This window comes from uncultured Muribaculum sp. (assembly GCF_910583865.1).
Lineage (GTDB): Bacteria > Bacteroidota > Bacteroidia > Bacteroidales > Muribaculaceae > Muribaculum.
Genome location: NZ_CAJTYX010000011.1, coordinates 1 through 57,671, shown reverse-complemented (window position 1 = coordinate 57,671; position 57,671 = coordinate 1). Strand labels below are relative to the sequence as shown.

Annotated in this window: 44 protein-coding genes (1 of these 44 running past the window's edge); 26 read left to right on the top strand and 18 right to left on the bottom strand. The window is 56.2% G+C overall.

Annotated features, from left to right (window positions below; translation table 11 throughout):
* The 6 genes from QZ303_RS04040 to QZ303_RS04015 all read left to right on the top strand — a co-directional run.
* Positions 1-171, top strand: partial view of an endonuclease/exonuclease/phosphatase family protein gene (locus tag QZ303_RS04040; protein ID WP_295729449.1) — the 3' end only. The gene continues 930 nt to the left of window position 1, outside the view; 171 of the gene's 1,101 nt are visible here — the last part of the coding sequence; its start codon lies beyond the left edge, outside the window; the stop codon is at positions 169-171.
* 154 nt (positions 172-325) lie between these two features.
* Complete coding sequence (gene rimP / locus QZ303_RS04035) at positions 326-799, top strand: ribosome assembly cofactor RimP (RefSeq protein ID WP_295729446.1); 474 nt, start codon at positions 326-328, stop codon at positions 797-799.
* 23 nt (positions 800-822) lie between these two features.
* On the top strand, positions 823-2,079 hold the full coding sequence (gene nusA, locus QZ303_RS04030) for a transcription termination factor NusA (RefSeq protein ID WP_295729443.1): 1,257 nt from the start codon (positions 823-825) through the stop codon (positions 2,077-2,079).
* Between the two features lie 79 nt (positions 2,080-2,158).
* Entirely contained in the window at positions 2,159-5,185 is a 3,027-nt protein-coding gene (gene infB / locus QZ303_RS04025) for a translation initiation factor IF-2 (protein WP_295729440.1), read from the top strand.
* 45 nt (positions 5,186-5,230) lie between these two features.
* Positions 5,231-5,725: a 2-amino-4-hydroxy-6-hydroxymethyldihydropteridine diphosphokinase gene (folK, locus tag QZ303_RS04020; RefSeq protein WP_295729438.1), complete on the top strand. Its 495-nt coding sequence runs from the start codon at positions 5,231-5,233 to the stop codon at positions 5,723-5,725.
* 83 nt (positions 5,726-5,808) lie between these two features.
* Positions 5,809-7,014 carry an ATP-binding protein gene (locus tag QZ303_RS04015; protein WP_295729435.1) on the top strand — a complete coding sequence of 402 codons (1,206 nt, stop codon included), beginning with the start codon at positions 5,809-5,811 and terminating at the stop codon, positions 7,012-7,014.
* Positions 7,015-7,220: 206 nt separating this feature from the next.
* Here QZ303_RS04015 and QZ303_RS04010 read toward each other — a convergent pair whose 3' ends face one another.
* The 18 genes from QZ303_RS04010 to bioB all read right to left on the bottom strand — a co-directional run bounded on the left by QZ303_RS04010 (position 7,221) and on the right by bioB (position 31,069).
* A complete protein-coding gene (locus QZ303_RS04010; protein WP_295729432.1) occupies positions 7,221-7,601 on the bottom strand; it encodes a hypothetical protein in 381 nt (126 codons plus the stop codon).
* A gap of 174 nt (positions 7,602-7,775) precedes the next feature.
* The gene (locus tag QZ303_RS04005; protein ID WP_295729429.1) at positions 7,776-9,188 is read right to left on the bottom strand and encodes a CotH kinase family protein; all 1,413 of its coding nucleotides are present in this window, start codon (positions 9,186-9,188) and stop codon (positions 7,776-7,778) included.
* Positions 9,185-9,652, bottom strand: a complete 468-nt coding sequence (locus QZ303_RS04000; protein WP_295729426.1) for a hypothetical protein — start codon at positions 9,650-9,652, stop codon at positions 9,185-9,187. Before QZ303_RS04000 ends, QZ303_RS04005 begins: the two co-directional genes overlap by 4 nt.
* A 143-nt stretch (positions 9,653-9,795) precedes the next feature.
* Positions 9,796-14,049 (bottom strand): discoidin domain-containing protein, encoded by a 4,254-nt coding sequence (locus QZ303_RS03995; protein ID WP_295729423.1) that lies wholly within the window; start codon positions 14,047-14,049, stop codon positions 9,796-9,798.
* 153 nt (positions 14,050-14,202) lie between these two features.
* A complete protein-coding gene (locus QZ303_RS03990; RefSeq protein ID WP_295729420.1) occupies positions 14,203-15,855 on the bottom strand; it encodes an AraC family transcriptional regulator in 1,653 nt (550 codons plus the stop codon).
* Between the two features lie 98 nt (positions 15,856-15,953).
* On the bottom strand, positions 15,954-19,316 hold the full coding sequence (locus tag QZ303_RS03985; protein ID WP_295729418.1) for an exodeoxyribonuclease V subunit beta: 3,363 nt from the start codon (positions 19,314-19,316) through the stop codon (positions 15,954-15,956).
* The gene (locus QZ303_RS03980; protein ID WP_295729415.1) at positions 19,310-19,681 is read right to left on the bottom strand and encodes a translation initiation factor; all 372 of its coding nucleotides are present in this window, start codon (positions 19,679-19,681) and stop codon (positions 19,310-19,312) included. Before QZ303_RS03980 ends, QZ303_RS03985 begins: the two co-directional genes overlap by 7 nt.
* A gap of 37 nt (positions 19,682-19,718) precedes the next feature.
* Positions 19,719-20,213: a hypothetical protein gene (locus tag QZ303_RS03975; RefSeq protein WP_295729412.1), complete on the bottom strand. Its 495-nt coding sequence runs from the start codon at positions 20,211-20,213 to the stop codon at positions 19,719-19,721.
* 14 nt (positions 20,214-20,227) lie between these two features.
* The gene (locus tag QZ303_RS03970; RefSeq protein WP_295729410.1) at positions 20,228-20,626 is read right to left on the bottom strand and encodes a hypothetical protein; all 399 of its coding nucleotides are present in this window, start codon (positions 20,624-20,626) and stop codon (positions 20,228-20,230) included.
* A 119-nt stretch (positions 20,627-20,745) separates the two neighbouring features.
* The gene (locus tag QZ303_RS03965) at positions 20,746-21,627 is read right to left on the bottom strand and encodes an aldose 1-epimerase family protein (RefSeq protein ID WP_295729408.1); all 882 of its coding nucleotides are present in this window, start codon (positions 21,625-21,627) and stop codon (positions 20,746-20,748) included.
* A 78-nt stretch (positions 21,628-21,705) separates the two neighbouring features.
* Complete coding sequence (locus QZ303_RS03960) at positions 21,706-22,959, bottom strand: peptidase U32 family protein (protein ID WP_295729406.1); 1,254 nt, start codon at positions 22,957-22,959, stop codon at positions 21,706-21,708.
* A gap of 12 nt (positions 22,960-22,971) precedes the next feature.
* Positions 22,972-23,391 (bottom strand): 2-amino-4-hydroxy-6-hydroxymethyldihydropteridine diphosphokinase, encoded by a 420-nt coding sequence (locus tag QZ303_RS03955; RefSeq protein ID WP_295729403.1) that lies wholly within the window; start codon positions 23,389-23,391, stop codon positions 22,972-22,974.
* A complete protein-coding gene (locus QZ303_RS03950) occupies positions 23,388-25,541 on the bottom strand; it encodes a Tex family protein (RefSeq protein ID WP_295729400.1) in 2,154 nt (717 codons plus the stop codon). Before QZ303_RS03950 ends, QZ303_RS03955 begins: the two co-directional genes overlap by 4 nt.
* Positions 25,542-25,580: 39 nt before the next feature.
* Positions 25,581-26,819 (bottom strand): metallophosphoesterase, encoded by a 1,239-nt coding sequence (locus QZ303_RS03945; RefSeq protein ID WP_295729397.1) that lies wholly within the window; start codon positions 26,817-26,819, stop codon positions 25,581-25,583.
* 28 nt (positions 26,820-26,847) lie between these two features.
* Positions 26,848-28,053: an acyltransferase gene (locus QZ303_RS03940; protein WP_295729395.1), complete on the bottom strand. Its 1,206-nt coding sequence runs from the start codon at positions 28,051-28,053 to the stop codon at positions 26,848-26,850.
* A gap of 86 nt (positions 28,054-28,139) precedes the next feature.
* The gene (locus tag QZ303_RS03935) at positions 28,140-29,186 is read right to left on the bottom strand and encodes an RluA family pseudouridine synthase (protein WP_295729507.1); all 1,047 of its coding nucleotides are present in this window, start codon (positions 29,184-29,186) and stop codon (positions 28,140-28,142) included.
* Positions 29,187-29,283: 97 nt separating this feature from the next.
* Positions 29,284-29,934, bottom strand: coding sequence for a PASTA domain-containing protein (locus QZ303_RS03930; protein ID WP_295729393.1), 651 nt, complete (start codon positions 29,932-29,934; stop codon positions 29,284-29,286).
* A 148-nt stretch (positions 29,935-30,082) separates the two neighbouring features.
* Positions 30,083-31,069 (bottom strand): biotin synthase BioB, encoded by a 987-nt coding sequence (gene bioB / locus QZ303_RS03925; protein WP_295729390.1) that lies wholly within the window; start codon positions 31,067-31,069, stop codon positions 30,083-30,085.
* A gap of 205 nt (positions 31,070-31,274) precedes the next feature.
* Between bioB and QZ303_RS03920 the strand changes: the two genes are divergently transcribed.
* The 20 genes from QZ303_RS03920 (at position 31,275) to QZ303_RS03825 (ending at position 57,484) form a co-directional block, all read left to right on the top strand.
* Complete coding sequence (locus QZ303_RS03920) at positions 31,275-33,263, top strand: BACON domain-containing protein (RefSeq protein WP_295729388.1); 1,989 nt, start codon at positions 31,275-31,277, stop codon at positions 33,261-33,263.
* Between the two features lie 13 nt (positions 33,264-33,276).
* Positions 33,277-35,169: a BACON domain-containing carbohydrate-binding protein gene (locus tag QZ303_RS03915; RefSeq protein ID WP_295729383.1), complete on the top strand. Its 1,893-nt coding sequence runs from the start codon at positions 33,277-33,279 to the stop codon at positions 35,167-35,169.
* Between the two features lie 342 nt (positions 35,170-35,511).
* Positions 35,512-37,506, top strand: a complete 1,995-nt coding sequence (locus QZ303_RS03910) for a BACON domain-containing protein (protein WP_295729380.1) — start codon at positions 35,512-35,514, stop codon at positions 37,504-37,506.
* Between the two features lie 10 nt (positions 37,507-37,516).
* The gene (locus QZ303_RS03905; RefSeq protein ID WP_295729377.1) at positions 37,517-39,406 is read left to right on the top strand and encodes a BACON domain-containing carbohydrate-binding protein; all 1,890 of its coding nucleotides are present in this window, start codon (positions 37,517-37,519) and stop codon (positions 39,404-39,406) included.
* A gap of 405 nt (positions 39,407-39,811) precedes the next feature.
* Positions 39,812-40,183, top strand: coding sequence for a 30S ribosomal protein S6 (gene rpsF, locus QZ303_RS03900; protein ID WP_068961323.1), 372 nt, complete (start codon positions 39,812-39,814; stop codon positions 40,181-40,183).
* Between the two features lie 3 nt (positions 40,184-40,186).
* Complete coding sequence (gene rpsR / locus QZ303_RS03895; RefSeq protein WP_068961324.1) at positions 40,187-40,456, top strand: 30S ribosomal protein S18; 270 nt, start codon at positions 40,187-40,189, stop codon at positions 40,454-40,456.
* A 22-nt stretch (positions 40,457-40,478) separates the two neighbouring features.
* Complete coding sequence (gene rplI / locus QZ303_RS03890) at positions 40,479-40,937, top strand: 50S ribosomal protein L9 (RefSeq protein ID WP_295729370.1); 459 nt, start codon at positions 40,479-40,481, stop codon at positions 40,935-40,937.
* A 307-nt stretch (positions 40,938-41,244) separates the two neighbouring features.
* Positions 41,245-42,657 (top strand): cardiolipin synthase, encoded by a 1,413-nt coding sequence (gene cls, locus QZ303_RS03885; protein ID WP_295729367.1) that lies wholly within the window; start codon positions 41,245-41,247, stop codon positions 42,655-42,657.
* 101 nt (positions 42,658-42,758) lie between these two features.
* Positions 42,759-43,052, top strand: coding sequence for a hypothetical protein (locus QZ303_RS03880; protein ID WP_295729365.1), 294 nt, complete (start codon positions 42,759-42,761; stop codon positions 43,050-43,052).
* A gap of 4 nt (positions 43,053-43,056) precedes the next feature.
* Entirely contained in the window at positions 43,057-43,353 is a 297-nt protein-coding gene (zapA, locus tag QZ303_RS03875) for a cell division protein ZapA (RefSeq protein ID WP_295729361.1), read from the top strand.
* 288 nt (positions 43,354-43,641) lie between these two features.
* The gene (gene rny, locus QZ303_RS03870) at positions 43,642-45,186 is read left to right on the top strand and encodes a ribonuclease Y (protein ID WP_295729359.1); all 1,545 of its coding nucleotides are present in this window, start codon (positions 43,642-43,644) and stop codon (positions 45,184-45,186) included.
* Positions 45,186-46,679 (top strand): regulatory iron-sulfur-containing complex subunit RicT, encoded by a 1,494-nt coding sequence (locus QZ303_RS03865; protein ID WP_295729357.1) that lies wholly within the window; start codon positions 45,186-45,188, stop codon positions 46,677-46,679. Before rny ends, QZ303_RS03865 begins: the two co-directional genes overlap by 1 nt.
* A 15-nt stretch (positions 46,680-46,694) precedes the next feature.
* On the top strand, positions 46,695-47,162 hold the full coding sequence (locus tag QZ303_RS03860; protein ID WP_295729355.1) for a gliding motility lipoprotein GldH: 468 nt from the start codon (positions 46,695-46,697) through the stop codon (positions 47,160-47,162).
* A gap of 47 nt (positions 47,163-47,209) precedes the next feature.
* The gene (locus tag QZ303_RS03855; RefSeq protein WP_295729353.1) at positions 47,210-48,391 is read left to right on the top strand and encodes a Xaa-Pro peptidase family protein; all 1,182 of its coding nucleotides are present in this window, start codon (positions 47,210-47,212) and stop codon (positions 48,389-48,391) included.
* A gap of 441 nt (positions 48,392-48,832) precedes the next feature.
* Positions 48,833-50,257, top strand: a complete 1,425-nt coding sequence (locus tag QZ303_RS03850) for an HD domain-containing protein (protein ID WP_295729505.1) — start codon at positions 48,833-48,835, stop codon at positions 50,255-50,257.
* A 113-nt stretch (positions 50,258-50,370) separates the two neighbouring features.
* Positions 50,371-51,537 (top strand): clostripain-related cysteine peptidase, encoded by a 1,167-nt coding sequence (locus QZ303_RS03845; protein ID WP_295729351.1) that lies wholly within the window; start codon positions 50,371-50,373, stop codon positions 51,535-51,537.
* A gap of 18 nt (positions 51,538-51,555) precedes the next feature.
* Positions 51,556-52,728 (top strand): mechanosensitive ion channel domain-containing protein, encoded by a 1,173-nt coding sequence (locus QZ303_RS03840; RefSeq protein ID WP_295729348.1) that lies wholly within the window; start codon positions 51,556-51,558, stop codon positions 52,726-52,728.
* A gap of 267 nt (positions 52,729-52,995) precedes the next feature.
* On the top strand, positions 52,996-54,726 hold the full coding sequence (gene recJ / locus QZ303_RS03835) for a single-stranded-DNA-specific exonuclease RecJ (protein ID WP_295729345.1): 1,731 nt from the start codon (positions 52,996-52,998) through the stop codon (positions 54,724-54,726).
* Positions 54,719-56,644, top strand: coding sequence for an ATP-dependent DNA helicase RecQ (locus QZ303_RS03830; RefSeq protein WP_295729342.1), 1,926 nt, complete (start codon positions 54,719-54,721; stop codon positions 56,642-56,644). The genes recJ and QZ303_RS03830 overlap by 8 nt, the downstream gene beginning before the upstream one ends.
* A complete protein-coding gene (locus tag QZ303_RS03825) occupies positions 56,645-57,484 on the top strand; it encodes a tetratricopeptide repeat protein (RefSeq protein WP_295729340.1) in 840 nt (279 codons plus the stop codon).
* Positions 57,485-57,671 lie beyond the last annotated feature (187 nt).

Sequence of the window (57,671 nt, the reverse complement as noted above, 5' to 3'; positions counted from 1 at the left end):
CCACACGGAATGCAATATTGGAAAGCCACCGTACACAATTTCCCTTTCCTGCGCACAAAATCGGGAGTATATAAGAACTATCCTCTGCGCACCTTCTCCAGGGGTCAGTTCCTCAACGGCTATTCCGACCATTTCCCGACCCAGATATTCCTCGTGAAAGAAGTTAATTAGTTAAACTTTGTTAAATATACCATTCTATAATCGTACTCTCACCACCTCCGGCATGGCAAGCTTGTTTTTTCACGATAATTATAGTAAATTTGCAGCATAATCGTGCTCGGAGGGGACCGCAAGTCCCCTCCGATTGTTTATAACAACCAACAATATGATTGACAAGAATCTGCTTATCGCCACCGTCAACGAAGCCATCGAAGGCACCGACCTGTTCCTGGTCGATGTCGAGGTAAGGCCCGGCAACAGTATAATAGTCGAGGTCGACAGCCCCGAAAGCATGGATATCGACAAATGCGTGGAAATAACCCGTAAAATCGAGGAACGGTTTGATCGCGACGTCGAGGACTACGAGCTTGAGGTGGGTTCCGCAGGCCTTACAGCGCCATTCAAGGTTCCCGGGCAGTATTATAAAAACGTAGGGAATCCGGTCGAGGTACTGACGCTCGACGGCCGGAAGATAAAAGGGACGCTCACGGAAGTCGCCGACGAGGCCCGCTCGTTCACCGTCACCACGAAAGTGAAGGTGAGGAAGCCCGGCAAGAAGAAGCCCGTGGAAACCGACGTGCCCGTCACCCTCACTCCCGAAGAGTGCAAATACGTAAAATATCTTATTGAATTCAAGTAACCACAATACACCACATATCCCCCATGGCTAAAAAAGAGGAATCCACCAACATGGTGGAACGTTTCGCTGAGTTCAAGGAACTGAAGCACATCGACAAGACCACGATGATTTCCGTGCTTGAGGAATCATTCCGCAACGTGCTTTCCAAGATGTTCGGCACCGACGAGAATCTCGACGTGATAATGAACCCCGACAAAGGCGACGTACAGATATTCCAGAACCTTGAAGTAGTCCCCGACGGAGAGGTCCACAACCCATATACACAGATCTCCCTCTCGGATGCCCGCGCCGACGACAACCCCGACGTGGAGATCGGCGAGGAGCACACCCGCGAGATCATATTCGAGAAATTCGGCCGCCGTGCCATCCTCAATCTCCGCCAGACCCTCCAGTCGAAGATTCTCGACCTCCAGAAAGAGGCCATCTTCGCCCAGTTCAAGGGTCGTGAAGGCGAACTGGTCAACGGTGAGGTCTACCAGACATGGAGCAAAGAGACCCTCCTGCTCGACTCCGAGGACAACGAGCTGCTCCTCCCGCGTCCGGAAGCTATCCCGGGAGACTTCTTCCGCAAGGGCGAGAACGTGCGCGCCGTGATCAAGACCGTAGAAAACAAGAACAACAACATACGCATCATCGTATCGCGTACGTCCGAGGACTTCCTGCGCCGTCTCTTCGAGATAGAGGTGCCGGAAATCCACGACGGACTCATCAGCATACGCGCCGTAGCACGCATACCGGGCGAACGAGCCAAGATCGCCGTGGAAAGCTTCGACGACCATATCGATCCCGTAGGCGCATGTGTAGGCGTGAAAGGCTCACGCATACATGGAATCGTGCGTGAACTCCGCAACGAGAACATCGACGTGATCCCCTACACCAAGAACACAGAGCTTTTCATACAGCGAGCCCTCAGCCCGGCAAAGATCTCATCGATGCGCCTCAACGAGGAGGAGAAGCGCGCCGAGGTGTTCCTGCGTCCCGAGGAAGTGCCTTTGGCCATCGGTAAGAACGCCCTCAACATCAAGCTCGCGTCAAAACTCACCGGATATGTCATCGACGTATACCGCGACAACGGTGAGGATTTCAATGACGACATCTATCTCGACGAGTTCAAGGACGAGATTGACACATGGGTAATCGACGCCCTCAAGAGCATAGGCTGCGTCACAGCAAAGAACGTTCTCGCCATGCCCCGTCAGGACATCATCGACAAGGCCGACCTTGAGGAGGACACCGTCGACAACGTGCTCGCCATCCTCAAAGCCGAATTCGAGGAATGACAGTGTCATCCTTCGAGAGCCTTCGACATTCAACCTCACCCCTCGACCTTCAACCGCAAAATTTCCCCTATCATAATATATGGCGAATTACAAAATAAGCAAAGTAGCAAAAGACTTAAACATCGCGCTCCCTACCGTCATCGAATTCCTGCAATCAAAAGGAATCAGCATCGACATGAATCCCAATGCAAGGATCGATGAAGGAGCCTACGGCCTGCTCATGGCTGAATACAGCAGTGACAAGGCCGAAAAGAGCAAGTCGGAGAAGCTCTCATCCGACCGCCAGAAAGAGAGAGCGACACGTCCGGCCAAGGAAGCCGCACCGCAGGAGATCAAGATCGGCCCGGCTGTGCGTCCGACGATCGTGGGCCATATCGACCTCGACGCGAAAGGGCAGCCGATAAAGCCAAAAGCCGAGCCGAAACCCGAACCTGTGCAGCCCCCAAAGCAGGAACCCAAGGCCGAGAGCCGTCCCGCTCCCGTCGAAAAGCCTGCGGCGGAAGCTCCGGCAGTCCCTGTGGAGAAGCCGAAGGCCACGATGCCCGAAAAGCCTGCGCCGTCACAGCCGGAACCGGAACGCCCGAAACCCGAGCCGACAGCTCCTAAAGCGGCAGCCGCCCCGGAGAAAGCCCCGGAGAAAGCTCCTCAACCCAAACCAGAGGTGAAATCAGCCGCACAGTCCGAGCCTAAAGCAAAGCCGCAACCCGCAGCACCGGAGACTAAGAAAGAATCTCCTGCACCGGTTCAGGCATCTGCCTTACAGAAAGCACCCGAAGCTCCGAAGCAGGAAGAAAAGAAAGCCGAACCTGAGGTGTTCACCACACCCGGCTCACATCCTGCGCCGCAGCTCAACGTGATCGGCAAGATCGACCTCTCAGCCATCAACCAGTCGACACGTCCGCGTCGTAAGACAAAGGAGGAGCGTCGCAACGAGCGAAACGCCAAGAACGCCACCCCCGGCACCCCGGGAGCGGCAGCCAACGCCGGTGGCGCACAGGGAAAGAAACGCCGCAACCGTATAGGGAAAGAGAAGGTAGATATCGAAAAGACCTCCAACCAGCAGCAGCCCGGACAAGGCCGCGGAGGTAACGGAGGACGTGGAGGGAACAATCCCTCCGCCGGAAACAACAATAACGGCCGTGACCGCAACGCCAAAGGCAAGGACCGCAACCGCCGCAACGCCCCCCAGCAGGCTCCTGCATCGGAGGAGGACGTACAGAAGCAGGTAAAAGAGACCCTTGCCCGCCTCATCAACAAGGACAAGGGCCAGAAGAAAGGTATCAAATGGCGTAAAGAGAAGCGCGAGGCGTTCCACTCCCGTGAGCGTGAGGCTGCGGAAGCCGAAGCTGCGGAAAGCCGTGTGCTGAAGCTCACCGAGTTCGTCACAGCCAACGACCTCGCCGTCATGATGGACGTGCCCATCAACCAGGTCATCGCAACGTGTATGAACCTCGGCGTGATGGTTTCCATCAACCAGCGCCTCGATGCCGAGACCATCAATATCGTGGCCGATGAATTCGGATTCCAGACCGAATACGTGTCGGCAGAGGTGGTAGAGGCCATCCATCAGGAGGAGGACAACGAGGAGGACCTCGTCACCCGTCCGCCGATCGTCACAGTGATGGGCCATGTCGACCATGGCAAGACCTCGCTGCTCGACTATATCCGCAATGCCAACGTGATCGCCGGCGAGGCCGGAGGCATCACGCAGCATATCGGGGCCTACAACGTGAAGCTCGACGACGGACGCCGCATCACGTTCCTCGACACCCCGGGCCACGAGGCATTTACCGCCATGCGTGCACGCGGCGCGAAAGTCACAGACCTCTGTATCATCATAGTCGCCGCCGACGACAATGTGATGCCCCAGACGGTCGAGGCCATAAACCACGCGTCGGCAGCCGGCGTGCCTATCGTGTTCGCAATCAACAAGATCGACAAACCCGCCGCAAACCCCGACAAGATCAAGGAAGAACTTGCCCAGATGAACTACCTCGTGGAGGAATGGGGCGGAAAATACCAGTCGCAGGATGTCTCCGCCAAGAAGGGACTCGGCGTCAACGAGCTGATGGACAAGGTGCTCCTCGAAGCCGAGATGCTCGACCTCAAGGCCAATCCGTCGCGTCCGGCAACCGGGTCTATCATCGAGTCGTCGCTCGACAAGGGCCGCGGCTACATCGCCACCGTGCTCGTGCAGAACGGCACGCTCCACGTAGGCGACATCGTGCTCGCCGGAGCGAACTATGGCAAGATTAAGGCCATGTTCAACGAACGTAACCAGCGCGTCAAGGAGGCCGGCCCGGCCACTCCGGTGCTCATACTCGGACTCAACGGCGCTCCTCAGGCGGGCGACACGTTCAACGTTATGCCCACAGAGCAGGAAGCACGCGAGATTGCCAACAAGCGCGAGCAGCTGCAGCGCGAACTCGGGTTGCGCACCAACAAGCGCATCGGACTCGAAGAAATCGGACGCCGCCGCGCCATAGGCAACTTCCACGAACTCAACATCATCGTGAAGGGAGATGTCGACGGCTCGATCGAGGCGCTTTCCGACTCGCTCATCAAGCTGTCGACCGACGAAGTCAAAGTCAACGTGCTCCACAAGGCTGTGGGTGCGATTTCCGAAAGCGATGTCGCCCTTGCCGCCGCATCCGACGCCATCATCATCGGCTTCCAGGTGCGCCCCAGCCAGGCCGCACGTCGCGCGGCAGAGCACGACGGTGTGGAGATTCGTCTATACTCGGTCATCTACCAGGCTATCGAGGAGGTCAAGGACGCCATGGAGGGCATGCTTGCTCCGGAGATCAAGGAGGAAGTCACCGGTACCGCCGAAGTGCTCCAGGTCTACAAGATATCCAAGGTGGGCACCATCGCCGGAGCGATCGTGCGCGAAGGCAAGATCAAACGCTCATGCAAGGTGCGCCTGATCCGCGACGGAATCGTACGCTACACCGGCGAGCTCGGCTCGCTAAAGCGCTTCAAGGATGACGTCAAGGAGGTGCTCAGCGGCTACGACTGCGGTATATCCATCGCCGGATACAACGACATACAGGAGGGCGACCTCATTGAGGCGTTCGAGGAAGTCGAAGTCAAGAAATCGCTCTGACGTCCGCTCCGCGTTTTCACAGAAACATAAATCATATCCCAAAATATGATGCCCGATGCCTGTTACATCAACATAGGCAGCAACCAGGGCGACCGGAGGGCCAATATCGCCCGCGCGGTCGCCCTGATTGCTGACAGGCTCGACACGACGCCGCTCGTCAGCGACGCCGTCGAGTCGGAGCCATGGGGTTACTCATCCGACGCCGCCTACCTCAATGTCGGACTGTTGGTGCATGTCGACATGTCACCGGCCATTCTCCTCGACACGCTGCTTGACATACAGCACGCCATATCGCCCGCGCCCCACCGTAAACCGGACGGCACCTACGCCGACCGGATCATCGACATAGACCTCATCGCCTGCGGGCAGACCGTAGCCGACGACATCCTTACCCCGGCGGGAAACCGCCTCACCCTCCCCCACCCGCGCATGCACCTGCGGCCTTTCGTCCTCATCCCCATGCTCCGGCTCTCGCCGCAGTGGCGCCATCCGCTGTCTGGCCTCACTCCTGCCGGCATGCTCGACGCATTAGAACATTAAGCTTAGATGTCGTTTATAGACAACTTCTGAAAATAAACCGTGTCTCCGACGCGTTAAACAATCAACGGCAACCGTCCCCCACTATGGCAAACCTCTACGACATGCGTCGCTACGGCACTGTGGCATTCCTGCTCATCGCGGTGGGATTGGCCGTGCTGTTCCTGTGCATATCCGACAACATCGTCAAGAGCCTTGCCGAGCAGGAGCGGCAACGAATGGAGATATGGGCCGACGCCACAAAGGCCATCGCCAACCCGGAGTCGTCGCCCGACAATATCGATTTCCTGCTGAGCATAATCCGGAGCAACCGCAACATACCCGTGCTCCTCACCGACCGTGAGGGGAACATACTCGACCAGCGCAACTTCGACCTCCCCGAGCCGCCCGACACACTGCGTCCGCTCTACATTTCCCCAACCAACGAAGCGTTCCTCAACAAACGTCTCAAATCGCTGCGCCACACATCAAACGTGATTGTCATCGACATACCAGGCGGGGAATCGCAGTATCTCTACTACGAGGACAGCCGCCTGCTACGCATGCTCGGCCACTATCCCTACATACAGGTGGTGGTGATGCTCGTGTTCGTGGCGCTCGTCTATTTCGCCGTCATCTCCACCAAGAAGGCCGAACAGAACAAGGTGTGGGTCGGACTCACCAAGGAGACGGCACATCAGCTCGGCACACCCATATCCTCGCTCATGGCATGGATGGAACTGCTGCAGTCGCTCGGAGTGGATGCGGACACCGTGGCCGAGATGAACAAGGACGTGACGCGCCTCTCCACCATCGCCTCGCGCTTCGGCAAAGTAGGCTCGCGCCCCACCCTTGAGCCTGCCGACCTAAACGCCGTGGTGGCCGATGCCGCCTCCTACATGTCGACACGCATCTCATCGCGCATTCGCCTCACCGTCGATTGCTGTAGCGGCCCGCTTATGGTCAACCTCTCCGACTCGCTCTTCCAGTGGGTGATGGAAAACCTCATCAAAAACGCCGTCGACGCCATGGATGCAGAAGGCTCGATAACCGTCACTACCGGCCACACCGACCGCACGGCATGGATCGAAGTAGCCGACACCGGCAAAGGCCTTCCGCGCAACCGCTTCAAGACTATCTTCAATCCCGGCTATACCACCAAGAAGCGCGGCTGGGGTCTCGGTCTCGCCCTCGCTCGCCGCATAATCGAGCAGTACCACCACGGACGCATCTACGTCGCAGCCTCTGAACCCGGCCGCGGCACCACCTTCCGCATCGACCTCCCCATCATCCCCTCTGTGTCCGCATCCTGACCACCCCCGCCCCCTTCCTGACACCCCGGATCTTACCATCATCCATAAAATGCATGAGGCCATCCAGGAAGCCACGGAGTGGCGAGGGTGTAGGTAACCCCGGGCAAGCGCAGCGCAGCCTGGGGTTAGCAATACTCCGGCACAGGACAGCCCGGGACGGGCATGGGACACCACAGGCCACTTATCCCATAGTACTTACAGCCACATCAGCGTAGCCTCCTCATCTCAACCCATCTCCACAATGTATCCACCCCGAAAGCCACAAACAGCAGAGAAAAACCTATTATCCTCGGCACATTATTCCACAGAATCGACATATATATCAAAAATCCCATATACAACGTCATCCCACCTTCAATCAATAATGCGCGCGGCGAAAGTCTCTGTGAAAACACCCGGATATTTATAGCCGGCTTCCTGTGATTTATAAAATCGTCCACAAATCCTGAGGTCAGAAGAAAACACAGAAAAAAGACATTAACAAATTCAAAAACATCATTTGAATTATAAATGTCATCCACGATATCATTCATCACAAAGAACATTCCTACGATTATCAATATATTCCTGAAAATTTTAATTACCATAATCCTATGTAATCCTATCAACTTCCGCAAAGTTAAAAAATTCTGAACGCACAATACAAATTTGCGCCACAAAAATTCCGCCTCTCGCGCAAAATCTCCGACCACGCGTCCTGCCATGAAATGTCGGACGAATGACCGGAGATATCCAGAGTATTAGAATATTAAAAAATACCCCTATTTGGTAACGCCATATGTCGGGGAAGTGGTAACGTAGTCAAGGCGCGCCGCAAGCCATGCACGCAGGCGCGGTATATAATCCTTGTCGAGACTGTAGGTACGCCAGCCCGCCACCTTCGGGGCAGTCATGTCGCGATACCACGTGGGGCGGATACGCGCGGCATACCCGTCGAAGAATTCCAGCACTTTTTCCGGGCCGCCATTTTCCACGAATTCCTTCATGACCCTGTCGCATGCCGCCTTAATCTCCGTCTGCGACAGAAGCATGGAGAAGAAATTCACACCCGGCTGAATGGATAGCGCGCCATGGAAAAGCGGCAACGAGGCATTATCCATTATGTCGGTGAAGTTATTCCCCTTCTCGTTGCCGAATCCCATGTCGAAATCCCACACCGGCCCGAAATGATATAGCGAACCCGAGCCGTCGGCATTGCGGGTCTTGTAGATATAGCCGCTTTTGGGAAACCGCAGTTCGCGGTTGCCGCATATCGAGAACATGACCATGTACTTCGCGAGATCATCCGCATCGAACGCCTCGCATGCCCGGCCTTCCTTCACAAGCCGCTCGGCCTCGGTAAAGTCGGCCTGCCACACCTCAAACTGCTCCTCGGTCAGGTCGGGATCCTTCACCATCACCGGAAGATTGAAATATGTCGAGGTGAACACATAAGTCTCGTCCATCTGGTCGTCAAGTTCGAACAACACGGAGTTGGCCTCGTCAACATCGTTCATGCTGCCCGAGTTGATGCCGACCTTTTCTGTCAAGTTGTAAGAACCCTTATACACCCCGTTGAAATAGACGTCACACGGAATCATGGTGTTGACATATTTTATCCCCAACAAGCGGGCGATCTCCATGCCCAACGCATTACGCATCAGCGAGTGGTCGAAATGATTGGCGAGAAGCACGTAGTTCTTGGCTTTTTTCATCCCGCCTATCGATATCTTGGAGTCGAACTTCACGCGATAAGGGAGCTTTATCCCATCCTCGGGACGCCATGTGGAATTGCCGCGGCCACGCACACCCATCGCCGTCGAAGGAACATCGGCGATGATCCCGCACCCGTCGACACGGAGAGTCCCGCGCAGATATTCGGTCTTGCTCACGACATCCTCCGCAGGCGTATCGGTGACTATATATACCTGCGGCACATCGGCTCCGACGGCCCAGTCCTCTATCGCCGAAAGCGGGATTTCGGTCCGGCTGCCGGAGTTGTCGACAAGCACCATCGAGGATTCCGACCAGTCATCGACATTCTCACCGGCATAACGCAGCTCGGCTACCTCCGATGCCGCACGCGAAGTAAACGAGTCGTCGTTGCGATAAATATGCAGCCACGGAGTCTGAGCCGCCGCAGTAGATACGGCCATCGCAAAAGCGAACACCAATGTAAATTTTCCGGATTTCATAACTTTATTTTTATTGTCCTGTTTTCTCCATAGCGTAGGACTACAGTCCCGAAAGGCTTCAGTTCATTCATGTCGATACAGATATTGCCCCGGCTGTTGTCATATACGGCGATACGTCTGCCGGACATGTCATACGCCTCGGCCTTGTCGGTCACTACATATATGCAGCCTCCATCGACATATATATCCTTATCCGGCGTGGTACCGTCAATGCCGGAAGCGGGAAAACGGTGGTAAGTGTGCCGGCAACTCCCGATCTTGTCGAACAGCAACGTCAGTTGGGAGCCGAACGCCACAGAGGCGTCACCGGCGTTGAATGACAGTGTGAGTTCCGGTGCAAGCTTCACGTAAGTCCTCTCCCCGTCGGTATGGGTGATTTCAAGCGCATTGATCGGGGCGGTCGCCTGTGCTTGCCGTATATTGGAAATCAACAGTAGCAGTAATGTTATTGCAATAGTTTTCATTGATTTATGAATATGTATTAGATGGGAATATATGTATTAGATGGGAATAAAACAGTTGCGAGACAAAGCCATGCGAATTACATTCATTGATGGCCTCTGTCTCGCAACTTTCATGATGAAAAAGCGGAATTATGTTTATCGGTCTACTTTACGAGTATCTTGCGTGATGAACCGTCGGAATACCTCACCACATATACTCCGGCCACCGGATTCTTGACCGGCATGCCCTGTAGATTGTAGATGGCTACGATCTCCTTTGAGCCGTCGGCTGAAGGTCTGTCAATATCCTCGATACCGCTTGTCGAACCCTTGCTGTGGGATACGGCGAGAAGGATAGGAGTACCGCCGGTCAGGGTTGCGGCACGACGCACGATGATCGACTTGATCTTCTTTGTCGGATCGGCATCCATCTCATATTCGTAGAGGTTGTAGTAGCCGTCCCAGTTAGGATTGGCCACACCCTCATTGTCAACGTCGTAGATGCCTAAGGCGAACACAGCCTCACCCTTGCCTTCGTTACCGTCTTTTTCGTCGATATGGCTGTATGGAATATTGAATTTCGCAGCATCGCTCGATGTTCCGTCGGTGTAGTTGAGCACTACTTCCATAGTGGGCTTACGAAGCGGGCTGAAAGCCAGGAACTGCAATTTGCTTGCATCGGTCGGAGCGGCAAGCGTAAGCTCGTTGTCGCCGTTCTTGCTCATCGGCAGGGCATTGTTGCCGTCGTAAGGCGCGAGGCGGAACTTGGTGCCGTTGGCGGTTACCAACTCCCTGGAATCGTCGGCTATCGCTCCCGATTCGCTTACGCCGGTCGAATAGAATGTGCCGAAATCGTCATGGAAACTATAGTTGGTCACCTTATACCCGGCTTTCTCTGCTATTATGTCCTTGGTCCATCCGGTGAGTTCGAGCGGCCCGTCGGGTACTCCCGGCTGCACGTAAGCCTCGACCTCGGCCAGCGAAGGATAGAAGTACGGATTGAGATTGCTCTTTATCACGATGTACTTGCAGTTGCGCGCCTCGGGCAGCAGATACTCGATGCCTGCCGTCTCCCCGATATTCTCGAACGTCTTTATCGGAGTGAGCAGTTCAAGGGTATTGCCGCATGCTATGGTGATGTCCTTGCTGACCACTCCATCCACGTCGTTGTCGTTTGTGCCGGTATTGTTGTCGGGGAAGAACACCTTGACCTTTGTCAGGTCCCAGCCGTCCTTGTCGGGACATTCGAATATGGTCCAGAGGTCAAAACTGTGTGAGGAGAATTTCTCAATCTCCGACAATGCCTCGTTGGCCTTGTCGCCGTCGGTCAGGCCCGATACGGTGTATGTGTCGAAGCCGACGCCGCCCATGTTGCTGTCACCCTCATAATGGCGCACGGTGGCCTTCAGTCCGGAGAGGACATTTGGAAGAGCGTCGTTGTCGATCGACACCTTTACCTTGCCTATCTTGTATGACGTGCCGTTGGTGAGGCGCACCTCTATCTCGCAACGTCCGATATTGTTGCCCGACTTGACGGGAACCACGAAACGGGAATTGACCTTATCCTCGACAATATTTCCGAGTTCCACGAGATTGGAGCCGGTCGTAGCGGTACAGCCGAAGTTGGCCTCGCGCTTGTCGCCGTTAAGGTCGTATGCTACAATTATGTCACCCTTGCCGTTTATGTCGAGCGCAAGTTCGTTATCTACGGAAATGTTAAACTTCGTGTCATCGATGCCGTACACCTCGAATTCCCATATGCGCATCGTGCCCTGTACCTCGGGAATAAGCTTGACGAAGCGTGCCTTTACCGGAGCTATGAACGCGCTCTTGAGGGCTTGGTCCGAAACCTCGTTCTCCTCCACGACATTGGTCCATGTCAATCCGTCATCGGAAAGGGCTATCTTATAGTTGCGGATCTGGTCGCCGCTCTCCGGACCGTAGTTGCAGTCGTAGATCTTGAAGCCGTAGATGCGGTATGCGTTCTCAAGGTCGAACACCACCCAGTTCTCGGCGCTCACGTTACACCACTTCTGCGATGCATCGCCGGGCTTGGCCACACCGTCGATTATGCGCTCGGGGGTCTCGGTGGTGTTGGTCGAGCCGCTGAAATCCACCACGGTCTTGCCGAGCACCACATTCTCCACCTTGGCATACTCTTCGTCCGACAGCACGTCGATAGCCTGGATTTCGGTCGAGGAAGTTCCTGCTTCATTAGTGGCCTTTACGGTAAGCACGTGGCGTCCGTTGGCTGTAGCCTTTACTTTCACCGGATTGGAGGTAGCTGATGTCCCGTCGGCGAATTCAAGCCCTTCGGGAAGTACCCATTCAAATCCGGATGGATTGCCGGTACCGCGTGCCGTGATCGTAGCCGTCTCGCCTGCCTTGATATAGCTCTTGTCGAGCAACAGAGTCACTACGGGGACACCGGTCTGAGGATATTTGGGATTAAGCTCGCCCACTGCATACGATTCACCGTTTTTCATCACGGCCTCCAGACGCACGAGTATCTCGCCGTCATTGGCATGCCTGTCAAACGCCGGCACGTAGAATGCCTCGCCGCGTGTCTGGCCAACGAGTGTGCTTATGCCGCTGCCATCCTTGATATATATGTCGAAATGGTCGAAATCGTCGCTCCAGTCGAAGTTCCAGAAAAGGCGCAGGTCGTTCTTCCCTTCGCCGAGAGTGGAGGTGGTAGTGAAATTAGTGACCTTCAGTGCCTCGGGAGCATATCCTGCGGGGAGCACGGCGAGTTCGCCGAGGTTCATCGAGAAGTCGGGATTAGCCTTCTCAGCCTTGATGTTGAGGGCGATCATGTAGATGGTCTTTCCCGTGAGGCTGGAGAGGTCATATTCGGCTATGTCCCATCCGTTTTCCTGCTTTACCGATGCCGGCTGTAGTGTCACGTCGGGGTTCACGGAGCTTTCGGTGGAGAGACGGGCTTCGAGCACGACGCCTTTGCCACCCTTGTAGACTACTCTCAGAGTGCCGCCTGCGGCCACGGGAATCATGGTCTTGTAGAGACGCATCAGATGGTCGCCCGCCGACAGCGTGCCTGAAATCTTGAAGCTCGACCCTACGTTCCATGCATCGTCCCAGTCGACAGCCACTTTCAGCTCGCCACGGTTCTCTATCCACCAGCGCCATGTCGGGAGCACCGACTGCACGCCCGAGTGATACCAGTCGCGTGTGGCACGTTTCTTGCCATGCACGAAACGGTGCTTGCCCACGCCGACACACATCGAACTGGTGAAGGGCATGCTCTGTATGGCCGAACGCTCACACATGGCGTTGGACAGTCCCGGCCATGTTGGGGTGGGATCGAGCCATGATGTTTCCTTTTCCGGAGTCAGATACGAGGGATCTCCCTTGACGTTGACCCACATGTTCTGCTCGTAGCGGAACACGCCGTTGACAGCATCGTAGGCCTTTTGGCCGCAATTGTCGGGAGTGTTGAGCAGGCTCTTCACCCAGTCTTTCCACAGGCGTTCCTCCGGACAGAAGAGATCGAGCGAACCGACATGGCCCTCTTTGGGCATCGCTGCACGGAGCTGGCCGCCCCAGCCGTCATAACCTGAATTCACTACCTGCACGCCGGCATAGATCTTCGAGAAAGTCTGCTCAACGGTGCAACCGATCTTTTCAGCCTCGTCGCGGTGGTCACCGGCAGCACCGTATTCAAGGAACTGCGACGTGTTGATGTGGGTTTTCATCTTCTCGGTATCCACCAGGTTGCGGGCGTCATACCATTGGATCTCCATCCACGGCTGTCCTCCGGCCTCGGCATAGCTCATGTATTCACGAATCCAGCCGTTCCAGCCGCTGTGGCCTCCCGACTCGGAGTTGATAAACCATCCGTCGAAGCCCATGTAGGCGGCGATTTCATACAGTTTTTTGGCATACACGTATGACCCGTTCTCATTCGTGCACATCTGCACCACCCAGTCGTAGGTGCCTCCGTAGTATGTGGGAGGGAAGAAAATCTGCCCGAGTACCTTCACGCCCTGGGCGTGTGCTGCATCGACCACAGGTGCGGGAGGGGGTATGATGATACCTTCCGAAGCGGAACCCGCCCAATAGACGAGCTTATCCATATACTGCCAGTAGGTAGGCTGGTAGCCCGTGAAATTATAATCGCCCTGCGACGGACATTGCGAACATGTGGGATAGAGGATAGTGGCGTTGCAGAGTTCACCCTCGTACCACTGGTATTCGTTGGCTTTCATGATGGGCGATTCCTTGAAACGCTTGGCCAGCGGAACGCGTGACCTGTTGAAACGTGCATCGGGGTCGGTCTCCGGACTCCAGTCTTTTACATCGTCCGGATGCCAGCATCCGCCGTAAGGCTGCTGCGCATTAAGAGCCGATAACCCCACTACAGCCGCTGCCGCGACCGTGGCGAGTCTTTTTAAATTCATAATCTGATTGATTTATTCGGTATATAATTAATAAGGTGTCGGTGAAAAACCGTTCACCGCAAAGTTACAGACCGCAATAAATCATATCACTATGAAAGGACATCCCATCTGTCCGCATGGACGCAGACGTTCCGAAAAGATGTATGAATGCGTCTATTCGGACGCATTGTCCCTCGCCATCTTGAGATATTCACTTGGTTTCAGGCCGGTTACATTTTTAAACGCCAATACAAACGAGGAGCGCGACTTGTAGCCTACCAGACGGGAGACCGCCTCTATGGTATAGCCGCCATAGTGCTCGGTATCGTTGAAATAGCGGCATGCACGCCCCACCCTGTAGAAGTTCAAAAGCGCGTAGAAATTCTTCCCGAAGAGTTCGGATAGCACACCCGACAATGTGCGCGGACGTATATCCGTGAGACGGGCCAGGGCGTCAAGCGAGAATTCCGGAGTGTAAATCTCTTCCGATGACTCCATCACCTGCTCAATGCGGCGCTTCATGTCGGCCAACTCATCCTCGGATATATTGACAGGATATTTCGGGGAAGAATCGGCAGTATTCTGCCCGGACTTTGTATCGCAACCGATCTGCTGCTGTTGGCGCTCGAACAATGCCTTGTAGCTTTCCTTCAGCCTGCGGTGCATGGCAATGAACCGGAAGCACGTGAAAGAGACTATTATAACTGCGATTATGGCAGCAACGAGCCACATACCCTGCCTGCGCTTTTCCTCTGATATCCTCCTTGCCTCATTGCTATACATCTCTATGTCGCTGGCGAAGCGTTCGGTCTGGAGCATATCGAGTCTGTTTGCCAGAGCGATAGAGTCACTGAGCTGATAGCAGCGCAGACGGTGGGAGGCCGCTCCGGTCGAATCGCCCGTTTCGTCAAGAATTGATGCGAGCACCCAATGGAAATTCATCTCCCATAGGGGATTCCCCTTCTCACCGGCACACCGGATCATTTCTTCCGTGACGGATGCCGCCTCATCATACCTCCCTGTCCACACTAAGAATTCGATAAGGTCGCGCCGGGCATTGAACACATACAAGTCCGGGGTTACATCGGTGTCGATATGATCCGGAAGCTGTTGAAGGAGTTTATAAGCTTTCGTATAATCCTTCGTGGAGACAGCCTCGAATATCTCAATGCGTTTGTCATTGAATCCCTTCAACGGAGTATCCGCAGGGACATCAAGATTCTTGTACAATTCTATGAGCGACATCAGTACATCGGGCGACTTGGTATAATCGGAAAACAATGTCAACGCATGAAACGCCGTCATCATAGGCTGATAGGCTTTACCTCTGACAGCATTGTCAAGTGCCATACGGTAGGCCAGTCTGGCACAATCAAGCGATTCACCCGAAAGATCCCTTGAAGAGTAAGAATAGAAGATATTGCCTATGTTTATCAATGCGTTGGCTCTTACCGATGCCTGATTGCAGTCCGTACTGTCGGTAAGTTCCAATATGCGGCGGTAAAGCCCGTAGGCACGTATATAGTCATTGTAGTGATACTGGTATATAAAGCCTACATTATTGAGTGCCCTGACACACAGCAGCTTGTCGGAACTGTCCATCCCATTGTCATATCTGTCCGATACTATGGAGAACGCCAACAATGCACTGTCGGGGCGCTGCTTCTCAAGCAAGAATGAACGGCCTTCCTCAAAAAGGCTGTCGGACGGCATGTAGGAGTACACGTATCTGTCGGCTTCCGCACATATGCCTGTCCTTGCGCCGGAGAGCAGTAGTACCAACAGTAAGGCGAGACCGGATGTGAATGTCTTGCAATTGTTCTTCATGTTAAAACAGCTTTTCCCGATAGGTCAATATTCATTATTCTACAAATATACGAATAAGTCGGATACAAAGCCAAATTTATTTAAATAGACCGTGGCTGTCAACAGGGGATGATTGTGGCGGAGAGGGGATACCAGAGGTAGCCTCTGACGGGGACTTTAGGGTAAAGGCGGCGCAGAAGATGCATGTAGCCGCGCACCTGGCGGAGGTAGCGCGACGACTCCTCGTCGCCGAACTTATAGTCGACCACCTCGATAGTGCCGTCGGCGGTCCATACGACGCGGTCGGGACGGTAATGGCGCACTTCGGTCTCTCCGGTAGACTCGCCCGACCCGCGGTCGCGAACATCGCATCGCACGGCAAGAGTACGCTCCCGCAGCAATCGCCTGTAGCCCTCGAACCAACGCCGTACCCTCGTGTCCGACAATGCCCCGCGCAAAAACTCTACCGTGTCGGCCATCTCGGCATGAGGGACCATACCGCGCATGTTGGCGCGCAGCACTGCCCGATCCACGTCGGAAGCATCACGCACGTAGCCCATCACCGCATGCAGCACTATACCGCGCTGACGCGGGCGCTCCATGTCCGCCATGTCCTCGATGCGGCTCATGGCCCATATCGCCTCATTGTCGTAGCTATAGTAGGGGGGCATCTCCACAAGTCCGTCACCGCACGCCACGTCAGTGTCGACACCGACCGGCCTCCCGATTTTCAGCACTTCGGCTTCCACGGTGTCACCTTCCTCATCCGTGCACACCTCGACACGCTCAAGCTTGTCGCTCAGCGCGATCAGCGTGCCCTCCGGAAGTGAACGCCCGCGCTCGACCGACTCGCACATATCCGGTGTCATCTCGGCGAAAGCCGCCTCCAGACGCTCCGAGATTTCCGACTTCTCCTCCCTGTAGCCCACTATCAGCTCGCGCGACGCACGCGTGAACGCCACATACACCTGGTTGAGACGGTCGATGCTCTCGTCGCGCACGGCCTCGGCATACTGCGCCGCAAACTGAGGTATCTTCCCCACCGTCGCAGCTCCGAGAGGTATGAGCGGAGGCACATCCGCGGGATCGAATTCCGGCCCGCGGAATATCGCTGGCAGTTCGCCCGTGGCTTCGTCGCGCGTCGACACCCACATCATGTTGTCGGGACTGCTCAGCGAACCGCCAAGCAATGGCACGTGGACACACGCGAATTCCAACCCTTTCGACTTATGTATGGTCATCACACGGATGCCGTCGACACCCTCGGGCACAGAAAGGCTGCGCGTGCACCCCTTCTCATCCCACCACTTCATGAAGGAATGGAGGTCGGCGTTGCCGTGCGCGCAGAAGTCGACCACCATATCCTGGAATGCCGTGATGTAAAGGTTTTCATCGCGGCACGCCTCCGGGCTTATGCAGCGCGCCACTATGCGCTCCACGATCGACGGCACATTGATGCACTCCATCTGCGCGGCTTCCAGCGCAGCGCGGTCGGCCTCGTTGCCTTCGTCGGAGAAAGCCATCCCCATGGCCTCACGGGGCGTATGGCCCATTGCCCTGAAAAACTCGAAACGGTTGATGATTTCGGCGCCTGTCGTGTCGGGCCGCCCTGAGTGGGTCAGCGACACATGCGTGTCGACATACCGAAGCACACCCACTATCTGCCTTACCGACGGGGCGTTGCCAACGACAAGGGCCTCGTCGGTGATGATCTGCAGCCGCGACAGCGGTCCGTCACCGCCCTCCTCCTTGGCACGCAGCAGCCGCGCCACCACCTCGCCACACTCCGAGCGACGGGCGCAGAGCACGGCTATGTCGCTCTGCCTGTAGCCCGACCCCAGCTGGCGCACAATATGGCCGACCATCCTGTCGAGGCTCTGAGTCTCCTCACCGAAAGGCGTGAACTCCACATAACCGTCCATGTCGGTATGGCGCACCTTCTGCGCAACGTTGGCATATATGTCGCCCAGGCCGAGCTGCCGGGCCAACGACAGGAACACCGTATTGTTGAACTGCACTATCTCCCTCGCGCTTCGCCAGTTGGTGTTCTCCTCTATCACGTTGCCGTGCATCTCACACTCGCGGGCGAACTCCTCCGGCACATCCTTGATGATGAGCGACGGATCGGAGTTGCGGAAACGGTAGATGGCCTGCTTCTCGTCGCCGATGATGAGGTTGTCGTTGCCCGTGGCCAACGACTCCTTGACCAACGGGCTGAGGTTTAGCCACTGAAGGCGCGACGTGTCCTGGAACTCATCGATAAGGAAATGGCGCAGCCTCATGCCAAGGCGCTCATAGATGAACGGAGCCTCCTCCTGGTTGATGATCGTGCGCAGTATCGTGCCGGTATCGCCGAGCAGTATCGCGTTGTTCTCGCGCTGCACCTCGGCGGTACGCCGCTCCACCTCGCCGATTATCCCCATATGGAATATGTTGGCCCTCAGCACCAACAGCATGCGCATGTCGCCCCACGACGCAATGGCGTCGGAAGCGAGCTGCCCGACAGCGCCCACGAGGTCGGAAGGCGTATTCTTGTAAGCCTTGGTGAAATATGCCAGCGGATCTTCCGCAGCTTTCCTGACAGTGGCGGTAAGGTCCTTGCGCACGTCGACATCTCCCGCCTGCCATTTCAGGAAAGGCCCTCTGACATTCTTGTGCACGCCTTCAAGCACGCCGTTGCTCTCAAGCAGCCGGACCGTCGCGTCGGCCTCCTCCATGAGACGCTTGCGGCACCTGCGGTAGCACCTCTCCAGCGAGGAACTGAAGCGCACGATATGCTCCGGATCCTCCAGATAAGCCATTATCGTGGAGGCGTTCAGCTTGTAGGTCTCGTTGAGGGCTTTCTTTATATACCCCACGAGGTCGGCGGTTATCTTGCTGTCGCGCACGAATATGTTGAACGAATTTCCTTCGTCGAGCTTCTGTATCATGTATTGCCGGAGCCACGACATGAGCTGCCGCCGGCGTTTACCGTCGTCTGACGCATCCCCCTCCGACATGCCGAGCGACGAAAGCATAGCATTGACACCCATATAGACTGCCTGTTGGTCATCCAGTTCCACTTCGTAATTTCCCGACAGGTTGGCCTCGCGGGCGAACGTGCGGAGCACTGTCTGGAAAAACGCGTCGATGGTGCTTATGTTGAAGTTGCCGAAGTCGACCAGCAAGGCGTTGAGCGCCTTGCGTGCCTGTGCGCTAAGCTCCGCCGACGAGCAATGCAGGTCTGAACAGAGGCTGTCTCGATATGGGCTTTTGCCACGGGGGTCCGCCAGCAGGGCGAGCTGGCTCACGATACGGGCCTTCATCTCCTCGGTGGCCTTGTTGGTGAACGTTATCGCGAGGATGGCACGGTGGCGGTTAACGCCGCGTGACAATCGGTAGGAGCCGCCGGGCTGTTTCTCGCCGAGCAGCAGTTTGATATAGCTTCCGGTAAGCGTGAATGTCTTTCCCGACCCTGCCGATGCTTTGTGAATCTTCAACATACCCTCACCTTCCATCCGAGGGATTCGAGGACACCGCGCAGATCGGAACGTCTGTCACCCTGTATGAGAATCTCCCCTCCGCGCGACGATCCTCCCGCGCCAAGCCTCTGCTTAAGCCGCGAGGCAAGCGCCGAGATCTCCTCATCGGACATATCGTCGGGGAAACCGGCGACTATCGTCGCCTTCTTGCCGCCACGCCCTTTTTTCTCGAAAAAGATATCAAGACGCGGCCTGGATTTGCACCGGTCGCTATCGGATGGAACGGCATCATCTGTCGCCATTGTAGCGACGTTTTCTTCCGGCAGCGAGGAATCGCCGCCGTCGGGAAGCAATGCGCGCAGCGCGTCGCGGAAATCTTCAGCCATGGGAATATGTAGTGTGAGGAGAATTCGGATTAAACGTTTATTCGGCAACCATTGTGTCCGCAATGACACTGACCACCGAATCGGCTGCCTCTATGGTGTCGGGCATCTTTATGGCATTGCGCACTATTCCCGCAAGAAGCACCCCCTGGGGCATATCGTCTATCCCGAGGGAGCTATAATACTCCTGTGCTGCGACACTGTCGGCGGAATAAGCCTCCAGGAAACATTGGTAGGCATACTCCACGTTCTCCTCATGGCCTACGGCATCTGAAAGCTTCATGTAGAGTATCGACAAGCGGCCAAGCACATTGGCGTCACGTTCTTTGCCTTTCGCCTGCAACTCTCTGATCTCGTCGCAGATGCTCCGGGCACTGCGGTAGTCCGAGCGATCTATCAGGGCCTGCGCCTGGTCAAGATCGATTTTCTGCTCCGCTACGGAAGGGGCGGAACATGACGTGGACATGACAGAGAATATCATGACAGCCGCCATGACGGCCATCGCCTTATATAGTATATGTAACTGCTTTTCCATACTCAAACCACAATTTACTTGGCTGCGGAGTTATGCCTTATATATTCATATTCAATACCGTCGCGCAACAGTGTCAGGGAATAATCGCTATGCCCGACGACCTCGGCCTTGAATTCCGGAGCCACCGTCCCTACAAGCGACGTGTCACCCTCGGCCTGTACGGTGGCAAGGTCATGGTGGATGACCAGCGTGTCGTCGATTACGTTCCATGTACCGCGTACGGATATTGTAAGGACGTCGGGACGTATGGCACGCATCACACACGTACCGTCACGGTTAAGTTCGAACACCGGCACCTCGTCGGACACGGAAGTATTGCAGTACGTACCTGCAATCCGCTTTGCCTTATTCGATAAGCCGCCGCATGCCGCCAACACCATCAGCGTCAACGCCGCTGTAAAAAGTCGCTTCATTGATTACTCACCAAGTACTTTAAACGTTAAAGTCATCATGACCTTTTTTTGTCTCGCATCCGCAAAGTTACTGCTTTTCGTAAAAAATCCAAGCGCACGCCAAGACCTTAGAGGTTGCGTTAGAAGTTGTCGAAGATGACGAGGTAGGAGGCGGAGAAGGTGGCGGAGGGAGCGAGGGTGTTCACGTAATCGCGGGCAGAGAAATCGCCGTCGAAGCCAACACGGTCGCACCGGCCCCACCACGGCTCTATGCACACGAACGGAGCCTCGCCGGAAGGCGACCACAGACCCACCAGAGGAGCCTGAAAGAGTACCGACAGATAAGGCGCACGATTCTTGTCGAGCATAGACACGCGGTGCACCTGGCCGTCGGCAAGCACAATGGCATCGTTGCGGAAAGTGTCACCCTCTATAGGCAGCATATCCTCTGCATCGAGCGCCACAGGAGCGGTGGCATCGCCCACGCAACCCTTTTCGGCTATCAACTGCGTTTGAAGTGATGCGCCGTCGAAGCCGAAATAGCCATGCACCGGATCGGCCGCGTTGAAATCCGGATAGTTGAAGGCCGGATGAGCGCCGATCTGGAAGCACATCTCCTTGTCGTCGAGATTTACCACGCGCCACATCACCGTAAGGCGCGCCTCCTGCAAGCGGTAGCCGATTTCAAGACGGAAACGTCGCGGATAGAGCTGCATGGTACTTTCATCCGACACAAGCATGAACCATGCCTCGTCGTCCGGGGTATCAGGCATGATCTCAAACTCGCGGTCGCGAGCGAATCCATGCTGGCCGAGGGCAAACTCCCGGCCATCCATGCGGTAATGTCCGTTCCACACCGAACCGACTATCGGGAAAAGCACCGGAGAGCGGCGTCCCCAGAATCTCTTGTCTCCCTGCCAGAGATATTCATGGCCGATGCGGTTATTCACTATGCTCTGCAGCTCGGCACCGAAAGTGTCTATCGTGACCGTAAGCAGGTCGTTGGATAAAGTCTGTTTCATATGGCAAAGATAAGTAAGAGGTCGTTTAAAAACAACCTCTTACCCGCAAAAAATTATTTCTGTTATCGTATATAAAAGTCACTTTTCTCCCGCACCCACATGCTCCCACCGGTAAAGACGGTCGGACGGACGGACCTTCCCCGGCACCGGAATCGAGAAACTGTCACCTTTGACGGCCTTGTCGACAGGCTTCAGGTCCACACGTATTTCATCGACCGTGATGATCATCGCCCCGGTGGTAGGGCCGGTGATGACTACCTCATCGCCCACATGCAGCTCGCCGTTCTCCATCAGGAACTCGGCCACACCGAGCTTCGAGAAATAGCGCATCCCCTTGGCGGCATACACCTTGGTGCGCGTGGCCGACGAGCCGTACTTCGACGACCATTCGCCGAGGCGCTGCCCGAGATAATAGCCGTTCCAGAATCCACGGTTGAAGATGCGTCCGAGCCGTTCGTCCCATCCGGCGATAAGTTCCTCCGAATAAGTGCCGTCGGCTATGGCCCGCAGAGCCTCGTCGTAGCATTCGACCGCTATCTTCACATACTCCGGCCCGCGTGCACGCCCCTCGATCTTGAACACGCTCACTCCCGCATCGATCATCTTGTTGAGAAAATGGATGGTCTTTAGGTCCTTGGGCGACATTATATACTTGTTGTCAACCTCAAGCTCCTCACCTGTCTCGCGGTCGCGCACGGTGTATCCACGGCGGCATATCTGAGTGCATGCACCCCGGTTGGCGCTCGAATTCAGTTCATGGAGGCTCAGGTAGCACTTGCCGCTCACGGCCATGCAAAGCGCGCCGTGGCAGAACATCTCGATTCTCACCGGCTCACCCTTCGGGCCGCGTATGTCGTCGTCGACGATAGCCTTATGGATGGCTGCCACCTGCTCCATATTAAGCTCGCGCGCCAGCACCACCACGTCGGCCCACTGCGAATAGAAGCGCACGGCCTCGATGTTGGAGATGTTGCACTGCGTGGATATGTGCACTTCCACTCCCACGGAGCGCGCATAGGTGATGGCGGCGATGTCGCTCGCTATGATCGCCGTGATTCCTGCGTCGCGGGCGGCATCTATCACCTCATGACACCGGGCAATATCCGAGTCATAGATTATGGTGTTGACCGTAAGGTAGGTGTTCACGCGATGCCCGGCACATATGCCGGCAATCGTGCGCAGATCGTCGAGAGTGAAGTTTATCGACGAACGCGAGCGCATGTTCAGGCCCGCTATGCCGAAATACACGGCATCCGCACCGGCCTCTATCGCCGCATGCAGCGACTCGTAGCTCCCTACAGGAGCCATTATCTCAAAATCCTTGCGATTCATCGTCAATGATTGTTACGTCGTGGTAAGTTGTGACATCTTTTCCAGCACCATCCTGTAGCCTTCGGCGAAATATGGCCTCGTGAACTCCGCCTCACGGCACACCTCCCCGCGCCATACCACTATGTCGAGGTCGACAGGCACGATACCGTTCAACTTGTCGGATGGCACTCTGCCGCAACGGCGCTCATAAAGCTTCAGCGAGGCATTTACGTCGTCAAAACCTACATAGGAAGCCACACCGAGCAACGCCACGGCATTGAGATAGGCCGGATAGCGCCCGCTCCACTCCGGGGTGGAATAGACCGGAGAAAACAATGCGGGCGAGAAAGTACGTGCCAGCCATGCCAGAGCGGCATCTACACGGGCGGCACGGTCGGGACTGTTCGACCCGATCCCCACCACGCACATCGTATCCGGCAAGTCTGTCCTCATCCCTGCGGCAGTTGCGATACGTCCTTCATGGTCAGGGCGATGCGGCCACGCATATAATCGACATCGATCACGCGCACACGCACCTTCTGGTTCATCTGAACTACCTCCAGCGGCGACGACACGAAACGGTCGGCGAGCTGCGATATATGCACAAGCCCGTTCTCGTGTATGCCGAGATCCACGAAACATCCGAAAGCGGTGATATTGTTGACCACGCCCTGAAGCTCCATGCCGACGTGCAGGTCGCGTATGTCGTGGATACCGGTGTCAAACTCCACAGGCTCCTCGTCGGTGGCTCGCGGATCCCTTCCGGGCTTCTCAAGCTCGATGACGATGTCGGTAAGGGTGGGCAGACCGGCATCCTTCGTGACATACGGTGACAGGTCGAGGCTCTGCAACGCCTTCGGGTCCTTCACGAGGGCATCGACAGTGGTGCCGCGGTCGGAGGCAATAGCCTCCACAAGCTCGTAGCGCTCGGGATGCACGCCCGTATTGTCGAGGATGTTTGACGCGCCGGGTATGCGCAGGAAGCCCGCGCACTGTTGGAACGCCTTCTCGCCCATGCGCGACACGTTGAGAAGCTCGCGGCGCGAAGTGAAGTCGCCGTTCTCGGCACGGTAGCTGACGATGTTGGCGGCGAGCGTCGGCCCTATGCCGCTCACGTAGCTGAGAAGCTCACGAGAGGCGGTGTTGACGTTCACGCCGACTGCATTCACACAGCTGCTCACGGTAAAGTCGAGAGCGTCGCGCAACTTCGCCTGGTCAACGTCGTGCTGGTACTGCCCTACGCCGATATGGCACGGCTCGATCTTCACAAGTTCGGCCATGGGGTCTATAAGACGGCGTCCGAGCGAGATAGCCCCGCGGTCGAGGTCCTTGAGGTCGGGGAATTCACGCACACCAACCTCTGAAGTGGAGTATATCGACGCACCGCTCTCATTGACTATGAATATGCGCACCGGGCGCGGGTAGCGGAGCTGGTTGAGGAAGTTCTCGGTCTCACGCGAGGCCGTCCCGTTGCCTAAGGCTATGGCGTCGATCTCGAAGCGGTCCACTATCGAGCATATCTTGAACGCCGCTCCATGGAAGTCGTTGGCCGGCGCATTGGGGAATATCTGGTCAGTGCAGAGCACATTGCCCTGCGCGTCGAGAGCGGCTATCTTGCACCCGTTCTTGAACCCCGGATCCACGGCAAGCACCCTCCTGCCTATGAGCGGCGACGCCATCAGCACCTGACGCACATTGTCGGCGAATATGGCTATCGCACCGTCGTCGGCCTTGGCTTTGGCGGAGTTCATCGTCTCATTCTCGATCGAGGGCTTTATGAGGCGGCGGTATGCGTCGCGCACCGTGGCGCGTATCACCGACGCTACCTCCGGCGATGCCGTGGAGCGCAGGAACATGCGTGTGAGGCGCTCGATCATCTCGTCGTCGTCGATTGACACGTTCACCTTCAGTATCTCCTCCTTCTGCCCGCGAAGCACGGCAAGCAGGCGGTGGGAGGTGCACAGGCGCAGCGGCGATGTGTAGTCGAAATAGTTCTCATACGTGCGTCCGTCCTCCTCCTTGCCGGGAATGACCCTGGCAGTAATCACAGCGTTGCGCAGATAACGGGAGCGCACTATCGAACGCGCCTTCTCGCTGTCGCTTATCCATTCGGCGATTATGTCGGAAGCGCCGTCTATTGCCTCGGCGGCATCGGCCACGTCATCCTTGACAAACTTCTTCACGGCCTTGTCGAGATTGTCGAGATTCTGTGCCATGATCATACGCGCCAACGGCTCAAGCCCCTTCTCGGTGGCTATCATAGCCCTCGTGCGGCGTTTCGGTCGGAATGGCATGTAGATATCCTCAAGCGTGGACGCATCGCGCGTCTCCTCTATGCGCTTGCGCAGTTCGGCGGTAAGTTTTCCCTGTTCCTCCATCGACGCCAGGATGGTCTCCTTACGCTTGTCAAGCGCTTCGAGAGCACGGTAACGGCGGTCGATATTATGTATGGCATTCTCGTCAAGAGCGCCTGTGGCCTCCTTGCGGTAACGGCTGATAAAAGGGATTGTAGCTCCGTCATCGAGCAATTTCACGGTGGCGTTCACCGACTTGCGCGGGATGCTCAGTTCCTCGGCAATGATAGATACAAACTCGCTGTTCATTGATCGTGTATGAGTCTGAGAATAAGATGCTGTATGTTGTTATTGATTATTCTGTCGTGTATGCGATCGCGACGGCGACGACAATGAAGCCGGGCCTCTGCGCAATGTTATCCTTGTGATTTCAGGCGTGGCGCCTATGCGCATGGGGAGCGCCACGGCACCGACGCCTATGTTGACATAGAGCAGGTGGGTGCTGTCGCTGTCGGCATAAAGTCCGCCCCACGTGGGATAGCGGTACTTCGCGGGCGACCATCCGCCCACCTCGATCTGCATGGCGTGGGTATGGCCCGAAAGCGACAACGGAATGTTGACACTGTCCGTGTCGGCGACCTCGGCCACCCAATGGGCGGGATTGTGTGTGAGGAGAATCTTGAATATAGAGTCGCCCGGAGCCGGATAGGCCTTGCGCAGGTCGCCATAGACGGTAAATGGCGGGTCGCCCCAGTTCTCGACACCGACCACAGCTATCGAATCGGACCCACGGCGAAGCCATTCCGAGGAGTTCAGCAACAGTCGCCACCCCATTTCGGCCTGCATGTAATGCATGCGCCTGAGATTGTCGGACTTGGCCTGCGGCGATGGCCATTCGCGGTAGTCGCCGTAATCATGGTTGCCCATGATCGACACCACTCCGTCGGGAGCCGACAAGCGCGAAAGAGGCGCCACGAAAGGTGTCAGCTCGTCGGTACGCCGGTTCACGATATCACCGGTGAAGAATATGATGTCGGGGTGCAGACCGTTGATCGTGTCGACCACTTCCGACACGAAGGTCGTGTCATTGCCGTAAGTGCCTACATGGAAATCTGAGAATTGCACAATGGTGTAACCGTCGAACGATTCCGGCAGATTCTCCGAATAGACCACCACGTCGGACACATCGATCCTCGTGCGGTTGACAAGCGCGCCCCACCACATCACGACAAACGTGGCGAATGCGAGCAGGACGCCGATGCGGAGCACCGTACGTGAGACCATCCTCTTCCACAGAAGCGGAAGCCACGCGAACAGGCTAACCGCCACAAACACCAGTTTGGGCACGTAGACGGTGAAATAGCTGTAGAGCATCCACATGTCGGCAAGCAAGAGTGAATCACCACCCCGCCGGCGCGGTAAAGCCACAATCACAGCGGCATAGACGATAAGCAGCAACGATGACACGAGATATGCCCGCGACACACCCCGGCTTTTCACCACACGACGCAGGACAGCCCATATATACCCGTCAACCAGAAGGTTGAAGGCGATAAGGATAATCATCGGGAAAATAGGCAGCCGCATCGCAACAGGTAATTATCTTAGAGGGTATTCAATCCAGCCCAGGCTCGTCGTCGAGACAGATATCGTTGGCGATAATGCTGTTTTTCAGCGGGTTGGCATACATGGTCAGCATCATCTCATAAAGGAACTGTGTGTCATCCTCCGACAAGTCGGGAATGTCGACCTTCAATATCTGGGCATGCAGGTAATTGTTGAAATCCTTAACCTCCTCCTCGGTGTACTTCTCCTCCCACTGGCGCGTGTTGTACAGCTGGTCAAACGCGATATAGTTGATAGGGAAGATCTTGTAGCCGGTGTGTATGTCGCAGTCTATTATGCGGCACACGTCGCGGGCGATGACGTTCTTGTCCTGTGAGCGGTCCATTCCTGCAAGCGCACCGTTAAGCGGGTTGCCCACCTCGAAATGCACCCGGCCTTTTGGCTGAAGCAATCCGGTCTCCATGGCGAACAGGTCGTCGCGCTGGGTCTTTTTGTATTCCGGATCGTTGCGGCGCAGTAGGAATTCACGTGCCTTGAGATAGTCGTTGGGATCATATTCATATGAGATGCTCACTGGCAGCAGGTTCACTTCCTCGAGATTGCCGGCGAAGTCGTTTCCGCCGCCCAGGCCGAGCATCTTTATGAGGCTGTCCTGGGCCATGTCGCTCGAATCCTTGCTGCGCCCCTGGCGTTCGGCAATCCACACCGACTGGTTCTTGACAGTTATGGCGTAATGTATATAGGCCGACAGCTGCTGTGCGGCTTCCAGGGCCTTGACGCGAGGAAGGTCACGCTTCACGATAAAGCTCTTGTTGAGCCGCACCAGATCGTTGATCCATGCATAGATGAGCAGGTTGTCGCCGATAGCCACTTCGGTGGTCGGATAGCCTGCACGCAGGAAGCAGAGATTCAGAAACGACGTGTCAAGCACGATATCGCGGTGGTTGGTGATGAATGTGTAGGCCTTGGAGGGGTCGATCTTGTCGAGTCCCGAAATCGTGATACCGGATGTGGTCTTTGACGCGAGCATCTCGAGGAACGGCCACATTATCTTGCGTTGAAAAGTATTTTTGTCATTTACCTGAAGCAGTCCGTCGCAGAAATCGTCGAAGTCTATCTCAGGCAGCACCCACTTCACAGCGTGCTCGAATCCCGGTTCCTTGACCAGTTCCGCCATCTTTTCATGGAATATATCATCGGAATACGGGGCAATTTCGTCAAACTGCCGGGCATCCATAGTCAATTCATCTGCCATAATCATGTATACTGAAAAGTTATGATGTTCAAAGATAACAATTATCGCTTATTTTTTAGCCATAAAGTCTTATATCTTAACTACATTTAGCAATTTAAGCCGGCGGCGTAAGCCGTCCACCGGTCGATCAGCTCCTGCATGTCGGGGGGCACCGGAGCCGTGAAAAACATCTCCTCGCCAGTACGCGGATGCCGGAATCCAAGAGTGCGCGCATGCAACGCCTGGCGGGGGCATACCTGACGGCAATGCTCCACAAACTGCCTGTAGCTACCGCTGACCACACCGCGCAGGATGGCGTCGCCGCCATAGCGTGCGTCGTTGAAGAGCGGATGGCCGATGTGCTTCATATGCACGCGTATCTGATGGGTGCGCCCGGTCTCCAGCACGCATTTCACCACACTTACGTAAGCGAGCGTCTGCTGGGTAAAATAGTGGGTCACGGCATGTTTGCCCTGGTCGCCATCGGGAAACACTGCCATCTGGAGCCTGTCACGCGGATTGCGCCCGATGTTACCTTCGATGCGTCCGTCAGCCGGATCGGGATGCCCCCACACCATGGCCACATACTCGCGCTTGGTGGTCTTTTCGAAGAACTGACGGCCGAGAGCGGTCTTGGCATCCGGAGTCTTGGCCACGACGAGCAGCCCGGAGGTATCCTTGTCGATGCGATGCACAAGCCCGAGGCGTGGATCGCTGACATCGTAGTCGGGAGTGTCCTTGAAATGCCAGGCGAGGGCGTTGACAAGAGTACCATGGTAGTTGCCGTGGCCGGGATGCACCACCAGCCCCGCAGGCTTGTTGACCACCAGCAGGTCGGCATCCTCATACACTATGTCGAGCGGTATATCCTCCGCGATGATCTCGAACTCATAGCGCGGACGGTCCATGACCACCTGCACCACATCGAGAGGCTTCACGCGATAGTTGCTCTTGACAGCCTTTCCGTTGACAAGTATGCAGCCTGCCTCGGCAGCCTGCTGCACACGGTTGCGCGACGATTTCTGCAAGCGCGCCACAAGGAACTTGTCGACACGCAGCAGCTCCTGGCCCTTGTCGGCCACGAAACGGAAATGCTCATAAAGCCCCGCGCCGTCATCATCTTCGTCGACAGCGGCATCCTCGCCGACGGCCATGTCAAGGTCGTCGTCAGCCGGGCGGCTTTCTATATCGTCAACGGTCATCATAGGGTCTATCTACGGATATATCTTAACTCGACTCGGTATATTCCGGTCATTCAAGGTTCAACGTGGTGGCTTCAAGGTCGTTCTCTGTCGCCTCGGCGGTCTCGACGCTGTCAACATCGAGGCTAAGGCCTTCGCCTACTTCGAGGGTGATCGTGGCGGAAGTCGGAATCCGTGCGCCGGGCTGCACGGCCACGCCGTTGAATTTCACGCCAAGCACCAGATCCTTGTATTCGCTCGGCACGACCACTTCCCGGATGTTGCGCAGACCTATACCTTCAAGGGTGGACCGCGCCTGACGCAGCGACATGTCGGTGACGGCGGGCAGTGATATCATCTTGGGGGAAAAGGCCGTGATGGTGAGATACACCGTGCGGTGGGGCTTCACCTTGGTACGGGCACGCGGCGACTGTTCGAGCACGGTGCCCGGAGCGGTAGTACTGTCATAGATGGAATCCGAAAGTTCAGGCTGCAGGCCGACACTTTCAAGCGCCTTGACAGCCTGGTCATAGGAAAGGCCTTTCATGTCGGGCACCACTTCGTAGGATCCGTGGTCGGTCCATATGTCGAGGGCTATAAGCGCCATCCATACGGCACCACAACCGACAAGCACCATCAGCAGGAAATTATACAATATGGGGTGGCGCTTCATGAAGCTTATGCTCCGGCGCAGGGTGTTTTGTTTCTGTGTTTCTTCCACTTGGCTGGGATTTTCGTCCTGGAGAGTCATATCGTGCAGTAGTTTTCAGGCACGTGGATGAGAATTCGACTGCAAATTTACGCAAAAACTCCCTTTTATATTTTTTTAAACGTTAAATTTACGTAAAACGCCCTACCGAAGAACATTCTCATGCCTGCTCCTGCGGCAGACAACCGTAGCCGGTCTGTGCGAAAAGGCGGATATCGTCATCGAGGGTGTTGCCCACCGTAGTCAGCATGTCGCCGACAAGAGAGCCGTTGACGCCTCCGAGCAGCATGCGCCGCATAGTGTCCCGGCTCAGGCGCATGCGGCCTCCGGCAAAGCGTATTGTGCATTTCGGCGCGATCAGCCTGAACAGCGCCGCAGTGCGCACGATTTCCTCCTCGGGGATGAGAGGGACCGATTCGAGAGGTGTGCCCGGAATAGGAATCAGAATGTTCACCGGTATCGATGTGGCGCCTGCATCACGCGCCTCCCGGGCCAGTTCAAGACGCTGACGCATGTTCTCGCCCATACCTATGATGCCTCCGCAGCATATCTCCATACCTATGCTGCGGGCCAGTGCGATGGTGCGCAGCTTGTCGGCATGGGTGTGGGTCGTGCACAATGTCGGGAAAAATGAGGCCGAGGTCTCCAGATTGCAATGGTAGCGGCGCACTCCGGCCTCTTTCAGCTTTTTCAGCTCTTCAAGTCCGAGCAGACCCATCGACGCACATAAATATAATGAGGTCTCGCGGCCCACTTTCCTGTAGATGTCGCAGAACTTGTCTATGTCGGAGGAGGAAACCTTGCGTCCTGACGTCACGAGCGAGTAGCGGCGCACGCCACGACATGCATTGATGCGGGCTGCCTCCATCGCCTTTTCCTCGGGAATGACGGCATATTCGGCCACACCGGTATGATGGTGGCACGACTGGGCACACCATTTGCAATCTTCCGGGCAGCGCCCCGAACGTGCATTTACTATCGAGCATGTGTCTATGTCGTTTCCCGACCAACGGCGGCGCACCTTGTCGGCAGCATCGGCGAGTTCATCGGCGCTACATTTATCATTCAGTTCCATCGCTTTGTCCACGGTGATTCCCTCGCCGTCGGCAAGCACCCTTTCGAGCACTCTTTCTATCAGTCCAGACATAACCTATTTTCTATTTACCGGGTCGGCGACACATCGTCCCCACCCTCTTCATTACGTCCACAAAATTACTAAAATTCAAAACATGTTGTATAACATATCAGGCAATCGGGAAATCGGGGCTGCGAAATACGTATTATTTGTCAGCGGATTCCGCGACAGAATACCAACCAACAAAACCATCATAATGCCATTCAACATCAAAACCATGAATCGCAGCATACTGTCAACACTGGCCACCATACTGTGGGCCTCTGCTATCGGGTGCTCATCTACCGACTCTCCCCAACCGAACCCTATGAAAGAAATAACCGCCGACGTGGCTTCATTGTCAGTGCCGGCAGAGGGAGGCACCTATGTAATCAACGTGGGCGTAACAGGCCAGGGAAATGAATGGAACTCCATCGTACCGTCTGAACCTTGGCTCACCATGTCGCCACGGGGTGGGTGCGACAAGAGCGGCCACTACAGGCTGACCGTCTCAGCCACACCCAACAATGGCAAGGAGAACCGCACCGGGGAAATCTGCATATACACCGCCCACGACAACCTTAAAATCCCCGTAACCCAGACCTCATACGTCCCCGAAGGGAGCTGCTCAATGTCGGAGAGCGACATCGTGTTCACCGGCACCGGATGCGCCTATCGCGACATCAGAGTCACCACCTACGAGGACGTGGATATAGCGACTGAAGGGAACAAGTGGCTGCAGATTGCCGGCATGCCGCAGGGCACCGTGAAGTCAGGCACGGAATTCATCTTGTCTCTGGCACCCGACGGGCCATACACAGCAGAAAGGAGCGCGACGATAAAATTCAATGGCAATGAATCGGGCAAGACATCAACGCTAATAATAAAGCATCAGGCCGTGGCCCGCGCCGACGCCTTCCCTTCGCGATGGTACTACACCAACGACGAGGCGGAAGCTTGCGGATGGCTCACCTCCGCCACAGCCGAAGCCAACCACGACACCGGAGCGAGACATTCATTCGTCACCGCCGTCGGTGTCAACAACCGCAAGCTCTCGCGCTCGATAGCCACCGCCTATAAACGCTCGATAGCGGCCTCCGGACTATATACCGGCGACTATCTTCTCTTCTCAGTACCCTCGGAGAGGCTCGATGCCGGAACCTCGGTCGACTTCATGCTAACAATCTCGTCAGCCGACAACAGCGCGCCGAAATACTGGATCTGCGAGATCTACGACGGCAACGGATGGCGCATGCCGGCTGACCGCGACCTCCACACCACTCCCGACGGAGAAAAATACTCGTTCTACACGAAACATTTCAGCTCCTACCAGCATGCGTCGTTCACGCAGAGCTTCATCCTCGCCAACAGTGCCGACGACGGCATGATCAGAGTGCGATGCCGTGTCGTCGGCAACCGCAACGGCGGCGACGGAATCCTCACCCCCGACAATGCCGGCGAGATATATCTCCCGTCCCACGAGTTCCATTTCTGCACAATGGCCGCCTATCCTGCCATAGAGCGCAAGGACGTGAAGAAAGTGGGGATACTCGGCAATTCATTCACCCACTATTTCGCATCGGCATTCCTGCTAAAGGAACTCGCGCGTTCACAGGGGCACCAGCTCGACATACGCGTGTTTGCCAAAGGCTCGCAGTATCTCAGCAACCATCTCGACCTCGAACGCTCACGATTCGTCACTTCCGAGACCGGATATGACTTCGTCATCATGCAGGAACAGTCGGAACGCTACGCCAAATACGCCCAGTCGCCGCAGGAGGCGGTAGTCGATGACTGCCGCGCCCTGGGCGCACGATTCCGCGAAGGCTCGCCCGCAGCCAAGATAATCCTCGAAAACACATGGGCGTTCCCCAAAAGCAACTGGAACGGCTACGGTTCATCGGTGGCTTTTGAACAGCAACTGCTCGAAGGTACTATGGCCGTGGCCCGCGCCGCCGGCAACATCGACCTCGTGTCGCCCATCGGGGTGGCTTTCGACAAGGCTGTGGCCGCCGGATTGTCCGATCTATTCTACACCGACTCCAAGCACCCCAACCGCAACGGAGCATACCTCAAATCGTGCGTGAACTACCTGATGATGTTCGGCGAACGGTTTGACGCGAAAGCATCCGACGGCGGATGCGACCCGGCAACGGCATCACGCCTGCGCTCAATAGCCGAGGAGACAGTCATAGGACACGAATCTGAATACCGCATCTCACAATAACCAACCTCACACAATGAAATCACCGATATCATATCTCGCAGCCATAACTGCCGTGTGCCTCTCCACGGCCTTCACCGCATGCAGCGATGAAAACGACGCGCCCAACCAGGCCGACACCCTGCAGATGGTGTCGTCGAGCGGCAACCGCTTTACCGGCGACGGCGGCACGCTTGAAATCCTCGTAAACTCCAACGTCGACTATAAGGTAGAGACCGATGCCGACTGGATAGTGCGCATGGCGGCGAGAAGCGTACCGGTCAACGGGGTCGAGCGCTTCCTGATAAGCCCCTATCCTGTGGCCGCCGACATGTCACCGCGCACAGCTACCGTCAGCATATCATATCCGGGCACCGAGACCATCACATATGCAGTGGAACAGACCCCGCAGGAGACTTTCCGCTTCAAGGTGACGGACGTGTCAGCGTCGCGCATATCATCGAAAGGCGGGGAAATCACCATCACCCTCGACACCAACGTCGACTACACCACCACCGTCTCCGACCCGGCATGGATTACCGTCCTCCCCGACACCCCTAAAGAGACCGTAACGCTCTCGATCGCCGAAAACACCCTGCCGGAGGCGCGCCAAGGCCGGATCACGTTCCATAACGCAGAGTCGGGTGACGCTACCGTCGAATTCACGCAGGACGCATTCGTCAAGGAAAAAGGCATATCCACCGCAGAGCAGCTTATCGAATTCGCGGCGGCAGTCAACTCCGGCGCCTCGCTTGAACAATGGCTCGACGAAAACGAGGAGATCGTGCTGCTTGCCGACATCGACATGGCCGGACGCCAATGGACTCCGATAGGCAACCTGCGCGGATCCGTGTTCTCCAACAGCACCACCACGCTCGGCACGGACGGAAATCCGTTCAGCGGCGTGTTCAACGGCAACGGCCATACGATACGCAACCTCTCCATGTCGACCGACGCTGAGCAATGCTTCGGCCTGTTCGGCGTATGCTCAGGAGCGACCGTCACCAATCTCGTGATCGATGCCTCATGCACATTGCAGGTCACCAACGAGGCGATGGCGTCGGCATGCGCCTACGGATTCGTGGCAGGCCTGGCCGACCGGACGACGATAACGAATGTGACCGTCGAAGGCATGGTGCTCGAATCGCTAATGAACAAAGGCAAATCGAAAACGATGGGCACAATCGCAGGAATCGTAGGCTACGCATGCTCCTCCACGATTGGGGAATGCCGCTTCGCAGGCTCGATAAAGCACGTGCGCTCCAACATGTACGACAACTCTCTCGGCTCGGGAGTAGCGGCCATCGCCGGATTCTCCCGTGGCACAGCCTCCCTGCCGACTACAATAGAGAAGTGCACCAACGCCGGCGACATATATGCCGAGACAAACCGCGTGGCCGGCATACTCGGTTCCACGTCGGGCAATTTCATACTCCGCGACTGCGAGAACTCAGGCACGGTGCATGCCGGAGTGTCAGAGGCGACAAAAGCCGGATGGGGTTCGGGACTACGCGTGGGCGGAATCCTCGGATTCTCCTCCAGCACAAAGGCCGCCAACGTATGCCTCATCGAGCGATGCACAAACACCGGCACGGTCGTGTCTGACGCCGATGCAAAGACCCAGACCGGCGGCGTGGTAGGGCTCGTGCGAACGCTCACCCTCACCGATGCCACCAACACCGGTTGCGTCATAGCCACAGAAGGGAGCATCCTCGGACTCGTCTGCGGACAGTTGCAATGCGCCGACAAGCCCACTGTCAACTCCTGCCGAGCCGCAGGCTCAATCGCGCGCTCCTACACCGGCTCCGGTAGCTCAATCTGGCCTGTGGATGCCGTGACCATCACCGCCGACAACTACTTCCAATACGCCGCAGGCAACGTCACAGGCACGAATTCCGGCATCTGGACCACCGACAACGTGAAATTCTGATCACTACAATTCCCGTTTCTTAATTTTTCAATATCTACAATTTCTATCCGCTTGAGGCTGTATCGTAAGACATTACGATACGGCCTCTTCATCTAACCGATAAGCCTTCCCCAAGGTCAGACGGCTCAGACTCGTCAGACCTGTCCGACTCGTCCGACGATTCCGATACGCCATAATTTAACACTCTTTAACATCGGACATGTGCATACATTTCCATTTTTTAACTAAATTGCGCCCGAAATTGATTAGTCTGACAAATCATATTAATCCGATTAATATTACCAATTCCGTCCACTACAACCAACCAACACATATATTACCAATCTCTTCATCACAACAACCATGAAGCATCTCGATTTTTTATCAATCGTCCTGTGCGCAGCGTCCATATTCCCCGCAGGATGCTCGTCGGACGATGACAAGGCAAAAGAATGGGAGATAGAGCGTCTCACCGCCGACGTCACCTCCCTCTCGGTCCCCGCCGAAGGGGGGACCTACGAAATAAACATAGGAGTGACGGGAAACGACTGGAAATCAATTGTACCCAAAGACAGCTGGCTCACCTTAGGGCCGAACGCCGGCCACGGCACGAACAAGGACGGCCATTACCGCCTAATGGTCAATGTCGCACCGAATCCCACCCGGGAAAGCCGCGAAGAAAGCATCTGCATATACACCACCACGGAATATGTCAAAATCAACGTGACACAAGCGCCGTTGATTCGCGAGGAGTCATGCGCCGTTTCAGAAAAAGAGATACGCTTCGACCCCACCGACTGCACATACCGCACCATCACCGTCTCACCCTACGAGGAAGTCGAGATCTCACTGAGCGATGCCGGATGGCTGCAATTCGCCGACATGCCGGAAACGGCAGTCGGGCCTGGCGATGACATCACATTCTCAATAGCTCCCGACGGCCCCTACACACAGGTCAGGAAAGCCCGCATCGACTTCATCGGCAAGGAATCGGGCAAAATCACATCGCTCGATGTCATACAGCAGCCGATTGCTCCCGGCAATTCCATCCCCTCGCGATGGTACTACACCCAGGCGCAGGCGGCAGACTGCGGATGGACTACCACAGGAATCGCACCCGCCAACTACGACGCAGGCGCCAACCGTTCATATATGACAGCCGTCGGGGTCAACAACCGCCGCCTCAACCATGTAATCTGCACCACGCAGAAAAACTCCGTGGCGGTGTCGGGACTCTACACCGGCGACTACCTTCTCTTCTCGATTCCATCGGAAAATCTACAGCCGGGCACGGACATAGACTTCATGCTCACCATTTCCTCGGCCGGCAACAGCGCGCCCAAATACTGGATCTGCGAGATCTACGACGGCAACGGATGGACCGCACCCAAGGAGAGCGACCTCCATGTCAACGCCGACGGTGAAAAATACTCTTTCTACACGAAATACTTCAGCTCATACCAGCACGCCATCTTCGCCCAGACATTCACACTCCGCAATGCCGTCACCGACAGGATGATAAGGGTGAGATGCCGTGTGGTAGGCGACCGCAACGGTTCGGACACCGCCCTCACCCCCGACAATACCGGAGAAATCTACTTCCCGACCCACGAGTTCCATTTCTGCTCGGTAGCGGCATATCCCGGAGTAGCCATGAAAGATGTCAAAAAAGTAGGTATAATCGGCAACTCGTTCACACACTACTTCGCATCGCCCTACGTGCTGAAAGAGCTGGCACGCTCCCAAGGCCACGAACTCGACCTCAGGATAAACAGCAAAGGCTCGCAATACTTCAGTAACCACCTGACGCTGGAACGCTCCAAGAATGTCTATGAAGAGGGCGGTTACGACTACGTGCTCATGCAGGAACAGTCTGTACGCTATGCCGATTACGCTAAAAATCCCGACCCAAAGGCTCTTTCCGACTGCCGGGGTCTTAGCGCCGCCTTCCGGGCCAAATCGCCGGCCGCGAAAATCATACTCGAAAACACGTGGGCCTTCCCGAGCGGCAGCTGGAACGGATACGGCTCGTCTGAACCATTCCTGGCCGACCTCCTCGCCGGAACAATGGCAATAGCTTCTGCCGATGACAACGTCGACTGGGTATCGCCGATCGGGGTAGCATTCGAGAATGCCGCAAAGCAGGGCATAACCGACATGTACTACACCGACAAGAAACATCCCAACCGCAACGGCATCTACCTTAAATCATGCGTCAACTATCTCGTGATCTTCGGCGAAAGATTCAATACCGGAGTCTCCGACTGCGGATGCGACCCGGCCATAGCGGCAAAGCTGCGGACAATAGCCGAAGAGACCGTGCTCGGACACGAATCAGAATATTTCATCAACCGTTAACCCAACACAAATGAAACCACTGAGATATATCCTCTGCCTCGCTGCCGCCATGCTCTCCGCAGGCTTCCTGACATCCTGCTCCGACGATGACGAGACACCCGACGAGACACCCGCCCTCTCCCTCATCGCCTCCACCGGCAACAACTTTTCAGGCTCCGGAGGAACCCTTGAGATACTTGTCCGCTCCAACGTGGACTACGACGTAGAGATTGATGCCGACTGGATCACTCGCGTAGTTTCGCGTGCAGTGCCCACTCTCGGTAGTGAGACATTCATCATAGCGCCATATCCCCTTGCCGCAGACAAGACGCCACGCAAAGCCACCATAAAGATAACGGCTACGGGGATGGAGGACCAATGCCACACCGTCGAACAAGTGCCGGCTGAACTGTTCCGGTTCGACATACTAACCATCGACGGGACGCCAGTCCCGGCAGAAGGTGGGGAGGTAACGGTCAACATCGACACCAACACGGACTACACCGTCGAGGTCTCCGACAACGCCTGGATCTCCACAGCGCCGGCAACAGACCATGGGATAGCACGTTTCTCGATAGCCGGAAACACCGCCGTCGAAGCGCGCACAGGAAAAATCACATTCAAGCCTGTCGGCATGGACGCCACGACGGTAGAATTCACCCAGGAAGGAGCACGGGCAAAAGGCATATCCGATGCCGACGACTTCATAGCCTTCGCCTCGGCGGTGAATTCCGGACAGCCGCTTGACCGCTGGACCGACGAAAACGGCGAGATCACACTACTTGCCGACATCAACCTCTCCGGAAAGCAATGGATTCCGGCAGGCAACCTGAAAGGCTCGAAGCTCAACGCCACGGCTGCCACCCTCGGTGATGAAGGATACCCCTTCACCGGCATATTCAACGGCAACGGCCACACCATAAGCGCCCTGTCGCTCACCGCCGACGACACACCTTGCTACGGGCTGTTCGGCACATGCTCGAATGCTACCATCAAAAATCTGGTGATCGACGCCTCATGCACCATGCAGATCACCAACGAGAACATGACTGCCGGCTCGATGTACGGCTTCGCCGCAGGCGTGCTCCACTCATCCACAATGGACAACGTAACCGTCAAAGGCACCGTACTGGAGTCACTGATAAACAAAGGAAGCTCCAACTTCCTCGGCTCGCTCGGCGGAGTGGTGGGCTACGCATACTGCTCCACCATAAAAGGCTGCACATTCGCCGGTTCCATAGTACGTGTAAAATCCAACATGTACCACAACTCCCTGGGGACAGGCGTGGCCGGAGTGGTCGGATACGCATGGGGCACCCCTACGCAACCGTCCGTAGTGGAAGGCTGCACCAACTCCGGCGACATCTACGCGCAGGCCAACCGTGTCGCCGGCGTCCTCGGACAATCGTCGGGCAACTTCATCCTGCGCGACTGCACTAACTCCGGCACCATACATGCCGACGCCGGCGAAGCCACCAACGCCGGATGGAAATCGGGTCTCCGCGTCGGAGGAATCCTCGGAGCGTCCACCAACTCAAAAGCGGCCAACACAGCGCTGCTCGAACGTTGCGCCAACTCCGGCACCGTCGTTACCGATGCCGACGCCGCCACCTACACCGGAGGCGTCCTGGGACTCGTGCGCACACTCACCCTCACCGACATATCCAACACCGGATGCGTCATAGCAACCGAAGGGAGTATCCTCGGACTCGTCTGCGGGCAGCTGCAATGCGCCGACAAGCCCACCGTCAACTCCTGCCGAGCCGCAGGCTCAATCGCTCGGTCCTACACCGGCTCCGGAAGCTCAATCCGCCCGGTCGATGCCGTGACCGTCACCGCCAACAACTACTTCCAATACGCCGCAGGCAACGTCACAGGCACGAATTCCGGCATCTGGACCACCGACAACGTGAAATTCTGATCACTACCAATCCATACCAACCCGGGCAACTCCCATAAAAAAGGAAAGCCCCGACCAAAGGACAAATCCAACAATTCCCGTTTTAATTTTTCAATATCTACAATTTCTATCCGCAAAGAGGCTGTGGCGTAAAATTTTACGCCACAGCCTCTTCACCAAAATGCTCAGCCCTCCACCCTCCCTTTGCCCCCTCAACCACCCTCTGCCCTGTCAGACCCGTCTGACCAGTCCGACTTGTCCCACCTACCCAGCCATGCCCGCCTCCCGCGCCCTCCATCACACTAAAATTCACGGAATTTGCAGAAATTTCGACATTTCGCGAGTCGGCGGCTTGGGAGTACGGAAATTTTTCCATACCTTTGCGGTCGTTTTTCCGACACATTATTAATAATTCACAGTTCAATCATGAATCATTACGAAACCGTTTTCATTTTAACTCCCGTTTTGTCTGATGCTCAGATGAAGGAAGCGGTAGACAAGGTAAAGGACGTGATCACAAGCGCCAACGGTACCATTGTCAACGAAGAGAACTGGGGCCTGCGCAAACTCGCCTACCCCATCCAGAAGAAGTCGACCGGCTTCTACACCCTCATCGAGTTCGACGCCGAACCCACTACCATCAAGAAGCTCGAGACTCAGTTCCGCCGCGACGAGCGCATGCTCCGCTGGCTCACATTCCGCCTCGACAAGTACGCAGCTGAGTACGCAGCAAAGCGCCGCTCGCTCCGCAGCGCCAAGACCAACGCAACAGAAACCGTAGAAGCAAAGGAGGACTAAACAATGGCACAAGCACAATCAGAAATCCGCTACCTCACTCCCCTGTCGGTAGACGTAAAGAAGAAAAAATATTGCCGTTTCAAACGCAGCGGCATCAAGTATATTGACTACAAGGATCCCGAGTTCCTCAAGAAGTTCCTCAATGAGCAGGGCAAGCTCCTTCCCCGCCGCATCACAGGCACCTCGCTCAAGTTCCAGCGCCGCGTGGCTCAGGCTGTAAAGCGTGCACGCCATCTGGCCCTGCTCCCCTATGTGACCGACCTGATGAAATAATCCCCAAGTAGCAATATAATATATGAAAATCATATTGAAAGAGGACATCACCAACCTTGGATACAAGGATGATGTCGTAGAAGTAAAGAACGGCTACGGCCGCAATTACCTCATCCCGCAGGGGAAAGCCGTTATCGCAACCGAGAGCGCACTCAAGGTGCTCGCCGAGAACCAGCGCCAGCGTGCCCACAAGATCGCACAGATCAAGGCCGAGGCTGAGGCTATGGCCGAGGCTCTCAAGGGTGTGGAACTCATCACCATCGCCGCAAAGACCGGTGCCAACGGCACTATCTACGGCTCTGTCGGTGCGCTCCAGATCGCTGAGGCTCTCGCCAAGCTCGGTCACGACGTCGACCGCAAGCTCATCGTTGTCAAGGACAGCGTAAAGACCCTCGGCAAGTACGCCTGCACAGTACGTCTCCACAAGGAAGTAAGCGTGGAGATCCCCTTCGAAGTTGTAGCCGAAGCAGAGGAAGCATAAAGCATCCCCGCTCAACAATACCGCACAATCCAAAACGGCGGTGTGTCGATTTTTTCGACACACCGCCGTTTTATACTGGAATAAACCAGCCCTGTCCGACCTGTCTTACCCACACGTCTCCGACCTGTCAGACCTGTCAGACCCGTCAGTCCTGTCTGACCTGTCCGACACACCCTTTTCCAAGTCCGGTAGATAGGCCACCACCATCTTACACATTTTTTAACACACACATCGCGCCTCCTATCCTCAAAATTCGCTACCTTGTGCCCCGGAACCGAACTGACCCTGACACAGCATCCATCCAACCATGGCCTGGTACTACATCGTACTCTTAGCAGCCTACGTCGGCACGATAGTCAGCCTTGTGGCCGTAGTGCTGTCGGAAAACCGCAATCCCGTCAAATCGCTGGCGTGGATCACGGTGCTTCTCATGGTGCCCGTGTTCGGAGTGGTGCTGTACATATTCTTCGGGCGTTCCCTGAAAAACACTCGTATGATCACCCGGCGCAACCGCCGCAGGCTGCGCCGCCAGGAGTCCTACCCACCGGTCAGCATCCCGTCGCTCCCTCTCACTCCCGAAAGCCAGCAGCAGATACGCATGGCACAGACCCTCCAGGGAGCCATCTACTATCCGGGCAACCATATCGACATATTCACCGACGGACGCACCAAGTTCGACGCCATGCTCGCCGACATCGAATCAGCACGCGACTACGTGCTCATGGAGTACTACATCGTGAAAGACGACAAGATAGGCACCCGCGTCGCCGAAGCCCTGATGCAAAAAGCCCGCGAAGGAGTAAAGGTGCGCCTCATCTACGACCACATCGGATCCCTCAACACACCGCGGCGGTTCTTCCGCCGCATGCAGGAAGCCGGCGTGGAAGTACACCCCTTCTTCAGGGTCACATTCCCGCATTTCGCCACACGCGTCAACTGGCGCAACCACCGAAAGCTCGCCGTTATCGACGGACGCATCGGCTACGTCGGAGGCATGAACATCGCCGACCGCTACATCGAAGGTACGGGCACCGGAATCTGGCGCGACACACACCTCCGCGTCGAAGGACCGGCAGTCGGGGCATTGCAGTATGCCGTGGCAGTCGACTGGTCGTTCATGGGGCAGCCGCTCATACTCGACGCCCCCGCCACACGTCTGGAGCACAATCCCGGCGCAGGCATCCAGCTGATCACCTCCGGCCCGACAAGCCATTGGAGCAACATAGCCATGCTGTTCCACAAGGCAATAGCCAACGCACGCCGCCGCGTCTACATCCAGACACCCTACTTCCTACCCACCGACTCGCTCCTGCGCGCCCTCCAGGCCGTAGCCCTGGCAAAGGTCGACGTCCGCATAATGATTCCGGCGAAAAGCGACTCCACCGTCCTGACCTACGCGTCATTCTCCTACGTACAGGAATGCCTGAGGTCCGGGGCAAAGGTGTACCTCTACAACGCCGGCATGCTGCATGCCAAGACGGTGATCGTCGATGACGAATTCGTCTCGGTAGGCTCAGCCAACTTCGACTTCCGCAGCTTCGAGCACAATTTCGAGAGCAACGTGATGATCTACTCCCCCGAGATCAACGCCGAGATGACCCGGATATTCCTCGACGACATGGCCTCCGCCGAACGCATCAATCCTGGCACATGGCAGAAGCGCCCGCGCATGCAGAAAGCCAAAGAATCGATGGTGAGGCTGCTTAGTCCCATCCTATAATTTCAGATTTCCATGTCTGTGGAATCTGCGTTTCAGATTTTTTACGGCATTCCACATTGCATTTCGGATTTTTATTGTAAATTTGTGGAAATTTGGATTAAATGGCAACCGATTTGCATGAGAGGCTTCAGCGAGTAGCCCGTAAGGCCCAGGGCCTTACCGACCGCTACCATGCCCTCTTGAGCGAAAAGAAGGCTGCCGACGCACGTATCGCGGAGCTTCAGGCCACTGTCGACGAGTTGCGTCTCAGCGTAGAGACGCTCACACGGCAGATCGACTATCTCACTGTGGTCACCACGGCCATACCTTCGCGAGCCGATGCCGAACGTAGCCGTGCCGTGATATCCAGATTGGTGCGGGAAATCGATAAGTGCATCGCCGATTTATCCGATTGATGCAATGAGAGACAAACTGAATATTACAATAAAAGTGGCAAACCAGCGCCCGTTGCGCATGGCTGTGTCGCTTGGTGAAGAAGAAGAAGAGGTACGACAGGCCGAATACTACGTAAACCACGTATGGGCCAAATGGATGAACGACAAGGCCGCAGACCAGTCCGACTCCGACGTGCTTGCCATGACGGCAATATACTTCGCCAGACTTTACATACAGGAGTATCGCAAGAACGAGGAGGCCGAACGCCGTCTCGCGGAATTCGAGGAGAGCCTCGACAAGATACTTCTCGACATAAAATGATTCAGGCCCAGGCCACGAAAGCTCGAACGCACACCCCCCATTCGCGCATTCATCCCACAGGCTCCGGATATCCCTTTTGGAAATTGATCTGATTGCCTTTCATGAGAAAGCCTGTCACATTTCCCGGCCGACCCGAGAGAGAGTTGACCACATGCCAGCACCACGCCTTACACTCCCGTGCGGAAAACGGCTCCGTAGACATCCGGCAGCCGCGCTCCCCGCGTCTATGTATGCGATGGTGCTTGCTGTTTTTTATAACCAATTATTAATTAAAAAATTAACCATATCATGGACCCACTCGTTTTAGGGCTTGTATGCGGAGTAGTCGCATTCATAATAGGCGTAGCCGTAATGATCGCCATACAGCGCTCCTCGGCTAAAAGCAAGGCAAAGACAATCATCGAAGAAGCGCACAAGGAGGCTGAGATGCTCATGCAGGAAAAGCTCCTCAAGGCACGCGAGGAAGAACTTCAGATAAAGGCCGAGGCCGACAAGGCTGCCAACCAGCGCATGTCGAAGGTGCAGCAGAACGAAGCCCGCCTGAAGCAGCGCGAGATGCAGCTCAACCAGCAGCAGGGCGAGATAGCCCGGCGCCGCAATGAGAACGACACGTTCAAGGCCAACCTTGAAGCTCAGGCCGCAGTGCTCGAAAGCCAGCGCACAGAACTCGACAAGCTCACACGCACCGCCCAGGACACCCTGGAACACATCTCCGGACTATCCGCAGAGGAAGCCAAGGAAAAACTCATAGAGTCGCTCCGCGACGAAGCCAAGACTGCCGCGCAGAGCTACATCAACGACATCATGGACGAGGCGAAACTCACTGCCAACAAGGAAGCGAAACGCATAGTCGTACAATCGATACAGCGGGTGGCCACCGAGACCGCCATCGAAAACTCTGTCACGGTGTTCCACATCGATTCCGACGAGATAAAGGGGCGCATCATCGGTCGCGAAGGCCGCAACATCCGCGCACTTGAGGCCGCAACAGGCATCGAGATCATCGTCGACGACACCCCCGAGGCCATCGTGCTCTCAGGCTTCGACCCCGTGCGACGTGAGATAGCGCGCCTGGCGCTCCATCAGCTCGTGGCCGACGGACGCATACATCCCGCCCGCATCGAAGAAGTGGTGACCAAGGTGCGCCACCAGATCGAGGAGGAAATCGTGGAGACCGGCAAGCGCACGGCCATCGACCTCGGAATACACGGCCTGCATCCCGACCTCATCCGACTCGTAGGCAAGATGAAGTACCGTTCGAGCTACGGACAGAACCTGCTCCAGCATTCACGCGAGACGGCAAACCTCTGCGCCATCATGGCATCCGAACTTGGACTCAACCCAAAGAAAGCACGCCGCGCCGGCCTGCTCCACGACATAGGCAAGGTGCCTGACGAAGAGCCGGAGCTGCCCCACGCACTCCTCGGCATGAAGCTCGCTGAAAAGTACAAGGAAAAGCCCGAGATATGCAACGCCATCGGCGCCCACCACGACGAAATCGAGCAGCAGTCGCTACTCGCTCCCATCGTGCAGGTGTGCGACGCTATATCCGGCGCACGCCCCGGCGCACGACGCGAGATCGTGGAGGCATACATCAAGCGACTCAACGACCTCGAACAGCTTGCCATGTCCTACCCCGGCGTTATCAAGACCTACGCCATACAGGCCGGACGCGAGCTTCGTGTGATTGTCGGCGCCGACAAGATCGACGACGCCGAGACAGAAAAGCTCTCTGCCGAAATCGCCAAGCGCATACAGACCGAAATGACATATCCCGGACAGGTCAAGATTACCGTAATCCGTGAGACCCGCTCGGTAAGCTTTGCAAAATAATGAGTACAACCGACAAAGACATGGATTCCGCCGCTATCCCGGCAGAAGAGGAAGCCACGGCGACACCCGCCGTACCGGTTCCTCCGGCCGCGCCCGGCGAGAAGGCGGAAGATGAAGATGACGAAAGGCCCGACATCCCAAGGTGTGAGGCCGTGTCTCGTCGTTGCGACGCTTGCCGGGAGGCGCCCCGTGGCAAACTGCATTGCCACAATTGGCTCGACGACATCCCCGGAGGGTTTGCAGACTTCGACATAGTGGAAGTACAGTTCAAGAACACCCGCAAAGGATACTTCCGCAACACAACCGGACTCGACATAGCCAAAGGCGACATCGTGGCCGTAGAGGCCTCACCGGGACACGACATCGGCGAGGTGACCCTCACCGGCACTCTCGTGGCCATACAGATGAAGAAAGCCGGAGTAAAACGCGATGCCGAGATCAAGCGCATATTCCGAAAGGCCAAACCCGCCGACATCGAAAAGTATGAGGAGGCGAAAGCCCGCGAGAACGAGACCATGATCAAGGCACGCAAAATCGCCGAGGACCTCAATCTCAACATGAAGATCGGCGACGTCGAGTATCAGGGCGACGGCAACAAGGCCATCTTCTACTACATCGCCGACGAACGTGTCGACTTCCGCAAGCTCATAAAGGTGCTCGCAGAGGCGTTCCACGTGCGTATCGAGATGAAACAGATCGGCGCGCGGCAGGAAGCCGGACGCATCGGAGGCATAGGCCCCTGCGGTCGTCCTCTATGCTGCTCGACATGGATGACCAACTTCGTAAGCGTAGCCACCAGCGCCGCACGCTTCCAGGACATCTCGCTCAATCCGCAGAAGCTCGCCGGACAGTGCGCCAAACTGAAATGCTGCCTCAACTTCGAGATCGACACATATGTGGAAAGCGTAAGGCAGATGCCCTCCAAGGACATTCGGCTTGAGACCGCCGACAACACCTACTTCCACTTCAAGACCGACATATTCAAGCGCGAGATAACGTATTCCACCGACAAGCAGATGGCAGCCAACCTGGTGACCATCCCGGCAAAACGCGCGTTCGAGGTCATAGCCCTCAACAAGGCCGGAGAGAAGCCGCTGAGCCTCATCCCCGAGGGAATGGAGAAGCCCAAGCAAAAAAAGGAATTCGTCGAACTTGTCGGCCAGGACAGCCTTACCCGCTTCGACAAGGCCAAGAAGAAGAAAAAGAAGAAGCCGCAGCAACAGCAGAAGGACGCGCAGCCCAAACCCCGCGACAACGGCAAGGATGGCGGAAACGCCGCTAACAACAACGCCGGCAACAACGCCAACAAGAACCAGCGCCGAGACAAAGGCGACAAACGTCCACAGGGCAACAAGCCGCAGCAACAGCAGAAACAGTCCGCAGGGCAACAAAAGCCACGGCAACAAAAACAACAGCAGCCCCAGCAACCCAAACAGACCGCACAGCAGCAGCCTAAACAGCCCGCGCAACAGCAGAAACCGAAACCGGAGTAACCTTTACGTGCCGACATGAGACGACGCATACTTCTACACATAATCAATGCCGCCACAATGCTCTCCCTATGGGCTTGTGGCGGCATTGACTCGGCATTCTGCGACTTCGCCACGCTACCGGCTCAAGGATGGGCCTACGGCGACACCATCAGTCTCACTCCGCGCTACATGTCCGACTCGATAGCCGCAGGACATCTCGTCGTGGCCCTGCGCCACAACAACAGCTACCCATATTCCAACATATGGCTCGAAGTGACCCACACCGCCCCGGACGGACGCGTGATGCGCGACACTGTCAACTGCGTCCTTGCCGACATGTACGGACGTTGGAAGGGACACGGCGTAGGCGCTTCCTTCCAGTTTGCCGACACAATCCCCCCGCAAGTGGCCGTCACCGCAGGATCTCCGATCACCATACGCCACATAATGAGGGTCGACACTATCCGGAATATCGAACATTTAGGCATAATGCTCGTTCCTTAATTAAGCCATATGCCCCATGCCGGCATAGACATACCAACTTCAAGCCTATGGATTTGCATGCTCTTACCCCAATTGAAGAGATTTCACGGCGTATCGCCGCAATCCGGTCCCTGATGATGGAGCGGTCGGTCGACGCGCTCCTTCTCACCGGCAACGCCAACATATTCTACACCCTCGGACGTGTCGTGAGCGGATGGGTCTACATCCCCCGCGAAGGAGAGCCGCTATATTTCGTGCGCCGCCCCGAAAACGTCAGAGGCGACAACGTGTGCCACATCCACAAACCGGAACTGATACCCGGCGAACTGGCCCGGCGCGGTTATCCACTCCCCGCCGGGATCGGACTGGAACTGGGGGGAGCGACATATCTCGCCATAGAACGCCTGAAAGCAGTTTTTCCCGACGCCGCCATTGCCGACGCTTCGGCTATAATGCGCTCCGCACGTGCCGTAAAGACCGATTTCGAGCTGCATCTGCTGCGCCGCTCCGGCATTAAACATGCCATGGTCTACAGCCGCATACCCCACCTCTACCGCACCGGCATGAGCGACATAGAGCTGCAGATCGAGATCGAGCGCGTGTCGCGACTCGAAGGATGCCTCGGCCAGTTCCGCATAGCGGGCGACTCGATGGAGCTGTTCATGGCCAATGTCCTTGCCGGAAACAACGCCGACAACCCCACACCCTACGATTTCGCCATGGGCGGGGCCGGACTCGACCCGTCGATACCTGTAGGTGCCGACGGATCCGTCATAAAGCCCGGCGATGCCGTAATGGTCGATGCAAACGGCAATTTCACCGGCTACATGACCGACATGACACGCGTATTCTCTCTCGGGCAGCTTGCCGGGGAGGCCGTGCGTGCCCATCAGTGCTCGATCGACATATGCCGGGAGCTCGAAAAGGTGGGAGTGCCCGGGGCGAAGGCATCGGACCTATACGACACAGCCATGCGCATCGTGAAAGAGGCCGGGCTGGAGCGTCATTTCATGGGCTACACGCAAAAGGCCGGATTCATCGGCCATGGCGTAGGAATCGAGATCAACGAGCTGCCCGTGATAGCGCCACGCAGCCGCGACGTGCTGAAAGAGCACAACGTGATAGCCCTCGAACCTAAATTCGTAGTCCCGGGTGTAGGGGCCGTAGGCATAGAGAACACCTACGTCGTCACAGCCGGCGGACTCGAGCGCATAACATGCGCCCCCGAACAGATTATAAATCTCGAATAGAAACCCCGGCTGATTAAGAGGGTGTTTCATAACAGAAGTTAAATTCCGGGTTCGCAGATTTGCGATGGATTTCGCCTTGCGGATTCAGGAGCATAGCGGGCTATGTGTTATCGCGAAGCGCTTTCGAGCTTGTCGAGAAAGACTGAATCAAAAGGTGAAAGACATCCAAAGATGCGAATCCAAGGGAATAAGCAATTATAACATAACTGACATGATATGAACTTGAGTTTTAACAGGATGAAGCTATCAGCAGCAGAAGTCACTTTACTGCTGCCGGATTTTTGTGAAATTGCATTCGCGTCTCAGTCACATATCCCACTATGCTCCTTCGACTTAAATGTAATTTCCTTAAAAATCCGACAGCCCGGTATTTAACCTCTGTTATGAAACACCCTCTAAACCCTGTTTATTCAGCCTGTTATGAAAAAAGTAATACCGACAATGAATCTTGCCGATAAAATCGACCTCCCCGTATTTCATAATGTCGGAACGGTCGCCGACTCCATGTCCCGTCCATGCTATGTGGTGGGCGGATACGTGCGCGACATATTCCTCCACCGCCACTCCAAGGATATCGATTTCGTCACCGTAGGGAGCGGGATAGAAGTGGCCGAAGCCGTGGCTGCCGCATTCGGAGGCGGATGCCAGGCGCATGTGTTCCGAAATTTCGGAACCGCACAGGTGAAACGCCACGACCTCGAACTCGAATTCGTAGGCGCTCGCCGTGAATCATACTCCCACGACAGCCGCAAGCCGGTGGTGGAGGACGGCACACTCGATGACGACCTTTCCCGACGCGATTTCACCATCAACGCGATGGCCATATGCGTGAATGCCGATGAATTCGGCGAACTGATCGACCCGTTCGACGGCCTGGCCGACCTCGACGACCAGCTTATACGCACACCGCTCGACCCCGACGTCACATTCTCCGACGATCCCCTCCGGATGATGCGCGCCATCCGATTCGCAACCCAGCTCGGATTCTCCATCGTGCCGGAGACATTCGACGCCATCACACGCAACGCCTCACGCATCGAAATAATATCGCGCGAGCGCATAGCCGACGAGCTTATGAAGATCATGGCCTCGCCGATGCCATCCATAGGATGGGAACTCCTCTCCGCGTGCGGGCTGCTGAAATACATCCTCCCGGAGCTTGATGCGATGCGCGGCGTAGAGACTGTCAACGGACGCGGCCACAAGGACAATTTCCACCACACGCTGCAGGTGGTAGACAACGTGGCACGGAAGTCCAAGAACGTGTGGCTCCGTTGGGGGGCGCTCTTCCACGACATAGCCAAGCCGGTCACCAAGCGTTGGGATGCCAAACTCGGCTGGACGTTCCACAACCACAATTTCATCGGGGCGAAGATGATCCCGCGCATATTCCGCGACATGCGTCTCCCGATGAATGAGAAGATGAAATATGTACAGAAACTCGTGGAGCTGCACATGCGCCCCATAGCCCTTGTCGAGGAGACGGTCACCGACTCCGCCGTCAGACGTCTGCTTTTCGACGCAGGCGAGGACATCGATGACCTTATGACCCTGTGCGAAGCCGACATCACCTCGAAAAACGAGGCCAAGGTGAAACGCTACATCGAGAACTTCAAGCTCGTGCGACACAAAATGACCGAGCTTGAGGAACGCGACCGCATTCGTTGCTTCCAGCCGCCGGTGTCCGGCGAGGAGATAATGGCCACGTTCGGCCTCGGCCCATGCCGCGAGGTCGGAGAAATCAAGGAGGCGATAAAAAACGCCATACTCGACGGCATGATACCCAACGAACGCGATGCCGCCCTCTCGCTGATGATGATGGTTGGCGGAAAACTCGGACTGACGCCGGTCGACACCCGCCCCTGACGCAATCCCCCGCAAGGGACATCGCAAAGTGGCGGTTTGGGTTTATTATGCCATTTTGAGGTATTTTAACCCCTGTTTTTAATAATTTTGTACCCTCGTAAATCTGTGTGGACATGAAATATCTACTACGCCACCTTCTCCTCGTGACAGGCATATTGCTCATATGCGTTTCATGCAAGCATGATGACGGTGACGCTCCGGGACCTCAATCCCCCGAAGTGTCGCGCACCGTGCTCGTCTACATGGCCGCCAACAACAGTCCGTCCCTCCCCTACAAGCTCAACTTCGACGCCATGGTAAGCGCCGTCGACGCTGGGGCGCTCGATAATGGCGGAAGGCTCATCGTGTTCAGCAAGACATCATCCGCAGCCGGACCTGTGCTGATCGAACTCACAAAAGACTCACAAACGACACTAAAGACATATCCGGCAGGGAGCAATACGGTAGACCCCGAAATGATGAAAACCGTCATCGCCGACACTCGCGAGATAGCCCCGGCGCAGGAATACGGTCTCCTGCTATGGAGCCACGCGTCGGGATGGAGGTCGCCCAACCGTTCATGGGGCCAGGACGTGGGATTCACCGGTCCGGAGCGCGAGATGTCGATTCCAGACCTTGCCGACGCGCTCGGCCACAAGCAGTTCCGGTTCATCTACATGGACTGCTGCTTCATGGGCAACATCGAGACGCTCTACGAGCTGCGCAACGCCGCCGACTTCATAATCGCAAGCTCCACCGAGACGCCATATGCCGGCATGGACTATGGGCGCAACATTCCCGCCTTCTTCTCAAAGCAGCTTGATCTCGGCAGCCTCGCGGTCAACACCTACGACGCCATCGCAAATCTTACACGTGACGGCGACTACTGCGGCATAGCCATTTCGCTCTACGACATGTCGCGCATCGGTGCTGTGGCCGATGCCGTCAAGGCCATCTATTCATCCGCGCAGACCACCTATGTCGATCCCTCGCGCATACAGCAATACGGATTTTCCGGGTGGAGCGGCTATTTCTACGACCTCAGCCATTACATGCACACCTTGACCGCCGACGCCTCGCTTGTCGCGCGTTTCGACAATGCCTTGGCGCAGTTTGTCCCCGTGTTCCGCCACACCGACGTTCTCTGGCTCAACTACGGCAATTACCCGCTTGATAATGTGAACGGGGTCTCCGCGTTCATTCCCGGGAGCTCCAACTTGCAGACACGGTACCATTACGACGACCTGCAATGGTATCACGACGTCGTGGCCCCCTACATGATATCGCACAAGACAGAATAAGATACAATCACACCCGATATGATACAGTTTGACGACATACTCAAAGGGGCGGAATCCGCCGTGGCACCGAAAGCCGCCGAAGCTGCCGCATCCGACTCCATACAGAACATAGGCAAAGACCTGAAAATGCTCGAAGGCATGTCGGCCGACGAGATAATCAACCGGCTCATCAACAGCCTGCTCGAATTTGCCGCACACCTGGCCATAGCGGTCCTCGTGTTCTATGCCGGCAGATTCCTCATACGCAAGATCTATAGGCTCGTATCATCGATATTCATACGCCGCAAGCTCGACCAGAGCCTCGCCACATTCATCCTCAGCGTAATCAACATAGCGCTCTACTTCATCCTGGTGATCACCGTGATCGGCATACTCGGGCTGGAGACAAGCTCATTCCTGGCGCTGTTCGCCTCGGCCGGTGTCGCCGTTGGTCTCGCCCTGAGCGGCACACTGCAGAACTTTGCCGGAGGTGTCCTCATACTCCTCCTGAAGCCGTACAAGATCGGCGATTACATCGAGGCGCAGGGATACGCCGGCACGGTAAAGGAAATACAGATATTCTCGACCATAATCAACACCGCCGACAACAAGCAGATCATCATACCCAACGGCGGACTCTCGACAAGCTCCGTCAACAACTATTCCAAGGAAGCCTACCGGAGGGTCGACTGGACCGTATCGATCGCATACGGCGACGACTACGACACCGCAAAGAAAGGAATAATCGACATCCTGCTCAGCGATCCGCGGGTAGTGAGGCAATATATCGAGGATGACGAAAACGCTCCCGACGAATCGCTCATGGAACAGGACCTTGAAAACTCCGACAGCGACGCCGCCACGGCCAAAGAACTCGAACAAACTGAAGGAAAGGAGCAATCCCGGTCGTGGCTCAACCGATTCAAAGGGAAAAACGGGAAAATAAAGGTACCCGTCCCCAAGCCTATCGATGAATACCACAAAGAGACTCTTGCGCTTCTGCCCAAGATTAGCCGCGCCCCGTTCGTAGGTCTCGGCAATCTCAACACATCGAGCGTCGACCTCACCGTGCGTGCATGGACGCGATCGGAAAACTACTGGGGCGTGTTCTACACCATGAACGAGCGATTCTACAAGGAGCTGCCTCCGCTCGGAATCAACTTCCCGTTCCCGCAGCTCGACGTGCACCTCAACCCCGGCCAGCAGGCCTGAGTACCCTCAAAATCTAAATTAACTTAAATCATCCCCTCCATAGTAGCCATTACAAAATTAATGGCTATATTTGCGTTATATACCCGAAGTAGGTGTGTGACCCTACTGACCATGGCCCTGAACGCCATACATACCGGATGCTTTCGCCGCTCTCTCCCAACACATTGTGCGATGACACGGCATCTTTTCTCCATTATCCTCTCCCCTCCTCTCTCAGGTCCGCTTGCCACGCGGCCTCTTGCAATGCAAAAAATAAAAACAACATAAATGATAAGTAAATGGATTTACTTACCCCTTACAGCAGAAAAACAAAAATCAGAGACGGAGTTGGCGTCAAGATACGCCGATTGCCCACCTGTTAGCGAGCTACTGGTGCAGCGTGGCATATCCACTGTCGAGGAGGCGGAAAAATTTTTCCACCCCTCGCTGCGTGACATGCATTCGCCGTTCCTGATGCCCGACATGGACAAAGCTGTAAACAGGCTCAACAAGGCCATGGGGTTGAAGGAGAAAATAATGGTGTATGGTGACTACGACGTCGACGGGACAACTGCCGTCGCCCTCGTCTACAAGTACCTGCAGAATTATTACTCCAACATCGAATACTATATCCCCACCCGCTACGACGAGGGATATGGCATATCCTACCGCACAATTGACGAGGCCGCCGCTTCAGGCGTCCGTCTCATCATCATCCTCGACTGCGGCATAAAGGCAATCGAGGAGATCAAGTATGCCCGCACTCTCGGCATAGATTTCATCATCTGCGACCATCACGTCCCGGACGACGAGCTGCCACCTGCCGCGGCCATCCTCAATCCCAAACTCGAAGGGAGTACCTACCCGTGCCCCCACCTCTCGGGATGCGGCGTGGGGTTCAAGTTCATGCAGGCATTCGCGCAGAGCAACGGACTGCAGTCGACCGAGCTTGAAAACATGCTCGACCTCGTGGCCGTCAGCATCGCCGCCGACATAGTGCCCATGGTCGATGAAAACCGCATAATGACCTACTGGGGGTTGCGCCGTCTCAACACCAACCCCAACGTCGGCCTGAGGGCCATCATAAAGATATGCCAGCTCCTTAACCGTGAGATCACCATCTCCGACGTGATCTTCAAGATAGGGCCGCGCATCAACGCATCCGGACGCATGCAGAGCGGACGCGAGGCCGTCGAGCTGCTCGTGGCCCGCGATTTCGCCGAAGCATACCATATCGCGAAAAACATCGACCAGTACAACAAAGACCGCAAGGAACTCGACAAACGCATCACCGAGGAGGCCAACGCCATCCTTGAGCAGCACACCGACAAGTTCCAGGACAAGAAGTCTATCGTGATATACAACTCCGACTGGCACAAGGGCATCATCGGGATCGTGGCGTCGCGCATAACAGAGCTATACTACAAACCTTCCGTAGTGCTCACCCTTTCCAACGGTCTCGCCACCGGTTCATCTCGCTCCGTGCAAGGGTTCGACATATATAGTGCCATCGACTCATGCCGCGACCTGCTCGAGAACTTCGGAGGCCACACCTACGCCGTCGGGCTCTCCATGAAGGAGGAGAACATCCCGGAATTCACACGCCGCTTCGAGAAATACGTGGCCGACAACATACTGCCCACGCAGCTTACCCCGCAGCTGGAAATCGACGCGCTGCTCACTTTCGCCGAAATCACGCCGCAGTTCATAAGCCTGCTCCGGAAGTTCAACCCATTCGGGCCGGGTAACCAGAAACCGGTGTTCTGCACACGCCACGTCATGGACTTCGGCACAAGCAAGCTCGTCGGACGACATCTCGAACACGTGAAGCTGGAGCTTGTCGACAACACTTCCGGAAAAGTGTTCAACGGCATCGCGTTCAACAAAGGCAAATACTTCGACCACATACACTCGCGCAAGCCTTTCGACATCTGCTACACCATCGAAGAAAACAAGCACCCCAACTCCACAGCATCGATCCAGCTCCACGTAAAGGACATAAATATATGCGATGACTGATCGCGCATCAAAATCTCTTCTCATACACGACATCCTCGGTCGATACTGGGGATACGATGCGTTCCGTCCCGCACAGGAGGAGATAATACTCTCCGTGCTCGACGGCAACGACACTCTGGGGCTGCTCCCGACCGGCGGCGGAAAGTCGCTGACGTTCCAGATTCCGGCCCTTGCGTCCGACGGCCTGACGATAGTCGTCACACCGCTCATATCGCTGATGAAAGACCAGGTCGACAACCTGCTTGCACGTGGCATAAGGGCCGTGTGCCTCCACTCCGGACTATCGCGCGCCGAACACAGGCTCGGCATCGACCGATGCCGCCTCGGAAAAGCCCGTCTCCTCTACCTGTCACCGGAAAAACTGCAGTCCGAGCGTTTCCTGGAGACATTGCGCGGGCTCGACATCCGGCTGATCGTCGTCGACGAGGCCCACTGCATATCGCAATGGGGCTACGACTTCCGCCCCGCATATCTAAAGATAGCATCACTGCGTGCGCTGTTCCCCCATGCGCCCCTGCTCGCGCTCACCGCCTCGGCCACTCCCGAAGTGGTGGCCGATATCATGGCTCGTCTGGAATTCCGCCGCCCTAATGTTTTCTCCAGGAGTTTCTCGCGCCCCAACATATCGTATATCGTGCGCAACGACTACGACAAGGACCGTCAGTTGCTCAACATACTCACCCGTACATCCGGCAGCGCGATTGTCTACGTGCGCTCGCGCATCCGCACACGACAGATCGCCGAGATGCTGTCGAAAAACGGCATCGCCGCCGACTATTACCACGCCGGATTGCAGGCGCAGGAGAAATCCATACGGCAAGAGGAGTGGAAATCGGAAAAGACCCGCGTGATTGTCGCCACAAACGCCTTCGGCATGGGAATCGACAAGCCCGACGTACGCACGGTCGTGCACATCGACTGCCCGCTCTCGCTTGAAGAATACTACCAGGAGGCCGGGCGCGCCGGAAGGGACGGCAAGCCGGCTTTCGCCGTGCTCATCGTCTCCCCCCACGACAAAGGACGCCTCACCCGGGCCATCGACGAGGCATTCCCGCCAAAAGACTATATTCGCCGCGTCTACGAGCTCGCCGGAAACTTCCTGTCCATACCCGTCGGGGAGGGGTTCGGCCGGATTTACGAGTTCAACTTCGCCAAGTTCACCACCATCTACTCTCTCAATCCCCGGCAGGCACGCAGCGCGCTGCACATCCTCACGCAGTGCGGCCACATCGAGTTCATGGACGAAGTGTCGACACACTCGCGCGTGATGATCACGGCCACCAAGGAAGAACTGTACCACATCACCCTCGATAACACCAAGGAGAAGGTGTTCAACGTGCTCATGCGTTCCTACACGGGCCTGTTCGCCGATTTCATACCCATCGACGAAAGCATGATAGCCTCACGGGCCGAGACGACCGAACAGCAGGTGTGCGAGACGCTCGTGGTGCTGTCGCGCATGCACATACTGCAATACATCCCGCGCAAGACCACCCCCTATATCCTATACACCTCTTCCCGCCAGCTCCCGCCGCATATCCTCATACCACCCGCAATCTACGAAGAGCAGCGCCGACGCATGGAGATGCGCCTCGAAGCGATGAAAGAATTCGCGTTCGGTTCCGTCGAGTGCCGCGTCAACGTGATGCTGCGCTACTTCGGCGAGAAGCCACGCGACGTGTGCGGCACCTGCGACGAATGCCGCCGGCGCAAGAAGCGCGACCTGTCGCCTGACCGCCGCCACGAACTCGGCGAATCACTGCGCTACATGATCGGGCAGCAGCCGCGCCCGCTGAGATACCTTCTGGATGAATCTGCCTTCCGTCAGGAAGAAATAATCGACGCCCTGCGCGAAATGATGCGCAAAGGCATCGTCACAATGACGGAAAACGAATACTTCACTCTAAACAAGCATTAGATGAACCTCCGCAAACACATATGCATCCTCCGGGTGGCGCCCCTTGTCTCCCTCGCCGCCATCGCGCTCTATCCCGGCATCCGGGCCATTGCCGATACCCCCCGGACCGGCTCGCAGGACGAATACTTCGACCTCATGGGGAAAGCCGACACCGCCATCTCCGACCGCAACTGGGACGAAGCCGAACAGTACCTCCTGCGTGCGCTGTCGACCGACCCGGCCAACCCATCCAACGTGCTCATACTCTCAAATCTCGGCATAGTGCAGTACAACCTCGGTCGCGACAGCCTCGCGCTCCGGTCTCTCGACGAAGCCCACCGGAAAGCGCCGCGAAGCGTCACCGTGCTCTCCAACCGCGCCGACGTGCTCCTCGCCATGGGTCGCGACAGCCTCGCCAACAATGATTATGCCTCAATCACACGCCTCGACTCCACAAATGTCGACGCTCGCTACATGCACGCCATGCTGTCATTGCGACAGGGCGACACCGTCGCCTGCCACCGCCAATGCGACCTGCTCCTCGAAATCGCGCCCGACAGCCTCCAGACAGGCATCGCATGCGCATCACTGTTCACCGCCACCGAACAATGGGAAAAAGCCATACCATTCTACACGAAAGTGATCGACAAAGACCCGTCATCACACTTCTATGGGGCACGTGCCGTCTGCTACCTGATGACAGGACGCCTCAATGAAGCGTCAGCCGACATCACCACCGGACTTGAACACAATCCCGACGACAAAGAGCTGTACCTCTACCGTGCCTATCTCAACAAGATGCGCTACATGCACGACGACGCCATCGACGACCTCCGCCGCGCCCTCAACTCCCCCAAATAACACCCGGCCCCCCATAGACTACTAATAACGCAAATATACATCGCAACGTAGGGATGCTTCCCCGAAGCATCCGAATTTCAAATAACGCACAGAGCCCACAGAGAGCACAGAGATTTTCATGTAGAGAAGAATAGGCAGGGTGGACATTTGGGGTGATGAATTGTATTCCCAAAGTTCTATGTGGACA

Coding starts and splice junctions, on each gene's coding strand:
- QZ303_RS03860 (WP_295729355.1), top strand. CDS start 46,695: ATGAGACGACGCATACTTCTACACATAATCAATGCCGCCACAATGCTC.
- QZ303_RS03910 (WP_295729380.1), top strand. CDS start 35,512: ATGAAGCATCTCGATTTTTTATCAATCGTCCTGTGCGCAGCGTCCATA.
- QZ303_RS03965 (WP_295729408.1), bottom strand. CDS start 21,627: ATGAAACAGACTTTATCCAACGACCTGCTTACGGTCACGATAGACACT.
- QZ303_RS03970 (WP_295729410.1), bottom strand. CDS start 20,626: ATGAAGCGACTTTTTACAGCGGCGTTGACGCTGATGGTGTTGGCGGCA.
- QZ303_RS03825 (WP_295729340.1), top strand. CDS start 56,645: ATGAACCTCCGCAAACACATATGCATCCTCCGGGTGGCGCCCCTTGTC.
- QZ303_RS03840 (WP_295729348.1), top strand. CDS start 51,556: ATGATACAGTTTGACGACATACTCAAAGGGGCGGAATCCGCCGTGGCA.
- QZ303_RS03915 (WP_295729383.1), top strand. CDS start 33,277: ATGAAATCACCGATATCATATCTCGCAGCCATAACTGCCGTGTGCCTC.
- infB (WP_295729440.1), top strand. CDS start 2,159: ATGGCGAATTACAAAATAAGCAAAGTAGCAAAAGACTTAAACATCGCG.
- rimP (WP_295729446.1), top strand. CDS start 326: ATGATTGACAAGAATCTGCTTATCGCCACCGTCAACGAAGCCATCGAA.
- QZ303_RS03845 (WP_295729351.1), top strand. CDS start 50,371: ATGAAATATCTACTACGCCACCTTCTCCTCGTGACAGGCATATTGCTC.
- QZ303_RS03920 (WP_295729388.1), top strand. CDS start 31,275: ATGAATCGCAGCATACTGTCAACACTGGCCACCATACTGTGGGCCTCT.
- nusA (WP_295729443.1), top strand. CDS start 823: ATGGCTAAAAAAGAGGAATCCACCAACATGGTGGAACGTTTCGCTGAG.
- QZ303_RS04000 (WP_295729426.1), bottom strand. CDS start 9,652: ATGAAAACTATTGCAATAACATTACTGCTACTGTTGATTTCCAATATA.
- QZ303_RS03850 (WP_295729505.1), top strand. CDS start 48,833: ATGAATCTTGCCGATAAAATCGACCTCCCCGTATTTCATAATGTCGGA.
- QZ303_RS03975 (WP_295729412.1), bottom strand. CDS start 20,213: ATGGAAAAGCAGTTACATATACTATATAAGGCGATGGCCGTCATGGCG.
- recJ (WP_295729345.1), top strand. CDS start 52,996: ATGATAAGTAAATGGATTTACTTACCCCTTACAGCAGAAAAACAAAAA.
- cls (WP_295729367.1), top strand. CDS start 41,245: ATGGCCTGGTACTACATCGTACTCTTAGCAGCCTACGTCGGCACGATA.
- QZ303_RS03985 (WP_295729418.1), bottom strand. CDS start 19,316: ATGTTGAAGATTCACAAAGCATCGGCAGGGTCGGGAAAGACATTCACG.
- rpsF (WP_068961323.1), top strand. CDS start 39,812: ATGAATCATTACGAAACCGTTTTCATTTTAACTCCCGTTTTGTCTGAT.
- QZ303_RS03955 (WP_295729403.1), bottom strand. CDS start 23,391: ATGAGGACAGACTTGCCGGATACGATGTGCGTGGTGGGGATCGGGTCG.
- QZ303_RS03935 (WP_295729507.1), bottom strand. CDS start 29,186: ATGGCCGTCGGCGAGGATGCCGCTGTCGACGAAGATGATGACGGCGCG.
- QZ303_RS03995 (WP_295729423.1), bottom strand. CDS start 14,049: ATGAATTTAAAAAGACTCGCCACGGTCGCGGCAGCGGCTGTAGTGGGG.
- QZ303_RS03865 (WP_295729357.1), top strand. CDS start 45,186: ATGAGTACAACCGACAAAGACATGGATTCCGCCGCTATCCCGGCAGAA.
- rny (WP_295729359.1), top strand. CDS start 43,642: ATGGACCCACTCGTTTTAGGGCTTGTATGCGGAGTAGTCGCATTCATA.
- zapA (WP_295729361.1), top strand. CDS start 43,057: ATGAGAGACAAACTGAATATTACAATAAAAGTGGCAAACCAGCGCCCG.
- QZ303_RS04005 (WP_295729429.1), bottom strand. CDS start 9,188: ATGAAATCCGGAAAATTTACATTGGTGTTCGCTTTTGCGATGGCCGTA.
- QZ303_RS03990 (WP_295729420.1), bottom strand. CDS start 15,855: ATGAAGAACAATTGCAAGACATTCACATCCGGTCTCGCCTTACTGTTG.
- rpsR (WP_068961324.1), top strand. CDS start 40,187: ATGGCACAAGCACAATCAGAAATCCGCTACCTCACTCCCCTGTCGGTA.
- QZ303_RS03960 (WP_295729406.1), bottom strand. CDS start 22,959: ATGAATCGCAAGGATTTTGAGATAATGGCTCCTGTAGGGAGCTACGAG.
- QZ303_RS03905 (WP_295729377.1), top strand. CDS start 37,517: ATGAAACCACTGAGATATATCCTCTGCCTCGCTGCCGCCATGCTCTCC.
- QZ303_RS03830 (WP_295729342.1), top strand. CDS start 54,719: ATGACTGATCGCGCATCAAAATCTCTTCTCATACACGACATCCTCGGT.
- QZ303_RS03855 (WP_295729353.1), top strand. CDS start 47,210: ATGGATTTGCATGCTCTTACCCCAATTGAAGAGATTTCACGGCGTATC.
- bioB (WP_295729390.1), bottom strand. CDS start 31,069: ATGTCTGGACTGATAGAAAGAGTGCTCGAAAGGGTGCTTGCCGACGGC.
- QZ303_RS04015 (WP_295729435.1), top strand. CDS start 5,809: ATGGCAAACCTCTACGACATGCGTCGCTACGGCACTGTGGCATTCCTG.
- QZ303_RS03945 (WP_295729397.1), bottom strand. CDS start 26,819: ATGCGGCTGCCTATTTTCCCGATGATTATCCTTATCGCCTTCAACCTT.
- QZ303_RS03980 (WP_295729415.1), bottom strand. CDS start 19,681: ATGGCTGAAGATTTCCGCGACGCGCTGCGCGCATTGCTTCCCGACGGC.
- folK (WP_295729438.1), top strand. CDS start 5,231: ATGATGCCCGATGCCTGTTACATCAACATAGGCAGCAACCAGGGCGAC.
- rplI (WP_295729370.1), top strand. CDS start 40,479: ATGAAAATCATATTGAAAGAGGACATCACCAACCTTGGATACAAGGAT.
- QZ303_RS04010 (WP_295729432.1), bottom strand. CDS start 7,601: ATGGTAATTAAAATTTTCAGGAATATATTGATAATCGTAGGAATGTTC.
- QZ303_RS03950 (WP_295729400.1), bottom strand. CDS start 25,541: ATGAACAGCGAGTTTGTATCTATCATTGCCGAGGAACTGAGCATCCCG.
- QZ303_RS03940 (WP_295729395.1), bottom strand. CDS start 28,053: ATGGCAGATGAATTGACTATGGATGCCCGGCAGTTTGACGAAATTGCC.
- QZ303_RS03880 (WP_295729365.1), top strand. CDS start 42,759: ATGGCAACCGATTTGCATGAGAGGCTTCAGCGAGTAGCCCGTAAGGCC.